This window comes from Bacteroides sp. 1_1_14 (assembly GCF_000162515.1).
GTDB classification, from domain to species: Bacteria; Bacteroidota; Bacteroidia; order Bacteroidales; family Bacteroidaceae; genus Bacteroides; species Bacteroides thetaiotaomicron.
Map to the genome: position 1 here is coordinate 255,614 of NZ_GG774708.1, position 57,671 is coordinate 313,284.

The following is a 57,671-nucleotide window of genomic DNA, read 5'->3' on the forward strand; positions in this document are numbered from 1 at the left end:
TTCTGAAGCAATTTGGCAAAGAAGAAAACGCCGAAAGTGACAGCCAGCAGAAAGAAATTATTTTCTAAAAAGCTCATTTGTCTTTATTCATTAAGTTAGTTTTGTTTTTTAAATGTAGCTTGTCGGACAAGTGAAAGTCTGATAAGCGTAGGTTACGCGCCAGTTTGATCTGGCGTGCCAGTCTGAATTTGCGGACAATCTGGTGTACCCATCCCGTTACGACCAGCACGAGAGCCGTGCTAACGATTGTTGCGATGACGATAGGCCAGAACTCTGCCGCAATAACGTCGAAGTACAACATCAATGCTACTCCGGGAGGTACGAAAAAGAAGCCCAGATTAGCTACCAGAAAGTCGGACAATCCCTGCACCCACTGCAGTTTGATCCAGCCTAATTTCAAAAAAAGGGTGAGCAGCAGCATACCGATAATGCTGGAGGGGAGCTTGATCCCTGTTAAATAAACGATTAATTCACCCAAAGCCAAACAGCCAAATAAAATGGCACACTGACGTATCATACACTAATTACCTATTGATTTGTTTGAAAACACTGCAAAGGTAGAAAAAATAGAAGTACAGTGTTAAATATTATAATATTTTAGACTTGGAGAATAAAATTAGCCGGAATTGTAATGTGGATATTGCAAAATTGAGTACTTTTGCAGCGCAAATTACAAATCGTAACAAGGTTTATAATATTATTCAAATATATCTATGCTTAATTTAATCAACCAAATCGTGGCTCGTGCGAAAGCAGACCGCCAACGTATTGTTCTTCCGGAAGGAACTGAAGAACGCACATTAAAAGCTGCCAATCAGATTTTGACAGATGAAGTTGCTGACCTTATTTTACTGGGTAAACCCGCTGAAATTAACGAACTTGCAGTGAAATGGGGACTGGGTAACATCAGCAAAGCTACTATTATCGATCCTGAAACTTCTCCGAAACACGAAGAGTATGCACAATTGCTGTGCGAGCTTCGCAAGAAGAAAGGCATGACTATTGAAGAAGCCCGTCAATTGACGAATGATCCTTTGTTTTATGGTTGTTTAATGATTAAGAGCGGTGATGCTGACGGTCAGTTGGCAGGTGCCCGCAACACAACAGGCAATGTACTGCGTCCGGCTTTACAGATTATCAAGACTGCTCCGGGCATCACTTGTGTATCCGGTGCTATGTTACTCTTGACTCATGCTCCCGAGTATGGTAAGAATGGTATTCTGGTGATGGGTGACGTTGCCGTAACTCCGGTTCCGGACCCTAACCAGCTGGCACAGATTGCTGTTTGTACGGCACAGACTGCCAAAGCCGTTGCCGGTATCGAAAATCCGAAAGTGGCTATGTTGAGCTTCTCTACCAAAGGTTCCGCTAAACATGAAGTAGTGGATAAAGTAGTGGAAGCTACCAAGATCGCTAAGGAAATGGCTCCTACACTTGATCTGGACGGAGAAATGCAGGCTGATGCTGCTCTTGTTCCTGAAGTAGGCGCAAGCAAAGCTCCGGGTTCACCCGTAGCGGGAGAGGCTAACGTGCTGATCGTTCCGAGTCTGGAAGTAGGAAATATTTCTTATAAACTGGTACAACGTCTGGGACATGCCGACGCTATCGGCCCGATCCTTCAGGGTATCGCCCGTCCGGTGAATGACTTGTCTCGTGGTTGCTCTATCGAAGATGTATATCGCATGATTGCTATTACGGCTAATCAGGCTATTGCAGCAAAAAACAATAAATAAGTATCAAGTTTTAAGTATTAAAGACAATATGAAAATTCTAGTATTGAACTGTGGAAGTTCATCCATCAAATATAAATTGTTCGATATGACCACCAAAGAAGTGATTGCACAAGGTGGTATCGAAAAAATCGGTCTGAAAGGCTCTTTCCTTAAATTGACTTTGCCGAATGGCGAAAAGAAAGTACTCGAAAAAGACATTCCGGAACATACGATTGGTGTGGAGTTCATTCTGAATACATTGATTAGCCCGGAATACGGAGCTATCAAATCACTGGACGAAATCAATGCGGTAGGTCACCGTATGGTACACGGAGGCGAACGTTTCAGTGAATCTGTATTGCTGAACAAAGAAGTACTCGAAGCTTTTGCTGCCTGCAACGACCTGGCTCCGCTTCACAATCCTGCCAACTTGAAAGGTGTGAATGCAGTTTCCGCTATTCTTCCCAACATTCCGCAGGTAGGCGTATTTGATACAGCTTTCCATCAGACGATGCCGGATTATGCTTATATGTATGCTATTCCCTACGAAATGTATGAGAAATATGGCGTACGTCGTTATGGCTTCCACGGAACTTCTCACCGTTATGTTTCAAAACGTGTATGTGAGTTCCTTGGCGTTAATCCGGTAGGACAAAAAATCATCACTTGCCATATTGGTAACGGTGGTTCTATCGCTGCTATCAAGGATGGCAAATGTATAGATACTACCATGGGACTGACTCCGTTGGAAGGTTTGATGATGGGTACCCGTAGCGGTGACATCGATGCCGGTGCAGTGACATTCATCATGGAAAAAGAAGGCTTGAATACGACAGGCATTTCTAACCTGCTGAACAAGAAGAGCGGCGTACTGGGTATTTCCGGCGTATCAAGCGATATGCGCGAACTGCTGGCCGCTTGTGCTAACGGAAACGAAAGAGCCATCCTTGCTGAAAAGATGTACTACTACCGTATTAAGAAATATATCGGTGCTTATGCTGCGGCATTGGGCGGTGTAGATATCATCCTGTTTACAGGTGGTGTAGGCGAAAATCAGTTTGAATGCCGTGAATCTGTTTGTAAAGACATGGAATTCATGGGTATTAAACTGGACAATAATGTGAATGCAAAAGTTCGTGGTGAGGAAGCTATTATTTCTACTGCAGATTCTAAAGTGAAAGTAGTAGTGATTCCGACAGATGAAGAGTTGTTGATTGCATCGGATACAATGGATATTCTGAAAAAGTAAGAAGAACTGAGATAATAAAAAAAAGGCGGCTTATCATGAAGTCGCCTTTTTTTGTTAACTCTTTTATAAGTCTCGTTTTTTTTACCTTACTTTGTGCTTCAAATCAATATTCGTTTTATTGGATTTACGCAAAATCGTTATTTTATAAATTCATTGATATGCGCTATTCTGTCATAATTCCCGTTTACAATCGTCCCGATGAGGTGGATGAATTGCTGCAAAGTCTCACTGTACAGTGTTTTAAAGATTTTGAAGTAGTTATTGTTGAAGATGGTTCATCCATCCCTTGTAAGGAAGTGGCAGATCGGTATACAGATCGGTTGGACATCAAGTATTTCTCTAAACCCAATTCCGGACCGGGGCAGACCCGTAACTACGGAGCGGAGCGAAGCGAAGGAGAATATTTTATCATACTGGACTCTGATGTCATTTTGCCCGAAGGATATTTTGACGCGATAGAGAAGGAGCTTCAGGCTTCTCCAGCCGACGCGTTCGGTGGTCCCGACCGTGCGCACGATTCTTTTACGGATATTCAGAAAGCTATCAACTACTCGATGACTTCCTTTTTTACAACAGGCGGTATCCGTGGCGGAAAAAAGAAGATGGACAAGTTTTATCCTCGTAGCTTCAATATGGGGATTCGTCGCGAAGTGTATGAAGCTTTGGGGGGATTCTCTAAAATGCGCTTCGGGGAAGATATCGACTTCAGTATCCGTATTTTTAAAGGTGGCTATACTTGTCGTCTTTTCCCCGATGCGTGGGTATATCACAAACGTCGGACAGACTTGAAGAAGTTCTTTAAGCAAGTCCATAACTCCGGCATTGCCCGCATTAACCTTTATAAGAAATATCCCGATTCGTTGAAATTGGTGCATTTGCTACCGGCAGTGTTCACGTTGGGAGTCTCTTTGCTTTTATTATTGACTCTTTTGGGGTTGGGGCTCGTTTTGTTAGCTTTTTATCTGCTATATTCCAAAACGGTTCCCGGGTGTGCGACAGGCGAGATGGCACTTCTGTTTTTAGGATTTGCCGCCATGTTGGCAGCACCTCTTCCCTTACTGCTCTATTCCTTGGTGGTTTGCGTGGATTCGACAATCAGAAATCGCAGTTTATGGATTGGAATGCTGTCAATTACTGCTTCCTTTATACAACTAATTGGTTATGGAACGGGATTCTGGCGTGCATGGTGGCAGCGTTGTATAAGAGGAAAGGACGAATTCGAGGCGTTTCAAAAGAATTTTTATAAGTAAGTGATTTGATCATGGAAAGCAAACACAAACTATCCATCAACCAGTGGGCGCTGGAAGACCGTCCCCGGGAGAAGATGATGGAGAAAGGAGCAGCCGCATTGAGTGATGCCGAACTACTCGCCATATTAATAGGCTCCGGAAATACGGAAGAAAGTGCTGTCGAACTGATGAGGCGTTTGCTTCTCTCTTGTGATAACAATCTGAACTCCTTGGCAAAGTGGGAAGTCTGCGACTATTCCCGTTTTAAAGGAATGGGACCGGCAAAGAGCATCACTGTAATGGCTGCCCTGGAACTCGGGAAGCGACGGAAACTGCAAAATATCCAAGAACGCCCCCGCATCTCTTGTTCAAGAGATATCTATGACATCTTCCAGCCTGTCATGTGCGACCTTGAACAGGAAGAGTTCTGGGTATTATTATTGAATCAGGCGACAAGACTGATCGATAAAGTACGTATCAGCGCGGGCGGAATAGACGGAACGTATACGGATGTACGTACCATTCTTCGGGAAGCACTGCTGCAAAGAGCCACGCAAATAGCCGTAGTGCATAACCATCCTTCGGGAAATATCCAACCCAGCCAACCGGACCGGACGCTGACGGAACACATCCGCCGGGCAGCCGACACAATGAACATTCGCCTGATAGACCACGTTATTGTTTGTGAGGATAAGTTTTACAGTTTTGCCGACGAAGGGCTGCTCTGAATAAATTTATTCTTATCTTTGCAATACATATTAATAAGGAAAGCCCTATGGAAAAATTTAAAATAGAAGAAAAGATCGTAGCCATGCTAAAGACGGTGTACGATCCTGAGATTCCGGTAAATGTATATGATCTTGGACTGATTTATAAGATAGACGTCTCAGACAATGGGGAAGTGGCGCTTGATATGACTCTGACTGCTCCCAACTGTCCGGCAGCCGATTTCATCATGGAAGATATCCGCCAGAAAGTAGAATCGGTGGAAGGAGTGACATCTGCCACTATCAACCTTGTGTTCGAACCGGAATGGGATAAAGATATGATGAGTGAGGAAGCAAAACTGGAACTCGGATTCCTGTAAATTCATAGCTCAAAATATAAAACTGATAACTCTAAACTCAAAACTCATGAAGAACGTTTATTTCCTTTCCGATGCGCATCTTGGTTCCCGTGCCATAGAACATGGACGTACACAGGAACGGCGCTTGGTGAACTTCCTCGACAGTATCAAGCATAAAGCTTCTGCCGTTTACCTGTTGGGAGATATGTTCGATTTTTGGTATGAATTCCGGTTAGTGGTTCCCAAAGGATACACCCGCTTTTTAGGAAAGCTCTCCGAACTCACGGATATGGGAGTGGAGGTACATTTCTTTACCGGCAACCATGATATCTGGTGTGGGGATTATCTTTCTAAAGAATGCGGAGTGATTATTCATCGTGAAGCATTGACTACCGAAATATACGGAAAAGAGTTTTATCTGGCTCACGGTGACGGACTGGGTGACCCAGACAAGAAGTTTAAGTTGCTGCGCTGGATGTTTCACAGTACAACACTTCAGACACTGTTTTCTGCCATCCATCCCCGTTGGAGTGTGGAATTGGGCTTGACGTGGGCAAAACATAGCCGCGAAAAGCGGGTGGACGGCAAAGAACCGGATTACATGGGGGAGAATAAGGAACATCTGGTACTTTATACAAAAGAATATCTGAAGAGTCATCCTAATATCAACTTCTTCATTTATGGCCATCGTCACATTGAACTGGATTTAATGTTGAGTGCTACTTCCCGTGTGCTGATTCTTGGAGACTGGATTAACTATTTCTCCTATGCAGTATTCGATGGGGAGAATCTATTTTTGGAAGAGTATATAGAAGGAGAAACACAAGTTTGATTCTTATTCCATTAAAAAGTGGAAATTCCGATTGATATAAGGTTTCTTGAAGATAGATAGAAACCGGAAAAAGTCAAGCCCACGTCTTCAGATTCATTTCATAAGAATAGAATAAATCTGAAGACGTGGTCTTGATGTATTTAGTTGCCCAACTTGAATACTACAGAGGCGTATCCTCCCAGTTTCAAGGTGTAACTGTCGCTGTCTGTATTTTGTTGAGCTTCGCCATTCACAAACAATACTTTCTCAATCTTGTCTGTCAGCGGAAGTAGCATGGCCGTTCCGCCGAAATTATGGATGACAAGCAGTTTCTCGTTGTCCTTGGTCATATACCAGGCGGCAATCGGCTTATAGTCTTTCTCCTGTGATTCGTTGTAGACGGAATGTTTGGTCATATTTCCTTCTGCCAGTGCCGGATAGGTGTTGCGCAATCGGGTGAGGGAGAAATATATGTTCAGAAGTGAATGGGTATCGGCTTGTTGGTCCGCTACCGTTTTCACATTTTTCGAAACGGTGGCATCCGTCTTGTCTGTGTAGTTGGTAGTGTAGCTATCTCCCCATAGCATCGGGCTGCGCACATATTCGTCTCCGTTATCCTTTGTTCCGTAAAGTCCCAGTTCTTCACCGTAATAGATGTAAGGATGTCCGGCGGAAGTGAGTAAGACGGCGGCGGCCAGTTTGCATTTGTCGGCGGATTTACCCAACTTGGACGATGTACGGTCTTCGTCATGGTTACTCAGTTTCGTTGCTTCGATGTAATCGCTTCGATAGTTGGCGTATTTCTGTTGGTAAGAAAGGATGTCTTTGGCAAAATAACATCCGGTACTATTATTGATTCCCCATTCCAGACGATACCAGAAGGAAAATTCAAAAAGGGCGGGCAGACCTTTATAATAAGGAGCTACTTTATCGTATTCCGATAACACTTCGCCTACCATATAGAAGTCGTCCGTATGTCCTTTTTGTTTGTAATAGGCGTTCATATCTTCATAGAACATTTTCAGGAAACGAGGATTTTCTTCGCTGGTCTCACTGTGGTAGATGTGCTTCACGGCGTCGAGGCGGAGGCCGTCCACACCACGGGCGATCCATCCTTTGGCGGCGTCTGCTATTGCCTGATATGCCGGTGATTCGCCTGCCTGGTCTACAGGGCCGTAGTTAAGGTCGGCAAACCAGTCGGTGCAGAAATGAGAATGGAAATAGGTGATCTGCTGGCTGTCGAACATGATGTTGGCAGGGTTGCCGGCGTTGGTCAGTTTGAAATCCTTGTTCAGCGCGAGTTTCTCGGACGAGGAAGAGGCGCCGTATTTTGTTCCGGATGGCCAGGAAGAAGCATTGCTGGTACGGATCAGAAGCCCCCAAGTGGACTCAAAGTCGACGGTGAGTTCATAGATGTTGTTTCCTTTGTCATAAAACTTTTTGCAGATGTCTTCTCCGTAGTATAAGTATTTGGCGTTGTCGGTACCTGTGTCCGGATTATCCTCGTCTGCTTTGGTGCCTGTGGAAACGACAAGGATGGGGGAAGATGCGTTGCTCCAGTCCAGTGTAAATTTCAGCAGTCCTTTCACGGCAGCGGTCTCGTCAGAAACCTGAAACCATTCTGCGGCATTGTATCCGGCTGCTCCTTCTTGGGTGATCATGGCGATTTTGCCTGCTGCGATATCTGTTTTCGGGTCTTCAGAGAAAGAATAATAATTGCGATACGGGCTTTCGGATGATGAACTAGCTTCGGTGAACCACGGGTGGGCAGTGCCGGTGTGGTTCATTACGTAGTCCAGATAAATCTTGATGCCTCGGTTGTGGGCTTCTGTAACCAGACGGTCGAAGTCGCTTTCTGTGCCGAGCTGCGGATTGACTTTGGTGTAGTCTGTGACGTCATATCCGTGATAAGACATACAGGGGTGGATGGGAGAGAGCCAGAGGGCTTTCACGCCTAGTTGGTTGAGATAGTCCAGCTTTTGGGTGACGCCATTCAGGTCTCCATATCCGTCTCCGTCGCTGTCGGCGAAGGAATAGACCAGTAACTGGTAGGAGATATCTGCCCGTTTGGTCTCGTCCCATGTGTCGGGAGAGGCGGTAAGTGCGGTCCATTGCCCTTCGATGGGCGGTTCGGGTTCCGGAGCAGGCTCGGTGATATTTTTGTCATCGCTGCAAGCGGTCATGAATGCCATGAGCATTGACAACCACAAAAGAGATAATAAGTGGAGATGTTTATTCATAATGATGATGTATTAAAGACAATAAATGTAGTCTCTTAAAAAACAGTGGCCGCCCCGATTCCATTGTATTCGCGACGGCCATTCCCTGTTTCTCTGATTTCTTGTAGTATTATTCGATACGGCCTGTTCCGTTGCCGAAGTTCAGATAAACCTTTTGTCCGGTTTTACCTTGTACCGCAGCTTGGTCACCACCGTTGCCCCGGTAAGCTATTTGTCCGTCGAAGATGATAAATTCTGTTTTCCACCAGTCGCCGGCAGAGACAGCTTTCGGATTTACGCAGATTCGTACTGCGCCATCTTTCAGGAATGCCGGAGAAACAAATTCACCATCAGCCGTTCCGGGCACGGTAAATAAGTCCTGTTCTACCAGTTGTGCGTCCCAACCGTTGTATGAGGTATCGCCCATCAGATATACATTCGGCTTTTCAAATTCTATCGCTTTGTCATCGCCGATAACGGAGACATATACTAAGTACCAGCCGGCTATACCGACTTTTATGTTGCCGCCCTCGTCCGACAATCCGGCAAGGTCTTTGGATTCCTGTGAGATAGCATCTACAAAACCGAAGTCATTGCCCCAGTTGGCTTGCGGTGCAAACTTCACCTGATCGTTAGCTGCGAAATAGAAGATTCCCCAGAAAGTTCCTTTCATTCCGTTGACCGGAACAAGTGCTTTCCAAGCATTCGGATCACCGGCAGGAGTTCCCCAGTTGTATGCGCTGCCGGTCATATAAAGTTCGGTGGGCGCACTGTTGTCTTTCACTGTAAAACGGTAGTTGAAGGCATCGAACGAGATTTTGATCTTACCGTCCAGTGCTGTATTAATGGCTCCCGCATTTGTCCAGCTAACAAAATTATCACCGGAGTCATCACCGTCTACACTACTTCCCAAGGCTTTGGTCCAGTCTATGTCGTTTCCGTTAATAGCTGAAGCCGGGAAAATCTTGAAGTTCGAAGTACTTTCTATTTCTGCTTCCAGTATATACAGGTTTTCATCGAGAGCGTCCTTCTTCATCTGTTGGGCACTGTTGCCGTCCCAGCCTGTGAAATCACCGACTATATAATAGCCGTCGGGATCAACAGCCGGAGTTGTGGCAGGCTGCAAGGTGATGCTTACTTCATTTCCCACCAGTTGAATACCTTCACCGGAAGGAGTTACGGCAGAAGCATTAATAGAGATTTTCAATTCACGTACCACGCTTGCACGGCTTTTGTAGGCTTCCTGCGTCACACTGTCCAGTTGTGCCAAGGCTACTTTAAAGACATGATCTTCCGTCATGGAAAATGGAATGGTGTGATTCTCATTCAGTGTCAAAGAGTTGACAGCAATCTTACTGCCTTCTTCGGCTGTGGTCGAGCTTAACTTTGCAATTTCTACGGAATCGGCTGTGGCCGCGTCCATGACGATGCTGGCGTCTTTGCCTGCTGTGAAAGTTGCAGTCAACTGTCCCGCTGACTCTTCCTGGGGATTGGACTGGGGATCAGCCCAGTCCTTGAAATCTTCGTTACAGGCAGAAAACCCGATTGCTGCCAGAAACATCCCTGTGTATATTAAATGTTTTTTCATGATGAATCGTTCTTTTTAAAGTTAATTACTTCTTTTCTCCTGTACCTGCCGTGAAGTTCAGATGGATCACATTGCCGGCTGAACCTTGTACGGAATAACCGTCTCCCTTTTCTGTCCAACTGTCAATAAGGTTGAAATCACGATAGAAGATTTCACCGTCATGGAGTGTAAACTCGGTTCTCCACCAGTCGAGGTCTGTCTTGAAGCACATACGTACTTCTCCGCTTGCAGTCATGGCAGGAGATACGAAGTTACCGTCTTTGGTGGCGGGAACCGCAAACTTCCATTCGTCGTTGAATGCCCATGAACCACCGGTTGTGTTACCGAACAAATACACTTCAGCCGGGTAGAAAGTAATGGTAAACTGATAATCATCCCCTTTGACAGCCGCTTTGACGTAGAAGAGATACCATCCGGCGTTTTCTACGACGAAGTTGTCACTGCCGCTGACTCCTGCTCCGGCTTTGTCGGTAACCGTCACGCGGTTGTCGTTAATACCGATATACTCGTTTTCCTTTGTTCCGAACTTGAACTCGGAGTTGGCATCGAAGTAAATCATTGAATAGAACTGACCGTCCATACCGTAGACACCTGCCATCGGTTTCCATACTTTCCAGTCGGTATCCAGCATAGAACCTACAATGAACATTGTCTTGGGAGGTGTCAATGAGCTGGTGCTCTTGGAAATCAGAACGTTGGGTAACTCAATCACATTGGAAAAACATACTCCTTTTCCACTGCTTGTGATGTTGGCCTTCAGACGGATATATACAGCTACCGGTTCGGTAGGGAGTTCTGCCTGCTCTCCGTTCACGGCCGTCCACAAGTCGAGAAGCGCATTGTTGAGTTCGGAAGCATCCACATTGATCTTTGCTGTCGGGGAGGTGCTTTCTAACACTGTATAGTTGGCTTTGCTCTCATCTGTCGCTTCTATGAAATCCTGTTCAAATGAGGCTTGTACCGTGTAGGTGGTAGCTGCCGGAAAACCGTAGTCCGGTTGCGAACAAGTGAGTTCTACAGTTTGGGCATTCTTCAGGTCATATACATTGTTGGCTGCATACGCGGGCGTATTGAGCGTGAATGTATCGGGTTCGTTCAGGATCGGATTGCTGTCATTGTCTGTTTCGCAGGCCGTAAATAGAGGCAGTGCGAAGGTGACAGCGAGTAATATGTTGGATATTTTTTTCATAATGGCATTCTTTTATATAAGGATGAACTCTTGGTTATTTATAGCCTTCATTTTGTGACATATTCCTGTTATTGTTTATATCCGATACAGGGATAGGATATTTGTTGTAGTATGAAGCGACAGATGTTCCGTTCATTGCTCCACCTTTCCAGTCCCAAAGATATTTATTGGTTGTGAACATACCGAAACGAACCAAGTCTGAACGACGGCGACCTTCCAGATAGAATTCACGTGCCCATTCGTCGATAAGTTCCTGTTCGGTTACGGTCTGTACCTTTCTTGTACAGTTGGCGCGTTTGCGAAGTTCATTGATGTCTCCTGTGGCGTCTCCTCCCTGACGGAAAATGGCTTCCGCACGTGTCAGGTATGCTTCTGCCAAACGGAACAAAGGAATATCTGTGTCAGGATAAGTAGCATGGCTGACGGGTTTTCCGTCAGAGCGGTAATTCTGCCATTTTACAATCGACAAGCCATCGGTGAATCCGCTGATCGCATCTGTCTGAATTTTGCGTCTGCCGCCTCCTACACCAGAGTATAGCAAGGCACGGTCGTCACCGGCAGCTTTGATCATGTCTTCTGTTCTGATGCCGTGTTCTGCATCGAAAGCATCGATCTGCTCATCTGTATCTAAGCCTTTGGTCGGAATTTCAACATCGGCGGGCAGCATCGGCACATCTTCGAGATTGGAGAAGAACTTTTGTACCATTGCTGCACGGGCAAAGATACAGGACCAACCGTTCGTTGTTCCCATACGGGGCATACCGGCTACACGAGTACCACAAACCAGATAAGTTGAACCGCCATAGTTACGTGTCTTCACTCCATCCTGACGGATAGGCAGAATGATTTCCTGCATGGCATTTTCATTCTCGTCGTTATCGGCCATAAACAGTTCGCTGTAATTTGTACATAGCTTATATGCTGAGCCAATCACTTTGCTGGCATATTCTTCCGCTTTTGCATAATCGGTTTGTCCGGTGTATACGCCTGCGTTCAGGTACAAACGTGCGCGGAGCAACCAGTTGGCGGCTTTGTCTGCACGTCCGAAGGGAGCCTGGCGAGGTTCATACATATCAGCTTCAATTTCGTTCAGTTCATTCTGAATGTAGGTATAGAGTTCCGTCCCCTTCTTCTCGACAGGCAAGTCATTGCTAAAGTGTTCCTTGAACGGAGCTTTACCAAACAAGTCGAGGAAGTACCAATAATGGAGGGCACGCAGGAAACGTATTTCCGCACGTTGACGCAGTGTTTCTGCATCTGTCATGCCTTCGGTCTGGTCGAGGAAGAAGTTATATTGTGTGATGTCATATCCCAAACGGACGTAAACCCACTCTGTGCGCTGGCTGGAAGGACTCCAGCTAATGCTTGTAAGCTGAGGGATGTCCAGATTCTCCTGCCATGCCCAAAGACATTCGTCGGTAGGCAGTTCGTTGCAGTTGAAAGTGGTACGATAGAAACCGGATTCGCCTTCGTCCTGTCCGTCGAGGTCAGGAGAGCCGTCGATACCCTTTTGTCCGGTTACACCCAACATGGCATATCCTTTCACAAATACTCCCTGCTGGTCGAAACTACCTCCTGTCTGAGGGGCGATGGGACTAATATCCAGATCGTTGATACATGAAGTTACTCCCGAAGAGAGAACTGCGATCAGTGCGGCTGAAAATAGCTGTTTGATATATTTTGTTTTCATGATAAATTGATTTAATGAATGTTAGAATTGCAGACTTAAACCTAATAAGAAAGTCATAGCTCTGGGATATGGATTGGCGTCGATACCGCTTTTTACTTCCGGATCAAGGCCTTTGTATTTACTGATAATGAACGGATTCTGTACTGTAGCATATACACGCCCGCCAACACCTTTGTAGGTTTGAGTCTTCCACAGATTCTGGAAAGAATAACCTAACGTGATGTTATCACAACGTAAGAATGATGCGTTATGTATAAAATAGTCGCTCATGTAGTAATCACCTTGTCCGCTGAAACCGAGTGCGACGGCTTCGGCACTGGTGTTGCTATATGCATTATTGGAGAACAGTCCCGAAGTGCTGACGTTGGCTTTGTTGCTCAGGAAGTCATAGTACACGTAGTTGTTCAGACTGGCACGTAAGGAGAAGCTGAAGTCAAAGTTCTTATACTGCATTTTGGAGGTCAGTCCCATCAAAACATCGCCTGCCGGTTTTTTGTAGATATATTTGTCTCCGCTGTCTATTGTTCCGTTTCCGTTACGGTCAACAAACATATTTTCAATAGGTTTGCCATTTTCGTCGTATACCTGCTGGTAAACGTAGAAAGAGTTGGCAGCGTAACCTACTTTATGCGCCTGTACCTTGGTATTGTTACCTCTGGAAATCTTATCGCCTGCTTCTACGTAATAATCGCTGTCGTCGCCACCTGTCAACTTGGTGATTTCATTGTGGTTCCATGTAATGTTATAGCTGAGGTCCCAGGTGAAGTCCTTAGTCACAATCGGTTTGGCGTTGATGGAAAATTCCATACCGTAGTTTTCCAGTGAACCGATATTCTGTGTCATCTGGGCATTGAAGTTAGTTCCTACGGGGATCTTAACGCTGTTCAGCAGGTCATCCGTTTTACGGAAGTATCCGTCGATACCGCCTGTGATTCTTCCATTCAGGAATCCGAAGTCCAGTCCGGCATTCCATGTGGTCGTTTTTTCCCATTTCAGATTTTCATTGAAAGCCTTCGGGCGGGAAGTAGAGTAATACGTATCGCCAAAAGGATACTGGGCATACTCGTTATTGACTACATACAGAGGAAGATAAGCAAAATCATCACCTATGTTTTGCTGACCGGTAATACCCCAGCCTAAACGCAATTTCAGATCAGACAGCACATTTACATCTTTCAGGAAGTTTTCTTCTTTAATCTTCCATCCCAGTGCCAATGACGGGAATGTACCCCAACGGTTATCTTTGGAGAAACGTGACGAGCCATCCCAACGCATGGTAAAGGTAAACAAGTAACGGTTCAGCAGGGAGTAATTCAGACGGCCGAAGTAAGAGACCAGTGTATTTCTGGTTGCATAAGCTGTTTGTTCGCGCAATTTGGCGTCATGGGGTTCTTGCGTATAGGAATCCCAGCCCTGGCCTTCTTCAAATCCGTTGCGATGGAAGTGTTGTTCTTCACCACCGACCATGATGTCAAAGTCGTTTGCACCCAAAGACTTGATATACTGTACGTATATGTTGTACGAAAGGTTGTATTTATATTGGGTAACGTCGCCATTCCAACCATAATAATTATTGCCGAATGAGTATGGAGAAACAATCGTAGTCTGTGTACCTTCCGCATATTCGCCACCTATGCTTGCGTGCAGACGGAGGTCAGGCAGGAAATGGAATTTATAGTCAACGTCTACATTTCCAACAAAGTCGTTGCTGTTCGCCTTGTCATTTTTGAGTTCCAGTGCAGCCAGCGGATTTTGGGGAGAGTTCGGATTGGACGTGTATTTCCAGTCCGGATTGCTGAAACCTGTGGTAGAATTAATATTCTGCCAGTAGCCGCCTGTAAACTGGTAAGGGTCTTCGTTAGAATAAACCGGACGGGTAGGGTCGATAGCCAATGCTCCGCCAATAGCGGCACCTGTGTCGGCATAGCGGTTTTTACCGTTCATGAATTTGGCATTGATGTTGAACTTCAGATGATCTTCAAAGAAGGAAGGAGCCAGGTTCACGGAAGCAGTGAAGCGTCGGAAGTTGGATGTTTTCACAATACCGTTATCGTCTGTATAACCTAAAGACACACGGTAAGGCAGGTTCTTGAATCCTCCGTTGATAGAAACATGATGGTCGGTGCTGACAGCAGTACGGAATATCTGATCCTGCCAGTCTGTATTGGCGGTTCCTAAATCTGCCGGTAATTTGTCACCCCATAACTGATTGGCGTAAGCGCGATATTCATCTCCGCTCAATACATCATAGCGCTTTTGAGTTTTGGAGAAGGATACAGAACCGTTATAGCTTACGCTGGGAGCTTGTCCGTTCTTTCCTTTCTTGGTGGTGATAATAATAACACCGTTGGATGCACGCGAACCGTAAATGGCAGTTGCAGAGGCATCTTTCAGTACAGTAAGGGTTTCGATATCCGCAGGGTTAACCATTGATAAACCGTTTGCCATCCCTTTGATACCTTCGTTGTCAATAGCCAGACCGTCAATAACGATCAGCGGGTCATTGCTTGCATTCAATGAAGAACCGCCACGAATACGGATTTGAGCGCCACCACCCGGTGTACCGTCATTGGAGATCACGCTGACACCGGCTATTTTACCGGATAACATATCCTGAGCATTCGTCGTAATACCTTTACTAAGTTCATCGGGCTTGATAGCCATTACCGAACCGGTCATATCGTTCTTTTTCACCTGACCGTAACCGATGACTACTACTTCGTCCAGTATTTCCGTATCGTCTTTCAGTATTACATTCATTTGTGTGGTTGCCGGAAGTTCCTTTGGCTGGTATCCGATGAATGAAACAACAATTATGTCACCTTGCTTGGCAGACAACTGGAAGTTGCCGTCGAAATCGGTAATCGTTCCGGTGGTAGTGCCTTTCACCACAACATTGGCACCTATAACCGGTTCACCCGTTGTGTCTTTCACTATTCCTTTGACAGTAATTTGCTGAGCAAATGCGTCAATGGACAAGAATATTCCAGCTATAAGCATAAGCAGGACCTTGAACATAAAGTTTCCTTTTTTCATGTTTTTGTCTTTAAAGTTAATTGTAATTTCTCTTATCATTCTCTCTTAAAAATACCTATTGAAAACCTTCTCTTCGTCATTGTTCTTAGTGCTCGAAAACACTCTCTTTTTTACCAAAATGTATATTCTCTATCTTTGTTATTTCTTTTCCTTATTATAATCTTTTCAAACCTTTAGCTTCTGATTTGTCTTTTACCTCTTTGATGCTGATAGCATATCCGCCTCCGTTAGCTGCGTGCAGGTTCAGCTTGCTCTTATTCGTCAGAATACCTTTCTTGATGGTATAAGCCTGCGGGTTCTCTTTCCAGTCGGCATCTTTGGCATCCGCGTAGACGGTAGCGATGTATTGTTTGCCCGGAGTCAGGAAGTCGAATACGAGTTTGGAGGTATGACCGTTTTCACCGGCTGTGCAGCCTACGTACCAGTCGTCCGTACCTTTTGCCTTACGGGCAATTGTGATGTATTCTCCCGGTTCTGCTTCCAGATAGTTCGTTTCGTCCCAGTCGAGAGCTACGTCTTTGATGAACTGGAAAGCGTCCATAAAACGTTCGTAGTTTTCCGGAATGTCGGCAGCCATCTGCAAAGGACTGTACATGGTAACGTATAGTGCCAACTGGCGTGCAATGGTAGAACGTACCTGAGAATTATTTGCCGGATTCATCTTGTTGCAATGCGTTTCGAAGATGCCGGGAGTGTAATCCATCGGACCGCCAACCAGGCGTGTGAAAGGCAGAATCGTTGTATGATATACTTTGTTGCCTCCGAATGATTCATATTCTGTACCGCGGGCGGATTCATTACCGATCAGATTCGGATATGTACGGCAGATACCGGTAGGGCGGGTTGCTTCGTGTGCATTCACCATGATTTTGTAATCGGCGGCTTTCTTCACTGCATACAGGTAGTGATTGTTCATCCATTGTCCGTAGTGATGTTCGCCGCGGGGGATGATGTTGCCTACATAACCGCTCTTTACGGAGTTGTATCCATTGTCTGCCATAAACTGGTAGGCTTTGTCCATGTGGCGTTCGTAGTTGCGTACAGAAGCGGAAGTCTCGTGATGCATCATCATTTTGATTCCTTTGCTGGCTGCATAGCGGTGGATTTCCTTCACATCGAAGTCGGGATAAGGAGTCACGAAATCAAACACATAGTCTTTGCTGTTGCCGAACCAGTCTTCCCAGCCTTCGTTCCAGCCTTCAACCAGTACTGCATCGAATCCGTGAGCGGCTGCAAAGTCAATGTAACGTTTCACGTTGGCTGTGTTGGCAGAATGTTTGCCGTTCGGTTTTGTTTTGGAGTAATCCGTTTCACCGAGTTTTACGCTGGTCAGTTCGTCGGTGTAAGCCCATGAGCCTTTTCCGGTGATCATGTCCCACCATACGCCGATATATTTCACGGGTTTTACCCAAGAAGCGGCATCCGCTATCTTGCATGGTTCGTTCAGGTTGAGAGTGATACGTGAAGCGAGGATATTGCGGGCGTCATCGCTCACGATAATCGTACGCCAAGGTGTGTTGCAGGGAGTCTGCATATACCCTTTGTCTCCTTTGGCATCCGGTGTCAACCAGGATTCGAATACCATATTCTTGTCGTCCAGATTGAGGTGCATACATGAGTAATCAACCAAAGCGGCTTCATGAAGATTGATGTATAAGCCATCATCCGTTTTCATCATCAGTGCAGTTTGTACGCCTGTCTGTGAGAAAGGAGTCTGAGAAGAGTTCGGAGTGATCGCTTCTTTCATCAGCCCTCTGATTTCTGATAAGCGGGAAATGGTGTAGTCATATTCCTGCGTATCATAGTCACCCGGTATCCAGAAAGCGATATGATCGCCGTTCATGCCAAATTGAGAATGCTCTTCCTTGATCACGAAGTAATTGAGTGACTTCTGCTGAGGAAATTCATAACGGAATCCCAGACCGTCATTGAACAGACGGAAACGGATAACGATAGAACGGTCATTCATGGGTTGATACAGGGTGACTGCCAGTTCGTTATAGTGATTGCGGATTTCTTTTTCTTCTCCCCAGACCGGTTGCCAGGTTTCATCAAAGGTAGCCGTTTGGGTATCTTTTACTTCGAAGCCGTCGTACAGGTTGGTCTTTGAATCAAGTTTGGTCAGGTCTCTGCGGTCCACCCAGTCGAAGTCGGTTCTGGTATTATCTTCTTTTTTCAGTTCCAGTCCGAGAGTGCTGGGTTTGATTACCACTTTGTTCTTATACGTCAGTTCATACGTTGGGGCACCTTTGGAATCTACTTGAAAGGTCATTACCAGATTGTTGTCCGGTGAGGTTAATTTCTGTTGGGCATTCGCAATGAATGAGATGCAAAGGAATGCGATGAGCGATAAAATCTTTCTCTTTTTCATTCTATTTATGGTATTAAATTATAAGCTAACTAATATTTTTACTCCGCTCTGTTCCGGATATTGCAAATATAGCAACCATCTTGAGACTTTGGGCTGTCTAGAATAAAAATACAAGTTTATATTAATCTCAAAGTTTTGTTTTACAGTAGTTTATTGTCTTTTGGTATCCTGATAAATATAAGTCGAAGTGAACTTATTTAAAAGGATAGAAGGTATATTCCACGACTTGGAAGTGTTAATTCATTTCTTAATTCAACCTTTTTCTCTGTCAATAAATCGAAAGCAGATGAAGCGGGGAGTATTTTCCGGTAAGGAACCAGGTCGATGGTCTGTTCCCGGTCGTTTCCGTTCAGGAAAACAACGACTGACTTATCGCCGTATTTGCGTTCGTACACGTAGATACCCTTATTCGGTGCGAAATGTTTGAGTTGGCCTTTGGCAATGACTTCGTTTCCTTTTCTCCATTGGAGCAGTTTTTGCATAAAGTAGAATGCTTCATTTTGCTGCGGAGTGCGGTTGGCTGCGTCAAAGCAGTTTTTTGTATCGTTCGGCCAGCCTCCGGGGAAGTCGCAGCGGAGCAGTCCGTCTCCATTCGCCTTGTCGGCTGCCATCAGGATTTCAGTTCCATAATATATCTGCGGTATTCCGCGGGTTGTCAGTAAGAATGTCAGGGCTTGCTTGTACCGGTCCAGATTCTTTGTATCAGCTTCCGAACGGTAGAAGCGGGAAGTATCGTGATTGTCGAGGAAGGTCAGCAGGTTCATTGGATGGCTGTAGACGATGTCCTGTGACAGATATTCGTAGAGTCTGAAAAGTCCTCCGTTCCATTCGGTAGTCTCTTCGTCGAAAGCCTTGTTCATCTCTTCCATTAGCGGGAAGTCCATGACAGTAGGGAGATTGCTGTTCTTCGGATAAGCGAGTCTGCTGTCTTTCTGCCAGTAGGAGATGAGTACATTGTTGCCCAGCCATGTTTCACCTACAATGTTGAACTTGGGATATTCTTCATTGACCGCTTTGCACCAGCGTGCCATCATATCAAAGTCGGCATAAGGGTGTGTATCCTGACGGATGCCGTTGATACCAGCATACTCTATCCACCAGATGCTGCTCTGTATCAGATATGTAGCTACATGACGGTTTCTTTGGTTGAAGTCCGGCATGGTCAGTGTGAACCAACCGTCGATAGCGATTTTCTTTTCGTAATCGGAAGCATACGGGTCCATTTGAGTGGCAGTCTTGAAGCTGGTCTGCACGTAGTTGCCTTCAAAGTTAAACCAGTCTTTGGAGGGCATATCTTTAAACAGATAGTTGTCCGAACCGCAATGGTTGAAGATCATGTCCATTACTACTTTCAGCCCTTTGGCATTAGCTTCCTGAGTAAGTTTGCGGAACTCTTCGTTACTGCCGAAGCGGCGGTCTACCTGATAATAGTCGGTAATGGCATAACCGTGATACGATCCTTCTTTCATGTCATTTTCCTGAATCGGGTTGAGCCATATACTGGTGACTCCGAGGTCTGCTATGTAATCCAGATGATTCTCTATTCCTTTCAAGTCGCCGCCATGACGTGCGAAAGGCTCATTACGGTCTACATTTCCTTCCAGCATTCCGGGAATGATGTCGTTGGAGGGGTTGCCATTGGCGAAACGGTCCGGCATAATGAGATAAAGCACGTCGCTCGAATCAAAACCTTCTACTGCCGAAGCATTCGGCCGGCGCTGTTTAAGCTCGTAAGGGATTTTTGTCTGCTTTTTGCCTTGTTTCAGGATGATGTCAAAGTTCTGTGGAGCAGCCTTCGAAAGGTTTAAATACAGAACCAGATAATTAGGATTCTCCTGTTTTACCACTTCTTGCAGCGTGATATTATCGGCAGAAAGACTGACGTCTGCGGATGATATGCGGTCACCATATAATAGTATCTGCAATTCGGGATTCTTCATTCCTGCCCACCAAAAGGTCGGGGCTACTTTCTTTATAGTGCTTGCTGCGAATACCTGGTGAAGACCGGGTAATAATAATAGTAAGATAATGAATAATAAATTCCTTTTCATGGTAACTAGATTTTTAAAATTTGTTCGGGGGAACCGATGATGCAAATGTAGGTGAATCGGGTATGCCGTATGGCAGTTAGAAAGAAAATATAAATGCTTGTTTTGAATAGGCTGTTGATAATAAGCTTTTTGTCGTTATTGCCTCTGTCGAAAAATACAAGTGAAAATGAAAATTGTTATGACGATATTTTTCGTTTTTATTACTATAATCATTATATTTGTCACATCTTAAAAAAGCACCTTATGAGAAATCTAACCTATTATCTTTTGTTTCTTCTTTTTGTTTATCCTCTTTCCTTGTCCGCAAAGCATACGGATATAAATAAGGCGGCCCTTAAAAAACTGGATGACATTATAAGTAAGAAGGAAACTTATCAGATACGGAGAGAAAAAGACATTACTGATTTAAAAGTACAACTTGCCCATTCCACCGATCCTGCCCGGAATTATGAGTTGTATGCCTCCCTCTTTGGGGCTTACCTGCATTATCAGGCAGATTCGGCGCTTCATTATATTAACCGTCAGATGGAGATATTGCCCCAATTAAATCGTCCGGAACTGGAATATGAGATTATCATTAACCGTGCTACGGTAATGGGTGTAATGGGCATGTACATCGAAGCTATGGAACAATTGGAGAAGATTGATCCTAAAAAACTGAATGAATGGACTTTGCTTTCTTATTACCAGACCTATCGCGCCTGCTACGGCTGGCTCGCTGATTATACGACAAACAAAACCGAAAAAGAAAAATACCTGAAAAAGACCGATTTGTACAGAGATTCCATTATCGCCGCCATGCCTCCGGAAGAAAATAAAACGATTGTTATGGCGGAACGATGTATCGTGACCGGAAAGGCCGATACGGCTATCGGCATGCTGAACGATGCACTGAAAGATATGGAAGACGAACGTCAGAAAGTATATATCTATTATACCCTTTCCGAAGCATATAGCATGAAGAAAGACGTTGAGAAAGAAGTTTATTATCTGATACTGACTGCTATTGCAGACTTGGAATCTTCCGTCAGGGAGTATGCTTCCTTGCAGAAACTCGCGCATCTGATGTATGAACTAGGGGATATTGACCGTGCTTACAAATATCTGAGTTGTTCGATGGAAGATGCTGTAGCATGTAATGCCCGTTTGCGATTTATGGAAGTGACGGAGTTTTTCCCGATTATTGATAAGGCTTATAAACTGAAAGAAGAGAGAGAACGGGCCGTTTCCCGTGCCATGTTGATTAGTGTCAGTCTGTTGTCGCTGTTTCTCCTCATTGCTATTTTCTATCTGTATCGTTGGATGAAGAAGATATCCGTCATGCGTAGGAATCTAAGCTTGGCCAACAAGCAAATGTCTGCGGTCAACAAAGAATTGGAACAGACCGGAAAGATAAAGGAAGTATATATTGCCCGTTATCTGGACAGATGCGTCAATTATCTAGATAAACTGGAAACTTATCGCCGCTCTCTGGCCAAACTTGCCATGTCGTCACGTATCGATGACTTGTTTAAAGCAATTAAGTCCGAACAGTTTATCCGGGACGAGCGGAATGAATTTTATAACGAATTTGATAAGTCATTCCTTAAACTGTTCCCACACTTTATTACTTCTTTCAATAATCTGCTGGTAGAAGAAGCAAGAGTTTATCCAAAATCAGACGAACTGCTGACAACCGAACTCCGGATCTTTGCCCTTATTCGTTTAGGAGTAGTGGATAGTAACAAGATTGCTCATTTTCTGGGTTATTCTTTGGCAACTATCTATAATTACCGGAGCAGAATGCGCAATAAAGCTGCCGGAGATAAAGATCGGTTCGAACAGGATGTAATGAATTTGTAAGTACACTCTAGTCTCTCTTCATGTCTCCAATAGACATAGGTATGATATGACTATTGGATTGTATATGAATGGCTTAGAGTTTCCATGAATTTCCTGCTTTGGAAACTGCCGTTTCCCGGTGTGGGAACGATCGTTTCTTTTAAAGGTAACTCTCGTTTCTCGGTGAGGGAACGCCCGTTTCCTAACGGGAAACATATCAAGAGAAGGGCCCCAATGAAAATCATCTATTATAATGATAATATTATTTAGGCACGGATTGCACGAATTTCACGGTCTTTAATTGAATAGAACCGTGTTAATCCGTGAAATCCGTGCCTAAATGAAAATAAATAGTGTTTTGATTACATATTCGTGCAGTCAATTCTTTATTTATATCCGGCAGCTTTAGCTATCCGTTTCGGAATTTCCGTATTGTCAATCTTCTCACCGAACAGTTGAGAACCGGCACCGATGGCAAATACCGGCACATAACCGGCAGAGTGACCGCCGCTTACCCAGCCTACCATAGATATCTGGTCCATTACTTCTTTAGCGCGTGCAGCCATCGGCTCGCTTTTAGAGTACATGCTTTCGGCAAATACCACCTTATTTCTGACAAAGGATTGTTCGAACTCGTCACGCAGCTTCTTTTCCTGTTCCCAAGAAATAGGGAACTGTTTCCAGAAGCCCATTTCTTCACCCAGGAATTCTTTCATGTCTTCCCAAGTCACTTTGTTGCCTTTTGATTTTCTTAGTTCGCTGATACGTCTGGACAATCCGTCAGCAGAATGTTTTTGATATTGCAATGCTTTCAGGTTCAACGCATATTTTCCTGTACCTAGTACGATACCACCGGTTTCGTGGTCGGCCGTAACAACGATCAGTGTTTCTTTCGGATGTTTCTTGTAGAATTCGTAAGCTACTTTGATAGCGTCATCCATGTCCTTTACTTCATTGAATACGGTAGCGGCGTCATTACCGTGGCAAGCCCAGTCAATCTTTCCACCTTCTACCATTAAGAAGAACCCTTTGTTCTTGCCTTTGGTCAGGAAGTCGATTGCGCTTTCTGTGATTTGGGCGAGAGTCAAGTCGTCGCTTTTACGGTCGATAGCATAAGGCAGGCAGGATGGATCTTTGCCTTCTTCCTGTATCAGGATCATTTTGCCGGCATCCTTGCTTTTGGCTTTATAATCGCTGTAGCCACGTGCTACGGTGTAACCTGCTTCTTCGAAAATAGGGAAGATGTTGGGAGCGTCTTTCTTGTCATACGTCTTGTCCGGTTTCAGAAAACCACCGCCTGCATAGAAGTCAAAGTTCGCTTTTGTCAGGTCGACAGCGATTTCATAATTCATATTACGGTCTGCTTGATGAGCGTAGAAAGCGGCAGGAGTGGCGTGGTCTACGCTGACGGAAGTAGTGACACCTACTTTCTTTCCGGCCTTCTTGGCTTTTTCGGCTACGGTTTCAATCGGTTTTTTGTCTTCTCCTACAGAGATGGCACTGTTGTAGGTCTTCTTTCCGGTAGCCAGTGCAGTACCCGCAGCGGCAGAGTCGGTAACAGAGTTTGTCGCGGAGAAAGTGGTTGCCATCGTTGCTACCGGAAATTGGGTGAACAATAAAGGTTCAACGCCGATGCGCCCGTTTTGCAGTTCTGCCTGATACATCTCTGTACCATTTACCTGATTGACTCCCATTCCGTCTCCGATGAAATAGAATACGTACTTTGCCTGCTGACCGTTGGCTGCAACGGAAATAAGGACAAAGAGCAGTGTGTAAATCAACTTTTTCATTCTTTTGTATCTTAATATTAGGGTTAGTGATGGACAAAGGTAATAAAAAACGGTGGAAGTGCCGAAGCAAATCCACCGTTTCTTTATGTCATTTGTATGACATTTATGCTTTTACGCGTCCTACGTAAGAACCGTCACGAGTGTCGATTTCAATTGTTTCACCTTCGCTGATGAACAAAGGCACACGTACTGTTGCACCTGATTCTACGGTAGCAGGTTTCAGTGTGTTGGTGGCTGTATCACCTTTCATTCCCGGTTCTGTATAAGTAACCTTCATCTGAACTTTGATCGGCATGTCTGCATAAAGTACAGTTTCGGTAGAAGCGTCAGAAACAACGTCCAGCACTGCACCTTCGAGCAAGAAGTCTACACCATTGATCAGGGCGTGAGCGATGGGGTGTTGGTCAAAAGTTTCCTGGTTCATGAAGATATAGTCTTCTCCTTCTTTATACAGGAATTGGTATGGACGACGTTCAACGCGTACTTCTTCCAGTTTTTCACCGATATTGAAACGGCGTTCGAGAACATAACCGCTTACTACGTCTTTCAGCTTGGTACGCATAAATGTGTTACCTTTACCTGGTTTTACATGCAGGAATTCTATACAGAAATAGAGCTTTCCGTCCATACGGATACAAGTTCCGTTTTTGATGTCTTGAGCATTAATCATACTGCTGTTTTTCTTATTATATTATTGTTATTTAATTGTCTTCGTCGTAATTCGAGTGCAAAAGTAATCTAAATCAGTAAAAAACACAAAAACTTTTGAGCAAAAATGACTTATCGCTTGGTTAATTTAAAAAAAGTCTCTATTTTTGCAGCCCGATTACGTAGAATAATAACATAAAAACAAGATACAGTAATGAAAAGAACATTTCAACCCTCTAACAGAAAGAGAAAGAACAAACACGGTTTCCGTGAGAGAATGGCATCGGCTAATGGTCGTAGAGTATTAGCTGCTCGCCGTGCGAAAGGCAGAAAGAAACTGACTGTTTCTGATGAGTACAACGGACAGAAGTGGTAATCATCACTCAGAAACAAAAAAGGCGGAGTTTTAAACTCCGCCTTTTTTGTTTGCTTCTATTTCCATTAAAGTTGGTTATAACTTCCTTTTTATGATAAAAAGTACAGGACTCTTGGCACAGTAGTTAAATAGAGTATTAAATAATGTTTAATGGAATGCTCTTTGTCACTTTTTAGCTTTCTTTGTCACAGATCATAGACGGAATATATGCGACAGACGGTTGTGCTCAGAGAATCCGGAAGCCGCATCCTAGAATATAAGGTTGTTGAAATCTATAGGAGTGGGGAATATAGTTGCAACAATTGTGGTGATGACAGGTGTCCTTGCATTTATGCAGGGACATTTTCATTGCCCACTATTCCGAAATTCAACTAATTTGTAGTATCTTTGGCGCGGATTAACAGCAAAGCGTATGACAATCAAAGAATTCTTTTCTTTTAAAACAAATAAATATTTCTGGGTGAATATCCTTGTCATGATTGTGGCAGTGGTGCTGATTGTGTTCGGCGTGATGAAATGGCTGGATGTTTATACTCGTCACGGTGAGGCGGTGGTTGTGCCCGATGTAAAAGGGATGACTGTGGATGAAGCTTCAAAAATGTTCCGCAATCATGGATTGGTATGTGTCGTTTCCGATTCTAATTATGTGAAGAATATGGCAGCTGGCATTGTACTTGATGTCAACCCGGGAATCGGACAAAAAGTGAAAGAAGGCCGCACCATTTACCTGACTATCAATACACTGAGTATTCCTTTGCGTGCTGTTCCCGATGTGGCGGACAACAGTTCTCTGCGCCAGGCACAGGCGAAAGTGCTTGCTGCTGGATTCAAGCTGACCGAGATTCAGTTGATGAACGGTGAGAAGGACTGGGTGTACGGCATTAAATATCAGGGGCGCTCACTGAATGCGGGAGATAAAGTACCTTTGGGAGCTGCATTGACACTGATGGTAGGAAACGGAGAAAACGAACCGTTGGAAAGCGACTCCATGGAAAATGTTGAAGGGGCAGATGAACCTGTTTCCTCAGAATCCTCTTCAAGTCAGGATGATAGTTGGTTTTAATTGATAAATAACGAAACAGATTCACATGATCGAGGAAGAACTTCCGGATGAACTGGAGAATGATTTGGATGATATAGAACCTGTCGGTGACGAATCCCAGCTTTACGAACATTTTCGGGTGGTCGTAGACAAGGGACAGGCGATGGTCAGAGTCGACAAATATCTGTTCGAACGTATTGTCAATGCTTCGCGCAACCGTATTCAGAAGGCTGCCGAAGATGGATTCGTCATGGCTAACGGTAAGCCGGTGAAGAGCAGCTACAAGGTTAAGCCGCTCGATGTCATTACCGTCATGATGGACCGTCCTCGTTATGAGAACGAGATTATTCCCGAAAATATCCCCCTTAATATCGTTTACGAAGATCCATATGTAATGGTAGTGAACAAGCCTGCGGGACTGGTAGTACATCCGGGACACGGAAACTATCACGGTACGCTTGTCAATGCGTTGGCATGGCACATGAAAGATATTCCCGAATATGATGCCAATGACCCGCACGTCGGCCTGGTCCACCGGATTGATAAAGATACGTCCGGTCTGCTGGTGATTGCCAAGACGCCGGATGCCAAGACCAACCTCGGAATACAATTCTTTAATAAGACGACCAAACGCAGATACCGTGCCCTTGTCTGGGGAAATGTGGAACAGGATGAAGGCACGATTGTAGGCAGTATCGCCCGTAATCCGAAAGACCGGATGCAGATGGCGGTTATGTCCGACCCGTCGATGGGCAAGCACGCGGTCACTCATTATCGGGTGCTTGAACGGCTGGGATATGTCACGCTGGTAGAGTGCATACTCGAAACCGGACGTACTCATCAGATTCGTGTCCACATGAAACATATCGGGCATGTACTTTTCAATGACGAACGCTATGGCGGTCACGAAATTCTGAAAGGTACTCACTTTAGTAAATACAAACAATTTGTAAATAATTGCTTTGACACTTGTCCCCGGCAGGCTCTGCATGCCATGACATTGGGGTTCGTACATCCCGTCACAGGCGAAGAGATGTACTTTACTTCCGAACTTCCGGATGACATGACCCGGCTTATCGAGAAGTGGCGAGGCTATATAAGTAACAGAGAAATAGAATGAAACGCACAATTGCTATCGTAGCCGGAGGTGACACCTCCGAATTTCATGTATCCCTGCGTAGTGCACAGGGAATATATTCCTTCATAGATAAGGAAAAGTACACACTGTACATTGTCGAGATGCAGGGGACCCGTTGGGAAGTACAATTGCCGGATGGTGCAAAAGCACCGGTAGACCGCAATGATTTCAGCTTTATGCTGGGAACGGAAAAGATCAGGTTTGACTTTGCCTATATTACCATTCACGGTACTCCGGGCGAAGACGGCCGTCTTCAGGGATACTTTGACATGATGCACATACCATACTCTTGTTGCGGGGTGCTGGCTGCGGCGATCACCTATGACAAGTTTACCTGCAACCAATACCTGAAAGCCTTCGGAGTGCGTATTGCAGAATCGTTGCTATTGCGTCAGGGACAATCGGTTTCCGACGAAGATGTGATGGAAAAGATCGGTTTGCCTTGTTTCATCAAGCCGAGTCTGGGCGGTTCGAGCTTCGGCGTAACAAAGGTTAAGACGAAAGAACAAATACAGCCGGCCATTGTTAAGGCCTTTGAAGAAGCCCAGGAAGTGCTCGTAGAAGCATTTATGGAAGGAACGGAGCTGACCTGCGGCTGCTATAAAACCAAAGACAAGACCGTCATCTTCCCGCCTACGGAAGTGGTGACACATAATGAGTTCTTTGATTATGATGCAAAATACAATGGTCAGGTAGACGAGATAACTCCTGCACGCATCTCGGACGAACTGACGAATCGCGTGCAAATGCTGACCTCGGCCATTTATGATATATTGGGCTGTTCCGGTATCATCCGTGTGGATTATATTGTGACTGCCGGCGAAAAGATCAATCTGCTGGAAGTGAATACGACTCCGGGGATGACCACTACAAGCTTTATTCCCCAGCAAGTGCGTGCTGCCGGTCTGGATATAAAGGATGTGATGACTGATATAATAGAAAATAAATTTTAAGTAATAGGTAACAGGTAATAAGTAATAGATATTAAATATTAAATATTAAATTTGTGTGGGCATAGCGCAGCCTATTACCTATTACTTATTACCTATTACCTGCCTCTAAACTTCATAGCTTATGGATACTACAGAGTTTGATGAGATTCGTCCTTACAATGATGAGGAACTTCCTCAAATTTTTGAGGAGCTGATTGCTGATCCTGCTTTTCAGAAGGCGGCTACTGATGCGATACCGAACGTCCCCTTTGAACTTTTGGCGCAGAAAATACGCGCTTGTAAGAGCAAGCTGGATTTTCAGGAAACATTCTGTTATGGTATTTTATGGAAAATAGCGGCGGACCATACGGATGGGCTGACTCTGGATCATACGGCTGTGCCGGATAAAAGCAAGGCTTATACATATCTCTCCAATCATCGGGATATTATATTGGATTCGGGCTTCCTCTCTATTTTGCTGATTGATCAGGGAATGGATACGGTAGAGATAGCGATTGGTGACAATCTGCTGGTTTATCCGTGGATCAAGAAGCTGGTTCGTGTCAACAAATCGTTTATTGTACAACGGGCGCTGACCATGCGGCAGATGCTGGAATCTTCGGCACGGATGTCCCGTTATATGCATTATACCATTAGTGAGAAGAAGCAGTCCATCTGGATTGCCCAGCGCGAAGGGCGTGCTAAAGACTCGAACGACCGTACTCAGGATAGCGTACTGAAGATGCTGGCGATGGGTGGTGAAGGCGACTTGATCGACCGTCTGATGGAGATGAATATCGCTCCTCTTGCCATTTCATACGAATATGATCCCTGTGACTTCCTGAAAGCGCAGGAGTTTCAGTTGAAAAGAGATATAGAAGGATATAAGAAAACCACTCAGGACGATTTGATCAGTATGCAGACCGGTCTTTTCGGATATAAAGGGAAGGTTCATTTTCAGACGGCTCCCTGTATCAATGACAGGTTGGCACAGCTGGACCGTTCATTGCCGAAGCAGGAACTGTTCTCCAGCATATCTGCCTGCATCGACCAGAGGATTCATAGTAACTACCGGATCTATTCGGGTAATTACGTTGCCTATGACTTGCTGAAGGGTACATCCGAGTTTGCCGGTCATTACACCCCCGAAGAGAAACAACGATTTGTTACCTATATCGAGCAACAACTGGGCAAAATAAAGATTCCGAATAAAGACGAAGACTTTTTGCGTGGAAAATTGTTATTAATGTATGCCAATCCGTTGGTGAACTATTTAGCTGCTTGCCAATGAATAAAGTAAAGTTACATACACTCTGGCTTTTGGGTATGCTTTTCCTGATGACTGCCTGCGGGGATGATGATGATTACTATTATCCTTCTGTGAAGTTGGAATTTGTCACAGTGAAGGCTGGGGCGGATGGTCTGATACAGAGTCTGCTTCCTGACAAGGGAGAGCTGTTGACTGTTGCGAGAGACCGTACCGGATCAACCATTTCTCCGAACTCGGCTAGGCGTGTAATCAGTAACTATGAAGTAAATCCGGAGGATGCTACGGCTGTCATATACTCATTGCAGTCGGTGGTGGCACCGGAGCCAAAGGGGGCTGACGACCCGGCTTTTGAAGGCGGACTGAAGTATGATCCGGTAGACGTGACCAGCATTTGGCTGGGGCGTGACTATTTGAATATGATTCTGAACGTGAAGATCAATATCAATAGTGGCAAACAGCACGTGTTTGGTATGATAGAAGAGAGCGTCGAGGCGGAAGGGGATGAGACAGTCGTTACTTTGTCTCTGTTTCATGATGCGAATGGGGATGAGGAGAACTATAATCGTCGTGCTTACATTTCTGTTCCTCTGACGAAATATGTGGATGAAGAAAATCCTCATCAAACCATAAGGATAAAATTCAAGTATCATACCACAGATAAAAATGGTGTGGTGGTAGAATCAAGCAAGTATTGTGATCCGGGATTTGAATATGTTCCGGGCGTGAACTGATTAAGATAGTACATATGTTTAAAATGAATCAATTAGTCGTGGGATTATTTTTATTTCTCTCTTCTCTTTTCTCCTGTCAGCAGAAAGGAGACTTTAAAACGGTGAATGTAGAGGATTTCGATTCTATCATTCAGGATGAAGAAGTGCAGCGTCTGGATGTTCGTACACTGGCTGAATATTCAGAAGGACATATTGCAAAAACGATCAATATAAATGTGATGGATGACTCTTTTGCCTCGATGGCGGATTCATTGTTGCAAAAGAACAAACCGGTTGCGTTGTATTGCCGTAGCGGTAAACGGAGCAAGAAAGCTGCTGCGATCCTTAGTGAAAAAGGATATAAGGTTGTGGAGCTTGGTAAAGGATTCAATGCCTGGCAGGCGGCAGGAAAGGAGATAGAATACTAAGGTTGTTGCTGTACGGCTTTTTTCTATCTATTCTAGAATAAATGGTTGCGCTTTACATAAAATTCTGAAGGGATGCAATCGTTATCGTGCTAGTATGCAGTTAAATAGATGTTGCTATATTCTCAATGTATTCTCATGCTTATGAGAAAAAGTTCTCACCGCAATGAGAAAAAATTCTCATACCTATGAGAAAAATTTCTCAAAGGCATGAGAATCTTTTCTCATAGGTGCGAGAATAAAAGCAAGGTTTCATTCACAGATGTTCCGTTTATTCCAATCCCTCAATCAATCTCTTCAAAACCACCGTAGCCGAGATTTCACGGTTGGCAGCTTCGGGGATAACGATAGACTGGGGACTTTCGATTACATCATCCGTAACGATCATATTTCTGCGAACAGGCAGGCAGTGCATAAAGAAAGCATTGTTGGTTACTGCCATCTGTCGGTCGCTGACTGTCCATTCACGGTCTTTGCTTAATATCTGGCCGTAATTGTCGCCTGTATAGGCAGCCCAGTTCTTGGCGTATATAAAGTCTGCTCCTTCGAAAGCCTTCATCTGATCATATTCTACCTTGGCATTTCCTACGAATTGAGGCGCCAGCTCATATCCTTCCGGGTGAGTGATAACGAAATCATAGTCAGTGGCATTCATCCACTCTGCAAAGGAGTTGGGAACAGCCTGTGGCAATGGACGGGGATGTGGCGCCCAAGTCATTACGACTTTGGGACGTGCCGTCTTTTTATATTCCTCAATGGTGATTAAATCGGCAAAGCTCTGCAATGGGTGGCGGGTGGCTGCCTCCATCGAAAAGACAGGACGTCCGGAATATTGAATAAATTGATTCAGAATAGTCTCCTGATAGTCAAAATCGCGATCTTCGAAACGGGCAAAGGAACGTACTCCGATGATGTCACAATAACAACCCATCACAGGAATCGCTTCCAGCAGATGTTCCGGTTTGTCACCATCCATGATGACGCCACGTTCTGTTTCCAGTTTCCATGCACCTTGGTTGATGTCCAGCACCATTACATTCATTCCCAGATTAAGAGCTGCTTTCTGTGTGCTGAGGCGGGTACGGAGGCTGGAATTAAAGAAGATCATCATCAATGTCTTGTTTCGTCCCAACTCTACATATTTGAAGCGGTCTTTTTGAATTTCAAATGCTTCTGCAAGGGCTGATTTTAAATCGCCGATGTCCTGTACACAAGTAAATTTCTTCATTTTATCTATCATTAATCGTTATTGTCCAATTGATCATTTGTCGTTTCCTCACTTTACCATCTGGTCTGTCCGTCGCCTTCGATCACCCATTTGTAGGAAGTGATTTCCTCTAGTCCCATAGGACCGCGGGCATGCAGCTTTTGAGTACTGATGCCTATCTCGGCTCCCAGGCCGAATTGTGCACCGTCGGTGAAAGCGGTAGATACGTTAGTATATACGCATGCCGCATCTACTATCTTAGTAAACAAGGCGGCACGCTCTTTGTTTTCGGTCACGATACATTCGCTGTGCCTTGAACTGTTTTCCTGTATATGTCCCAGTGCGTCTTCAAAGCTTTTCACCGTTTTGACAGCCATCTTATAATCCAGAAACTCTGTTCCGAAGCTTTCCGGGGTGGCAGGTTGCAGCAATTCAGCCGGATAATGTCCTTCCAGTGCCTGATAAGCCTGTGTATCTGCATAGATAGTAACCTTGCTTTCTTTCAGTTGATCGCAGAGCGCAGGCAAATCTCCCAGACGTTTTTCATGAATGATGGTGCAGTCGAGCGCATTGCAGACACTGACACGGCGTGTCTTGGCATTATGGATAATATTCGCTCCTTTCCGGGTATCTCCGAACTCATCAAAATAAGTGTGACAGATACCTGCTCCTGTTTCAATGACAGGAATCCGTGCATTCTCGCGCACGAAATTTATCAGATTGCTGCTTCCTCTTGGAATAATCAGGTCTACATAGCCTGTCGCATTCAGTAATGCTGCCGTAGCCTCTCTGTCTGCCGGGAGCAGTTCTACTATATGCGGGTTGACATGAAACTTTTCAAGTACCTTGTGAATGACGCTGATGATGGCACGGTTGGAATCGTCCGCATCACTTCCACCTTTCAGGATACAGGCATTTCCGCTTTTCAGGCAAAGGGAAAAAACGTCGAAGCTGACATTAGGACGCGCTTCATAGATGATGCCTATTACTCCGAAGGGGACACTGACTTTGGTCAGCTTCATTCCATTGGGGCGGGAGGTTTCCTTTAAAATCCTTCCCAGCGGGGAGGGGAGAGTGGCTACATTACGTGTGTCGGCAGCGATGCCTTTCAGCCTTTCCTCCGTCAGTTTTAACCGGTCGTACTTCGGGTTACTCTTGTCCATCCGTGCCAGGTCCTTTTCATTTTCTGACAGGATAAAGGGTGTTTCGGCAATGGCAGCATCAGCGACCGCGTTCAGTATCTGATTGATGGTGTCGTCGCTCAGCAATGCCAATTCCCGGCTGGCAGCTTGTACAGCAGCGAAAGTTCCGTTTAAATTTGTAGTCATTTGCTCCTTTTTACGTTTTATGTTTTTTATTCGATATACAGATAGTCGTAATGTACTACAGGCTTTTTGCCATGTTTGCCCATTGCTTCCCTGGCCTGTGCGGAGTCGCAGTTCGCTTTTCCTACACCAACCTGATTGCCCTGGAAGTCCATGATGCGTACAATATCGTCTTTCTCAAATTCGCCTTCGATGTGGGTGATTCCGACCGGAAGAATGCTGGCTGCCTTCTCCGAGCTGAGTATATCCGTGGCACATTCGTTAATATGGATTTCCCCTTTGGCGAATCCTTCGCTGTGGGCAATCCATTTCTTTACACTGGATACCGCCTCGGTGGAAGGGATAAAGCGCGTGCAAACCGTATCGTCCGGTTGTTGCAACAAGTCTACGAGAATATTATCCCGTTTTCCGTTGGCGATAATGACTGTAATCCCTTCGTCGGCTACCTTGCGGGCGATATTCGTTTTTGTCAGCATACCGCCACGACCGAAGCTCGATTTGGTAGTCTGGATATAGTTGGATAAATCCTTTCCGTGCTCGATTTCACGAATGACAGCGGAGGCAGGATCGGAGGGTGAACCGTTGTAGATTCCGTCTATGTTACTCAGGATAATCAGTGCCTGCGCGTCCATCATGGAAGCGATTAGTCCGGAAAGCTCGTCATTGTCCGTGAACATAAGTTCGCTGACCGAAATCGTATCATTCTCATTGACGATGGGGATGACGCCGTTTTCGAGCATCACCGTCATGCAGTTCTTCTGATTCAGATAATGGCGGCGGGTACTGAAGTTCTCTTTGGTAGTCAGTACCTGACCTACCGCAATGCCGTGTTCACGGAAAAGCTCATAGTAGCGGTTTATTAATTTAGCTTGTCCTACAGCGGAGAATAACTGGCGCTGGTCTACACTGTCGAGCTTTTTCTGCGGGTGTATCTCGCTGCGTCCCGAAGCAACAGCTCCCGAAGAAATAAGAATGATCTCTACTCCGGATTTATTTAATTCTGCTATCTGGTCAACGAGTGCCGACATACGGGTGACGTCCAATGTACCGTCACGGCGTGCCAATACGTTACTGCCTACTTTTACTGCTATTCGTGTAAACTCCTGTTTCATCCTTACTAACGATTTGAAAGCACAAATATAGAGCTTTTTGTCGATATGTTACAAAAACAGGCTGAAAAGAATTATCTTTGCAGCCTGACAGATAAAAGAAAAACAATGAAACATACGAATCCCCAAGTAGAACAAATGACCTCCTTTATCGTGATGGATGTATTGGAGCGTGCAAATGAATTACAGAAACAAGGTGTGGACGTTATCCACCTGGAAGTCGGTGAGCCGGACTTTGACGTTCCGGCTTGTGTGGCGGAGGCTGCTAAGGCTGCCTACGACCGGCACCTCACACATTATACTCACTCTTTGGGGGATCCGGAGTTGCGTCGTGAAATAGCCGCTTTTTATCAGCGTGAATATGGAGTCACTGTCGATCCGGATTGTATTGTCGTCACTTCCGGCTCTTCTCCGTCTATCCTTCTGGTCTTGATGTTGCTTTGTAACTCGGATAGTGAAGTGATTCTCTCCAATCCGGGGTATGCGTGTTATCGTAACTTCGTGTTGGCTGCCCAGGCAAAACCTGTGCTGGTGCCTCTGTCCGAAGAGAATGGTTTGCAATATGATATAGAAGCGATCCGTAAGTGTGTCACTCCGCATACGGCAGGTATTTTTATTAATTCGCCGATGAATCCGACGGGTATGTTGCTGGATGAGAGTTTCCTGAAAAGTGTGGCATCTTTAGGTGTTCCTATTATTTCGGATGAGATTTATCACGGACTTGTATACGAAGGACGTGCGCATAGTATTCTGGAATATACGGATAAGGCTTTTGTCCTGAACGGATTTTCCAAACGATTTGCGATGACAGGGTTGCGTTTAGGTTATCTGATAGCACCGAAATCCTGTATGCGTTCTTTGCAGAAGTTGCAGCAGAATCTGTTTATCTGTGCATCCAGCATCGCCCAGCAAGCGGGGATTGCCGCATTACGGCAGGCTGACTCGGATGTGGAACGGATGAAGCAGATCTATGATGAACGCCGCCGGTATATGATCAGTCGTCTTCGGGAAATGGGATTCGAGATCAAAGTTGAGCCTCAGGGTGCCTTTTATATTTTCGCTGATGCACGTAAGTTCACTACCGACTCTTATCGCTTTGCATTCGATGTTCTCGAAAATGCGCATGTCGGCATCACTCCCGGTATAGACTTTGGAACGGGAGGCGAAGGATATGTCCGTTTCTCCTATGCGAATTCGCTGGAGAGTATCCGGGAAGGACTGGACCGTATCAGTCAGTATCTTTCTCGTTGCGGCTTCTGATCAGTTCAGTAGCGGCTTCGTACTGGTCTTCAGTGACCAGAACAGATACAGATGGAGCAATATAGGGGGCTAATGTCCCCATGATACCATCTTTAATGACGCAGCGGATGTTATTACTTTCCAACAATCCCTTGATAATTTCTGCTTCCCATGGAGAACCGGAGAATACTTCTATGGCCCTACTATAATCTTCTTCTTTCATAATCTTATGCTATTTGAGGTTATGTATACAAATATAACAAAAAAGAAGGAAAGATTGATCTGCTTTCCCATATTTATTCGAGAGAAATTCTTTTTACGTCGATTTGCTGGTTCAGGAAGGAAGAGGCCGATTCGACAAACTTCTCTTCCGCCTCTGTGGTGTAAAACAGACAGCTGCCGTTTTTGGTGCATTTGGCATTCATTTCCGGGTGTCTGCTCAGGTAGTCCTTCAGACTTTCGGCTACATATTCTCCTTGTGCGACAATGCGGATATGCTTCGGAGTGTATTCTTGTATCTTAGGGAGCAAGATAGGATAATGCGTACAGCCCAGAATCATCGTGTCAATTTCAGGATCTTTGGATAGCAACTGGTCAATGTATTTCCGGATGAAATAATCGGCCCCTTCGTTCTGTGATTCATTATTTTCCACTAGCGGTACCCACATGGGGCATGCTATTCCGCTCACTTGAATATCCGGGAATAGCTTATGTATCTCTAATGGATACGATTCGGACTTGATGGTACCTGCTGTTGCCAGTACTCCGATATGACGGCTTTGAGTAATGTCGCCTATACACTCAACGGTAGGGCGGATAACTCCGAGTACACGGCGTTCAGGGTCAATGCCGGGCAAGTCATTCATTTGTATGCTGCGCAATGCTTTGGCAGAGGCTGTATTGCAGGCCAAGATAACGAGATGACATCCCATTTCAAACAATTTATTGACTGCCTGCAAAGTGAATTCGTATACGATTTCAAAAGAACGTGTGCCGTAAGGAGTGCGTGCATTGTCTCCCAGATAGATATAATCATATTCCGGCAGCGCCTCTCTTATCTTGTTGAGGATAGTCAGCCCACCGTATCCGGAATCGAAAACTCCGATTGGCCCGGGTGTATGAGATAGATGTTGCTTCATGACGAGTGCGATTTTATATACGCAAAGTTACATGAAAAAGGGAAAGAGAAAGAAGTATGATCTTCTTTTCTCTTTCCCTTTCGGTATTTTATAGCTTATAGCTTCTTATTTGATGCCAAGCTGTGTCTTTACCTTAGGAGTCAGATTAATACTTTGTGACTCATTAACGTAAGCAACCGGTGTTCTTGCAAGGTCGAAGATGTAGATTACGCCTTCGGCAGCACCTACCGCTTTAATTGCGTCGTCCAACTTTTTGTAGATAGGAGCCATTGCATCAGCCTGAGCCTTTTGCATCTGCTGTTGAGCTTCCTGCTGGAACTGCTCTTGTCTTTGCATCATATCCTGCAGTTCTTTTTGTCTTCTCTCAGCGATGTTAGCAGGAAGAGAGTCCTTAGCGATAGCTTGCTGGAATTCCTGATATTTCTTGTTGAATTCTTCCTGAGTTCTTTGTAATTCGCTGGTCAGTTGTTTGTCTAGTGCTTCAATATCAGATTGTGCCTTAGCAAATTCAGGCATTGCTGAAACGATTTCCTGGGCATTAATATGACCGAATTTCAGATTTTGTGCAAATACACCCATTGGGAGTGCAAGCATCAATACAAGTGCAATTTTTTTTAGCATAGTTCTATAATTTATTTGAATGATTTTTAGTTATTTTCGATGCAAATGTATGAAATTAATTTGAATATCCTAATTTTCTCAGCACTTCATCACTAATATCAATACGTGGATTGCCAAAAATGATGCCTGCAGCAGAGGCTCTGTCAAGTACAAGGTCGTATCCGTGTAGTTGCGACAGTTCCTTTACGGCACCATATATTTCATCCTGAATAGGATTAATCAGCTTCTCCTGCATCTTAGCCAATTCGCCTTCCGGACCGAAGTATTTGCGCTTCAGTTCGGCAGCGGATTTCTCTTTCGCTACAATTTCATCTTCCTTCTTAGTCTTCTGAGCCGCAGAGAGAGTAGAGGACTGAGCTTGATAGTCCTGGAACATCTTCTGTGCTTCCTTGGCAATTACCTCCACTTCGCTTTGATATTTCTTCGTAGCTTCCTGCAATTGCTCATTAGCGCTTTGATATGCCGGAATATTTTTCAGAATATATTCCGTATCGATCAATGCAAATTTTTGTGCACTAGCTGCCATACTGATGGCAAACAGTAACATAATGGATAGAACAGACTTTCTCATGACGTTTAGTTTTTAGTTTTATATTAGAATTCTTGTCCTAAGATAAAGTGGAACTGGCTGCCGCCGTATTCCTTACTACCATTTATCTTATCGAACCCGTATCCCCAGTCAATCCCCATCATACCAATCATCGGCAAGAAGATACGAACACCGACACCGGCAGAACGTTTCAAATCAAACGGATTGAATTTTGAGATATCATGCCATGCGTTACCAGCCTCCAAGAAACCTAACACATAAATGTTGGTACTTGTTTCCAGCATCAACGGATATCTTAATTCGATACCGAGGCGTGCATAAGCATATCCTTCTTTTCCGTATGGTGTCAGTGAACTGTTTTCGTAACCACGCAAAGCAATACTTTCTGTAGCGTAGCTGGAGTAACCAGTCATACCGTCACCACCTACGTCGAATGTACCGAACGGTGATTTCTTATATTTGTTGTAATGACCTAACAAACCGAATTCCGTACGTGTCATCAATACTAGACACTTAGGATGTGCTATATAGTCCATCAACGGAGTATATGTTTTGGCTTTAAATTTCCATTTGTGGTACTCAACCCATCTATGAAGTTTGTTCATGTTGTCTTGAGTAATGCGTTCATTGTCCGCATCATAGAAATAGCCTTTATAGTCTTTACCATCAAACAATGAGTACGGCGGTGTGAACTGCACTGACAGCGAGAAGTCCGAACCTGTACGCGGGAAAATCGGGTTGTCAATAGAGTTACGGGCCAGAGTCAATGAAATGCTGAGGTCATTACATTTACCGTTGGTTACCGGGAAGTACTGCCAGTCTTTCAGATTGTAGCGTTGGTAAGCTAGCTCTGCAGACAAAGTAAAGTAGTCATCCGGCCATTTCAGACGCTTACCCCAACCTAGAGAAAGTCCCCACATCTTGATAGATTTATCGGGGTCATAGTAGTTCTCATAGTTGTTGTAATTGCCATAGTTGTACATACCATAGCCACCATAACCGCTATACATACTATTATAATAGTTGTTGAAATAGCTTGAGTTGTAGTAACGGCTGCTGATGTCAGTCTGAACTGAGAAGAAAGCCGATACGGAAAGTGAGTTCGGTCGTTTACCTCCAAACCAAGGATCGAAGAATGAGATACTATATGACTGATAGTATTTAGCATTCGTCTGACCGCTGATGGTCAATGTCTGTCCGTCACCTTGCGGCAGGATACCACGGTAGTTTTCACCCGGACGCAGCAAGTTGGCAACAGAGAAGTTGGTAAATTTCAGGCTCAGTTTACCGATGATACCTGTTTGTCCCCAACCGGCAGAGAACTCTACCTGGTCATTGGCTTTAGATGTCAAAGGAAGACCTATATCAACCGTTCCGTTTACAGGGTCCGGCTGAATATCCGGCTGCAGTTTTTCAGGGTCAAAGTGTCCCATCTGCTGGATTTCACGTAATGAACGCATCAGGTCATCCTTGCTGAACAACTGTCCCGGACGAATACGAAGCTCACGACGAACTACGTTTTCATACAGACGGTCGTTACCGCTGATGTTGATCTTATTAATCGTAGCCTGACGGCCTTCATAGATTCTCATTTCGAGGTCGATGGAGTCACCGACGATATTTACTTCTACCGGATCAAGATTGTAGAACAAATAACCGTTATTATAATATAAGTTACCGATTGCGTCGTCATCTGTAGAGGTTCGTTCTCCCAGCAACTTCTGGTTATAAACATCACCCTTCTTCATGCGGAGCAGGAAGTTCAGCTGTTCCGAAGGATACAGTGTGTTACCTACCCATGTTACATTACGAAGGTAATATTTCTGACCTTCGTCTATATCCATATATACATCTACCGTCTTTTCGTCGTATTGTGCTACACTGTCCTTTACGATCATTGCATCACGATATCCCAGCTCGTTATACTTATCTATGATCAGCTGCTTATCTGCTTCAAAGTTTTCCGGAACAAATTTCTTGGTGCGGAACAGATTCAGAAGTTTGCCTTTTTCATTGGTCTTCTTCATCACTTTCTTCAGCTTGGATGTTTTGATAGCCGAGTTTCCGGTGATATGGATAGCGTGCACTTTAATCTTTTCCTTCTTGTCGATATCAATGTCAACAATCACCTGATTTTCGTTAGATGGATCGTCCTTTTGCGCGATAATCACTTCCGCATTCTTAAAGCCTTTATCATCAAAATAACGTTTGATCAATGTCTTTGCACGGTCAACGGTATTCGGAGTGATCTGCATACCTTTTACCATACCCAGCTTGTTTTCAAGGTCTGTACGTTCCGACTTTTTCACGCCATGATAGCGCACATCCGCAATACGGGGACGCTGTGTCAGACTGATTTTTAACCAAATCTTGTTGCCTTCTATCTTTTCGGCAGTAATCTGTACGTTAGAGAACAAACCATGTTTCCAGTAGCGCTTGATTGCTCCGGTAATCTCATCACCCGGCACGGTAATCGTCTGTCCAACGGACAGTCCGGATAATCCGATTAACACATAGTCTTCATAATTCTTCACGCCTTCAACCTTGATGTCTGCTATCTCATACTTTTTAGGCGTTCCTGAGTATAAGATGACTGGCTTAGAGTCTTCGTCAGTGTTGGTATTCTGCGTAAAGCCCGTGGCTGCAAAGCAGAACAGGCAGATAAACGTTACGAATATAAAGGAAATACGATAATGCATTTATGTTATAATTTGATGTTTCGAATTATGTTAGCTGATTTGTTCACTCGTTTTGCCGAACCGGCGCTCTCTTTGCTGATACTCATAAATGGCTTTGCAGAATTCTTCTTTATCGAAGTCCGGCCAGAATGTATCACAAAAATAAAGCTCCGAATAAGCACATTGCCATAGCAGGTAGTTACTTAGTCGGATTTCTCCTCCCGTGCGAATCAGTAAATCCGGGTCGGGCATAAAGTTTGTGGTCAGATGAGCAGTTATGTATTCATCTGTTATTTGTTCAGGAGATATTTCTCCCGTTTTCGCAAGCGTTGCAATCTGTCGGACTGCTTCAGTCATTTCCCAGCGGGAAGAGTAGCTGAGTGCCAGTACCAGACAGGTTCCTGTATTATTAGCTGTGTGTTCTATACATCTTGACAGACCTTCCTGCACTTCAGCAGGTAATTTCTTTATATCGCCAATAATGCGGAAACGAATATTGTTCTTCATCAGCGTTTCTTCTTCGATAGAATCCAGCAATAGATTCATCAAAGCTGTTACTTCTTCCTGCGGACGATTCCAGTTCTCAGTGGAGAAGGTATATAAAGTCAGATATTTGACCCCCAGACGTGCAGCATCCTCGATAATTTTATGTACCGTTTCTGCGCCTGCCTGGTGACCGTAAGTTCGTTCTTTTCCCCGCTGTTTAGCCCATCTCCCATTCCCATCCATAATGATGGCTATGTGCTGGGGAATCCGATTTTTGTCTATTTTCTCTATATAGGACATGTTTTGATTATAAGGTTCGTATTTAACTACTTCTTATTATTGTATTAGGAATCCGAGTTTATTAACTCTACCACGCCAGATTTTGTCAATACCTTGACCGCCTACCATCCATATATAATGGTTTCTGTCAACTACCATCGTGTAGTTTGCTTCTTTTCCCTTGAAGCTGGATTCGTGAAGAGAAGGATGTTGTGTTATTCCTCCTTCAAGTTTCACCGGAGGAAGAATTCCGGGAAGCATGAACATTCTGTCTACCCCTTTCCATACAAGTAATGTCGGGGAGGTATAGAATTTCTGGAATCCCTTAGCATCATCTTTTGTCTCTTTTCCGCAAATGTAGAATGCGTCATTATAATGTATAATAGACGGGTCTACTAATTTCGGACAGTTATTATTTGATGGAATCTCCATTGGAATCCAGGCTTTACCATCTTCTGAAGCCCAAACGACTGTAGCTGTGTCATTGTCTAAACCGTCTTTAGTATTACCCACAACGATTGCATTCAACGTTCCGCTTTCAGTTGCATATACATCGGCTGACAGATTGTTTATCGGGAACTCAGCAGGGACAGCTGTTAATTTGTCTATATCTTTCTCCCATGTTGCATCTTTCTCTGCAAAACTGAAATATTTCTCTCCATTAATCTCTACTATACCTGCTATTCCATTTATCTTTTTATGGTTACTGCCATCACTGTCAGAAAAGCTGGTTATCAGATTAGTAACGGAAACACCATCGGAATTGAGTACTTCATCTTTTGTCCAAGTCAAACCGTCATTGGAATTATATACTTCCTTATTCTCAGCAAGTAAATATAACTTGTCAACGAATCGGATAATGGATGTAATATCAGCACCAACAGGAAGTTTTCCAGTAGTTTCTTTATCCCATTTTTGACCATAGTTTAAACGATCAGTAGGAGAGCCTGCCGGTATTGCTGTACTGTAAATTTCATTGTTTTGAGCGAATAATAATATCTTGTCCCCAAGCGTTACTACCTTTTGTTTTTCAGCAGTGTTGCTCACGGGATTGTTCGCTATAGGGTCTTTTCCCCAACTGAGTGAATCGGGAACCATCGTATGCATCCGTATATTAACTTTGTACTCATTCTGAACCTCCATATTCGGTGCCCATACCTTCAGTACCAGAAAGTTGTTTTTCTCGGTTGCATTTACATACTTAGTCAGGTCAATAGAGTCGTTAATATTAACGATTGAATCCTGATCGTTCTGATCTTTCATCGTCACGATACCGGATGCTGTTGTCAGCGTCTTGATCAGAATACTATTAATGATCGTGTCAGCATTGACAGGCAGTGAATCCACATTATATATTAAACGACTAACTTGGTCAATTGTGAATTTATAGTTTACCCCATAACCTATAGTGTCAAGTTCAAATGCGCGTATAGTCGCATCCGGACTATAATTGACTTCGTTATCATTGTCAAGGCAAGACGTAATAACGAATGACACCATGAAAAAACTCGCAATGATTGATAAAAACTTTATTCTCATTTGAAAGATTGTGTTTATTTACAAGTTGCAAAAATAGGAACATTTTTTCCGATATAGAACATTAAGGGGAAGTTTTATATAAAATTATAGATAATAACGCTGTTTTTATCGACGTAGAACCCCTTGAATAGAACTATTTTAGCTATTTCTCGAAAACATAATGCCAAATCTGTCTGTCGAAGTGTTTTTCAGTCGAATAACTAAAATTATCGCTTATTTCAGGTGCTTTAACACCGGAATTCAGCTTGCACGGACATTTCTCAATATATACTTCATCCCATAGTTCGGCATCAATAAATGATTGGAGCAGCTGACTTCCTCCCTCTACCAGTAAGGACTGTATTTTTTGTTGATATAGCACTTTCATGATCTGTGGCAGAATATCCTGTGTGAATTCAATCGTGCGGTATGTGACGTTCTTCTTGTCCGGATGTTTTTCTGCTGTAAATACGATGGTGGGTACTTCTCCGTCAAACAGACGCAGGCTGTGGGGAAGAGACAATGCACGGTCCAAAACGATGCGTACCGGATTCCGGCCGTACCAGTTGCGGACTGTCAGCGACGGATTGTCCAACAATGCTGTCCGCCTGCCTACCATGATTGCATCAGTTTCCGCTCTCTTTTTATGTACAAGCATGGAAGTAAGAGGGGAGGACAGTACTACGGGATTGCCGTCTGTTCGTTCTACATCAATGAAATGATCAGCCGATTCTGCCCATTTTAGTGTGATAAAGGGGCGGTGCAGCGTATTGAAAGTAATGAAGCGCCGGATCAGATACCTGCATTCTTTCTCCAGTACGCCTATTGTCACTTCTCTTCCGGCGTCTCGCAACTTCTGAATTCCTCGTCCGGCGACCTGTGAGAACGGGTCTTGACAGCCAATTACAATACGGGGAATCTGCTTCTCGATAATCAAGTCGGCACAAGGAGGCGTCTTTCCGTAGTGTGAGCAAGGTTCCAGGCTGACATAAATGGTGGAACGGCTCAATAAAGACTTGTCTTTGACGGAACGAATCGCGTTTACTTCGGCATGCGCCTCTCCGCAGCGGATGTGATATCCTTCGCCGATAATAAGTCCGTCACATACGATAACAGCCCCTACCATCGGGTTTGGAGCGACATTGCACAGTCCGTTTTTTGCCAGTTCAATGCAACGTCTCATGTATTTTTCTTCTTCCATTTTGGTGCTCTTCGCTATATTATTCTTACTTTTGCACTCCGAAATCGTAAAATATGAACCGCATCACTGCTTACATTCGTCAGTCACTACAGGATATTTATCCGCCGGAAGAGGTCAAAGCTCTTTCGATGTTGATCTGTTGCGACATGTTGGGGGTGGATGCGCTTGATATTTACATGGGCAAAGATATAATTTTATCTGCATGCAAACAGCGTGAATTAGAAAACATTATATTCCGTTTGCAGAAAAATGAGCCAATACAGTACATTCGGGGATATGCTGAGTTCTGTGGGAGGAACTTTCGGGTAGCTCCCGGCGTGCTGATCCCTCGTCCGGAGACTGCCGAACTGGTGGACCTGATTGTAAAGGAGAATCCGGATGCCCGTCGCCTATTAGATATAGGTACAGGAAGCGGATGTATCGCCATCTCTCTGGATAAAAAACTGCCGGATGCGAAAGTGGATGCTTGGGATATTTCGGAAGAAGCGTTGGCTATTGCCCGTAAAAATAATGAAGAGTTGGATGCTCAGGTCACCTTCTGTCGACAGGATGTTTTTTCTGCTGACGGAATACAGGGGACATCTTACGATATAATTGTCAGCAATCCGCCCTATGTGACGGAAACTGAAAAAACAGAGATGGAAGCCAATGTGCTTGACTGGGAGCCGGAACTTGCCCTGTTTGTTCCTGATGAAGACCCTCTGCGTTTCTATCGCCGGATTGCGGAACTGGGACGAGAACTACTTCGTCCGGGTGGCAAACTCTATTTTGAAATCAATCAGGCATACGGACAAGACATGATACGCATGATAGAAATGAACCAATATCGGGACGTTCGTGTTATAAAAGACATATTTGGAAAAGATAGAATACTTACAGCTAACCGATGAGTGCACAATTAACAGATGAAGAGGCGTTGAATCGTGTTGCCTCTTATTGCTCCGCTGCAGAACATTGCCGGGCAGAAGTAAATGAGAAATTACAGCGTTGGGGTATAGCCTATGAGACCATAGCGCGTATCCTTGAACGGCTGGAAACCGAAAAGTATATTGATGACGAGCGCTATTGCCGTGCTTTTGTGAACGATAAGTTTCGTTTTGCCAAATGGGGTAAAATGAAAATAGCACAGGGACTCTACATGAAGAAGATTCCTTCCGATGTGGCATGGCGTCATCTGAACGAAATTGATGAAGAGGAATATCTCTCCATCCTGCGTGACTTGCTGGCTTCCAAACGGAAAAGCATTCATGCGAAAGATGATTATGAACTGAACGGAAAGCTGATGCGATTTGCGGTGAGCCGTGGTTTTGAACTCAAAGATATACGTCGTTGTATCGAAATTCCGGAGGAAGAGGAACAATTCAGTTAAAAAATAAACGGATTCTTCTTTCTATTCTCGTTCAATTTCTGTACTTTTGCGGCAAATAATTAATAGTTAGTTTAGTTATGAAAAACTTAGAGAGACTATTTGCGGAGAAACTTTTGAAGATTAAGGCTATTAAACTTCAACCCGCTAACCCTTTTACATGGGCTTCTGGATGGAAATCCCCCTTTTACTGTGACAACCGTAAAACTCTGTCCTATCCTTCTCTTCGTAATTTTGTGAAGATTGAGATTACACGTCTGATATTGGAACGATTCGGACAGGTGGATGCGATTGCAGGTGTGGCTACAGGTGCTATCCCTCAGGGAGCATTAGTGGCTGACGCGTTGAATCTGCCGTTCGTGTATGTTCGTTCTACCCCGAAAGACCACGGATTGGAAAACCTGATTGAAGGAGAACTTCGTCCGGGTATGAAAGTCGTAGTGGTTGAAGATTTGATTTCTACAGGTGGTAGTAGTTTGAAGGCTGTGGAAGCAATTCGTCGCGATGGTTGTGAAGTGATCGGTATGGTAGCTGCCTATACGTATGGCTTTCCCGTTGCCGAGGAAGCATTCAAGAATGCTAAAGTACCTTTGGTGACGTTGACCAATTACGAAGCAGTACTTGATGTAGCACTTCGTACCGGTTATATCGAAGAAGAAGATATTGCGACATTGAACGATTGGCGTAAAGACCCGGCTCATTGGGATGCAGGGAAATAATATTGTATTATTTGATCGGAAATTTTAGTAAGAAAGAACCATTCGGACAATATCTGTTCGGATAGTTCTTTCTTTGATTTTATACGAATAAAGAATTATGGCTAATTTTGAAAGTAGTGTAAAGGTAATACCTTACAGTCAGGAACGTGTGTATGCCAAGCTGTCGGACTTGAGCAACCTGGAATCAGTGAAAGACCGTTTACCGGAAGATAAAATACAGGACTTGAGTTTTGATTCGGATACACTGAGCTTTAGCGTTTCGCCTATCGGTCAGCTGACGTTGCAGATTGTTGAGCGTGAACCTTGCAAATGTATTAAACTGGCAACTACCAACTCTCCGCTACCTTTTAATATGTGGATTCAGCTAGTCTCAACAGCAGAGGAAGAGTGCAAGTTGAAAGTGACTATCAGTATGGATATCAATCCGTTTATGAAAGCGATGGTACAGAAACCTCTTCAGGATGGTCTGGAGAAGATGGTTGAGATGCTGTCGATGATTAACTATTAAACAGGTAATAAGTAATAAATAATAGGTAATACCCGCGGAGTATCAACGTAACTACGATTATTACCTATTACTTACTACTTATTACCTAATACTTAAATATTATGGCGCAGAAACTTTGGGAAAAATCCGTGCAGGTAAATAAAGACATCGAACGTTTTACGGTGGGACGTGATCGTGAGATGGATCTTTATCTGGCTAAACATGATGTACTCGGTTCTATGGCTCATATTACGATGCTCGAAAGTATCGGTCTGTTGACCAAGGAAGAACTGGAACAGTTGTTGGCTGAGTTGAAGACTATTTATGCTTCGGCCGAAAGAGGTGAGTTTATAATAGAAGAAGGAGTAGAGGATGTGCATTCGCAGGTAGAATTGATGCTGACCCGCCGTTTGGGAGATGTCGGTAAGAAGATTCACAGTGGTCGTTCACGGAATGATCAGGTTTTGCTGGACCTCAAACTCTTTACCCGTACACAGATTCGCGAGATCGCGGAAGCGGTGGAACAACTCTTTCATGTGTTGATTCTTCAGAGTGAGCGATATAAAAATGTCCTGATGCCGGGATATACCCATTTGCAGATTGCGATGCCTTCATCCTTTGGATTGTGGTTCGGTGCTTATGCCGAAAGCCTGGTGGATGATATGCAGTTCCTGCAAGCGGCTTTCAGGATGTGCAATCGCAATCCTTTGGGCTCTGCAGCAGGATATGGCTCCTCTTTCCCGTTGAACCGGACGATGACAACCGATTTGTTAGGTTTCGATTCGCTGAATTATAATGTCGTTTATGCGCAGATGGGACGTGGCAAGTTGGAGCGTAATGTTGCTTTTGCATTGGCTACCATTGCCGGAACGATCTCCAAGCTGGCTTTTGATGCTTGTATGTTCAATAGTCAGAACTTCGGTTTCGTGAAGCTGCCGGATGATTGTATTACCGGTTCGAGCATCATGCCTCATAAGAAGAATCCGGATGTGTTCGAACTGACACGTGCTAAATGTAATAAACTGCAGTCTCTTCCTCAGCAGATAATGATGATAGCAAACAATCTGCCATCCGGTTACTTCCGTGACTTACAGATTATTAAAGAGGTTTTCCTTCCCGCTTTTCAGGAACTGAAGGACTGCTTGCAGATGACGACTTATATCATGAATGAGATTAAGGTGAATGAACATATCCTTGATGATGATAAATATCTGTTTATTTTCAGTGTCGAGGAAGTGAATCGACTGGCTCGTGAAGGTATGCCTTTCCGTGATGCGTATAAGAAAGTCGGTCTTGATATAGAAGCCGGAAAATTTACTCATGACAAACAGGTGCATCATACACACGAAGGAAGTATCGGTAATCTTTGTAATGATGAAATCTCCGCATTAATGCAACAAGTGGTCGATGGCTTCAATTTCTGTGGAATGGAGCAGGCTGAGAAAGCATTATTAGGGCGATAAAATATTTTCTGCCAAACTTTTTTGATCGAAAGTTTGGCAGAAACAAGGAAACTCATTATCTTTGCACCCGTTGAAAAAATGCGGAAATAGCTCAGTTGGTAGAGCATAACCTTGCCAAGGTTAGGGTCGCGAGTTCGAGTCTCGTTTTCCGCTCTCTTTGAAAGGATGCTCGAATGGTGGAATGGTAGACACGAAGGACTTAAAATCCTTTGGCCATTGCGGCTGTGCGGGTTCAAGTCCCGCTTCGAGTACGAGTATTCCTGATTAAAGGCTCTGTAAATCATTGATTTACGGAGCTTTTTGTGTGTTTCTACCGCCATATGCCCTGCTGATAAAGGGGCAATTACAACCTCACCGAATATATTTGATAATTATTGTCATTGAATTTATTTTTAATGTTAAAAAAGTATGTGATGGGGCTACTGAGATTTAATTTCATACCTTGATATATTATTTAGATAGTATGTTGATATTTTGTTTGGTGAATACCTTCATATATGCTGGTTGTTTTACAATATTTCTTATGCATTAAATAGATGTTAAATCCAGTCTTTTCCTTCGAACTATCTTTTTTTGTGTGATGTTGTTTATTTTGAGAACGTTTTGATACAATGTAAAAGATATTGCGCAATTGAACAGGGTGAATAGTATCTTATTATAAATCGGGAGTAAACTCTTTTGGGAATGCTTTTGTGTTTTCCATGTTTTTACGTTTTTCTCCCCGCTGTAAGTGTGGAGGAGGATGAAAGGGAGTTTGCATAATTCAATATATTATGGACTTACATTCAGGATTGCCCTATTGGGTTGTTAAAAATTCATTGTTAGATTACTTTCATCCCTTGGAGGATGATTTTTCAACAGATATTGTAGTTGTGGGGTCTGGTATAACGGGTGCTTTGATGGTACACGAGCTTTGTAGTGCCGGTTTAAGATGTTGCATGGTTGACAAACGAAGCATTGCAACTGGAAGTTCCATTGCAAGTACCGCTTTACTGCAATATGAAATTGATGTTCCTCTTTGTGAAATGGCAGAAATTATTGGAGAGGATAATGCTGTTTCTGCATATCGCGCATCTTTGGCATCAATTGCTGATATTGAAAAGGTATTAAAGGAAACAGGAGTAGATGCTGATTTTGAAAAACGACCAAGTCTTTTTTATGCTAGTATTCCAAAGGATATAGAATTAATTGAAAAAGAATATGTGATACGAAAGAAGCACAATTTGCCGGTTCGTCTGCTGGAAAAAGAGGAGATAAAAAAACTGTATAATATAGAGGTTCCAGGCAATGCACTGTTAAACCGAGTATCGGCACAGATGGATGCTTACAAAGCGGCTACTGGTCTTTTGCTCTACCATATGAAAAAAGATGGACTGGAAATTTTTACTCATACCGGTGTAACAGAATGTGTTGAAATGCCTGAAGGATATATTATAGAAACAGATAGAGGGCATAAAATAGAGTGTAAATATGTGATCATCGCAGCCGGATTTGAAGCAGGGAAGTTTTTATCTCGGGAAATTATGGATTTGACTTCAACTTATGCACTTGTGTCGCATCCGGTAGATTCTAAAGATTTGTGGCCTGAACAGTGTTTAATTTGGGAAACAGCTGAGCCATATTTGTATATACGGACTACAAGGGGAAATCGTATCATTGTCGGTGGTGAAGATGAAAAGTTCAGTGATCCGGAGCGCCGTGATGCGTTACTCAGAAAGAAAACTCTTGTATTAGAAAAGAAATTTAGGAGATTATTTCCAAGTATTCCTTTTAAAACAGAAATGGCGTGGTGTGGCACTTTTAGTACAACAAAAGATGGGTTACCCTTTATCGGTAATTGTCCAGATAAGGACAGGATGTTTTTTGATTTGGGATATGGTGGCAACGGCATAACCTTTAGTATGATTGGAGCACAGATTATCTGCAAGAAGTTGCAAGGTATAGATGATGAACGCGGTAGGATTTTCGGTTATGAGAGAATTGAAAAATATTGGTAATTTGCAGAGAGTAAAAGTCAATAGTAACTCAAATCTCCTTCTTGAAGGAGGGAAATTTTGGGAGAGTTGCTATTGACTTTTGCTGTACTCTCCCATGTTTAGAATTATATTCATATAAATATTGCTTTCTGATGTAGCTAATATTTTTGAACTCCAGTACCCAGCCATTGCGGCATTCGTGCCTTGCCGTAGAAATAATAGAACAGCAATCCTATCCAGCTGGTAAGAACGATTAAGATAATAGCTATCAGCCGTCTTTCTATTGGTGCATGGATACGCCATATTTCCAGTGCGGCTTTGATAGTCAGTACTAATCCAACAATCCATATTACAAATCCAACCATAGCTTATTAATATGTAAGAAGTTACTATTTATAGAATGATATACGATTAAGAATCAGTCAAGTTTTTTACTTACATCTTTTTTCACTTCGTTATATCCTTCCTTGATTTCTTTCTTGGTTTTCTCTGCGTTGTTTTGAACGTCTTTTTTGGTGTCTTTCCATGCATCTTTTACGGCATCAGCACCATCTTCGATTTTATCGGATACTTTGTCCACTGCATCATTGACGTTTTCTTTCACTTTTTCAACTTGTTGTTTCGCTTTATCCTGTTCTTTTTTATTACGACAGGACGTGAAGGATATTATAGTTGTAACTACAAAAATCGCAAATAATAATTTTTTCATATTCTTTTAAATTAAAATTGTAAAGTCACTTTGAGAATAAATAGGTGGATTCTTCAGGCAGATTCCTGTCTGCCTGAAGAATGACACAAACTTAACGATTCTGAATGCCTATTTCTTTTCAGTTTTTTTGCTTGAAGTCGAAGACTTGCACTCTTTAGCTTGGGCGGTCTTTTTAGTGCCCTTTGCCTCTTCCTGTTTCTTTTCAGTTTTCTTGTTCATAATTCAAAAGTTTTAGTTAATAATTTAGGTTTATTCAGAAACACTCTAGTGTTCTTAATTGGTTTACTAGAATCTGTTTCATTTTTTTGCATCAGCAGCTATTGTATGCATTTTGCCTTTAAGGTCATCTGCCTTTTCAGCTAGGTCGAAAGTTTTGTCTGCAACTTTATCGGCTACGGCAGCACCCGTATCCAATACTTTTTCCTTTGCAGTATCTAACATTTCTTCGGCTTGCCCACTTATTTTATGAAAGGCATCACATACTTTTTTCTTTAGTTTTTTGGCTTTAGAAGTTCGTGAAAAACGATAGACGAGGGCGCCAATGACCGATCCTATACCAAGACCGAGCCATAAATCAGAAGTTCTATTTTCCATAATTAAGTTGGTTTTAGATAGTTAAAAATAGAGTTTGGTAATAAGTAAGAAACTGTATGTAAGTTAAGTTCTTAAAGTCACATACTTATTAGTGGGTTTATATGTAAATATATAGATATATAATTAGTATTTTATAAAGGAAAAATATTTTGCTTGTTGAATGGAAAAATGTTTATTCATATCGCTAGAATATTCTTCTTTACAGTCAGCTTGTTTGCTGTCTCATACTTGATAAACAATAAATTATTGTTCCTATGATAGAACTGACTATTAATCTGATCCATAAATTTGAACTTATACTTTTCATGGCTGTAGATTTTATTGATGAAACAATATTTAAAACTTATTTTTTTAGAAAAATATGTAGGTTTCCTCTATTACACTTCCCCGATTTATTATATTACTTTTGTTATATCATCCGAAATGTACTTAAGCTCCTACTGTATGAAAAAAACACGGGATTAAAAAAAATAGTTCGAAGTTTGAAAATGGAATTAACATCATTTTTTATTTTATGGAAAATTGAAAAAGAGGCTTATGGATTTTAAATGCATAGCCGAAGGAATAAATATATGATTGAAATTGTCCTAATAATAAGATGATTCCTGTTCGTGTATATTTATGATCTGATGCTGGAAAATCGTACAAAAAATGACTAATATAATTTAGAAAGAGCACTTATCTATTTCCGATGTTTTTGTTGGGGAGTATTTGGGGTATTATGCGGTATTTCCGATAGATGAGATAGTTGTGTTTTTTAAGTTTCTGTTTTTAACATATAATTATTAATTTATTCAGTTGCTGTTTAAATAATATTTTCATATTTTTGCAAATATATTTTTGAGTGTTTTGTGAAAGGAATGAAGATAATTGTAAAAAATAGAAAACTTTTAGTGTTTATAGTTCTTCTCATTAGTAGTGCTGTGAGCAAGGGGCAAATTTATAAGTACATAGGGTTGGAAGACGGTTTGAACAACCAGAAAATCTACCATATTCAAAAAGACCGACGCGGATATATGTGGTTTTTGACTCAGGAGGGGGTAGATCGTTATGACGGTAAACACATCAAGCATTATACTTTCTCGGATGACAGTATGAAGCTGGACTCACGGATAGCTTTGAACTGGCTTTATATGGATCAGGAAGATGTATTATGGGTAATCGGGCAGAAAGGACGTATTTTCAGGTATGATTCACAACATGATAAATTTGAATTGGCTTATGTACACCCTGAATTGATCCGAAATAAGTTTCAAGCATTTCTTGATTATGGTTATCTGGACAAGAATGATCATATTTGGCTATGTTACAAAGATACAATTACCTGGTATAATATTCGTACTGGAACAACACAACATATGCCAAAGCCTGTCGATGGTGCAATATCTACTATTGAGCAGGCTGATGGCGGTCATTTTTTTATCGGTACGGGAAGCGGTTTGTTTTGTGTCGGGATAGAAAAGGGAGAGCTGAAACAAATTCCTGATGAAGTAGTAAAAAGCATCGTTACACCTGTTCACGAACTGTATTACCATACTGTGTCAAAGCAATTATTTGTGGGTAGTTATAAAGAAGGGATACTTATATATGATATTGGTAAAACCCAAAAAATCACTCCTTGTTATGCACCAAACAATGTGGAAGTTAATCAGATTGTTGCTCTGAACGCTGATGAGTTGTTGATAGCTACGGGTGGAAAAGGAGTATATAAGCTGAATGTAAATACTTGTAAGAGTGAACCTTATATAACGGCTGACTATAGCAGTTATAATGGAATGAACGGAAACAATATCAATGATATCTATGTGGATGAGGAGGAGCGTATTTGGCTTGCCAATTATCCTACTGGTATTACCATTCGTAACAATCGTTATGGAAGATATGATTTGATAAAGCATTCTCTTGGCAATAACCGGTCGTTAGTGAATGATCAGGTGCATGATGTGATAGAAGATAGTGACGGTGACCTTTGGTTTGCAACTAGTAATGGAATTAGTTTTTATCAGACCGATACAAGAGAATGGCGTTCTTTTTTAGTTCTTTTGATCCGGTGCCGGATGATGAGAATCATATCTTCTTGGCGTTGTGTGAAGTCTCTCCTGGTGTGATATGGGCTGGTGGTTTTACGTCTGGAATTTATAAGATAGAAAAGAAGAAAGGGTTTAAAATAAGCTATCTTTCGCCTGCGGCCATTGCAGGAATACGTCCTGACCAATATATTTATGACATTAAAAAGGATTCGGGCGGTGATGTATGGTCCGGTGGATATTATCATTTGAAACGCATTAATCTTGAGACTAAAAATGTTCGTTTGTATCCGGGAGTAAGTTCCATCACCACCATTCTGGAGAAAAATGCCCGTCAAATGTGGATTGGTACAAGAATGGGACTCTATCAGCTTGACAAGCAATCCGGTGTTTACCGGTATATTGACTTGCCTGTTGAATCTCCTTATATATGTGCATTATACCAGAGAGAAGATGGTATCCTGTATATTGGTACTCGTGGAGCAGGTCTTCTTGTTTATGATATCAATAAAAAGAAGTTTATTCATCAGTACCGAACTGATAATTGTGCACTGATTTCTGATAATATTTATACGATTATTCCGCGTCAGGATGAAAATCTCCTGATGGGTACGGAAAATGGTATTACGATTTATTCACCTAAGGATCATTTTTTCCGTAACTGGACACGGGAGCAGGGACTGATGAGCGTAAATTTTAATGCCGGTTCTGCCACAACTTACAGTAACAGTACGCTTGTCTTTGGTGGCAATGATGGTGCTGTTAAGTTTCCGACAGACATAGAAATACCTGAGCCATATTATTCGCGTTTGTTATTACGAGATTTTATGATAGCTTATCATCCTGTCTATCCTGGTGATGACGGATCTCCCTTGAAGAAGGATATTAACGAGACTGATTGTCTGGAATTGGCCTACGGTCAAAATACTTTTTCGCTTGATGTGGCTTCCATAAATTATGATTATCCTTCTAATATTCTTTATTCATGGAAAATCGACGGTTATCATAAAGAGTGGACCCGTCCGAGTCAAGATAATCGGATTGTTGTTAGAAATCTGCCTCCTGGCAGTTATACGTTACAAATTCGTACTGTATCTAATGAGGAGAAGTATAAAACTTATGAAACAAGGAGTATTCAGATCATTATTACCCCTCCGGTGTGGGCCAGTATGTGGGCAATGGTGGGGTATGCAATTCTGGTGGTCTTGATTATGATTATCATATTCCGTGTTATCATGTTGCATAAACAAAAGAAGATTTCTGATGAGAAGACACGTTTTTTTATTAATACTGCTCATGATATACGTACGCCGCTGACATTGATAAAAGCACCGCTGGAAGAAGTTGTTGAAAACCATATGGTGGCAGAGAAGGCATTACCCCATATGAATATGGCCCTAAAGAATGTGAATACATTGCTTCAGCTGACAACCAACTTGATAAACTTTGAACGGATCGACGTATATTCGTCTACTCTTTATGTTTCTGAGTATGAATTGAATTCTTATATGAATGATGTTTGTGCTACTTTCCGCAAATATGCTGAGATGAAGCGTGTCAGATTTGTTTATGAGAGTAATTTTGATTATTTGAATGTGTGGTTTGATAGTGACAAAATGGGGTCTATCTTGAAGAATATTTTGTCAAATGCGTTGAAGTACACGCCAGAGAATGGTAGCGTGTGTATTTGTGCTTGCGAGGAAGGGAATACTTGGAGTATTGAGGTAAAGGATACAGGAATTGGTATTCCTTCATCTGAACAGAAGAAATTATTCAGAAATTGTTTCCGGGGTAGTAATGTAGTCAATTTGAAAGTGACCGGAAGTGGGATTGGATTGATGCTGGTATATAAACTGGTTAAGTTGCATAAAGGAAAGATCCATATTCAAAGTGTTGAACATCAGGGAACATGCGTGCAAATTACTTTCCCGAAGGGAAATACCCATTTGCATAAAGCAAAGTTTATCTCTCCAAAAACGCCGAATGAACGTATGGATGCTGTTGTACTGGGGGGAACTTCTGACTTGCCGGTCTTGGAGGCACCTCAGATAAAAACCTCTTTACAGCGTATTCTGGTAGTGGAAGATAATGATGATTTGCGTAATTATCTTGTGGATATGCTTATGGCAGGGTATAATATCCAGTCCTGTTCCAATGGCAAAGATGCGCTTGTCATTATAAAGGAGTTTAATCCAGATCTTGTTATATCCGATATAATGATGCCTGAGATGAGTGGAGACGAACTGTGCTCAGCTATCAAAACGAGTGTGGAAATGTCTCACATTCCAGTCATATTGCTGACTGCGTTAGGGGATGAGAAAAATATACTCGGAGGACTGGAAATCGGAGCAGATGCCTATATAACCAAGCCATTCAGTGTGGGTATACTAAAGGTTACTATTAAAAACATATTGGCAAATCGTGAATTGCTCCGTCAGGTCTATAATAGTATCGAAAATAAAGAAAAGCATTTACCTGTCAATTGTACTAATACTTTGGACTGGAAATTCATAGCTTCAGTCAAGGAATGTATAGAGAAGAATATGGGAGATTTGGACTTTGGGGTAGATGTACTCAGTAATCAGCATCATATGAGTCGAACAAGTTTCTATAATAAACTGAAAGCGCTGACCGGTTATGCTCCGGCTGACTACATCCGGATGATCCGTTTGCAACGTGCAGCACAATTATTAAAGCAGAAAGAATATACAATAACGGAGATTGCTGAAATTGTCGGGTTTTCGGATGCGAAGTATTTCAGGGAGGTATTTAAGAAGTATTATAATGTCAGTCCAAGTAAGTTTGTGAATTCGGATCAGGAATAGAGTAGGCGAGATATCGTTTTATACCATTGTTGTTTCTTATAAACTTTTGGAGAGGATTATAGGACGCTAAATTTGAAAAGAAGAAGATGTCAAAAGCAAGATAAATGTATCATCCTGCTTTTGACATCTTCTTTTTTAAATAGATTATTTATAATAACTTGTTGGAGCCGAGTATGATCAGCATTGTATATCCCAAGATAAGTCCTATAATTCCCATAATAATACCTACCTTTTCCATATCTTTTTGCTGAATCATTCCTGTGGCATGTGCCAGGGCATTAGGTGGTGTACTAATTGGTAATATCATTGCCAGCGATGATCCGATGGCGACTCCAATTAATAAAGTCTCTACACCTCCCAACGATGACAGGTTTTCACGCATGCTGATTCCGGCAATGGCGAGAATAGGGACGAGTAATGCTGCAGTGGCTGTGTGTGAAATAAAGTTGGCCATAGCATAGCAAATCAGTCCGGAACCGACAATCATCAGTACAGGGGGCCATGTGCTGAATGGGATGGCTTCGATCATATGCTTTGCCAGTCCGGTCTCTTGCAAGGCTACGCCCAATGCGAAGCCGCCGGCTACCATCCAGAGTACACTCCAGCTGATCTCTTCCAGGTCACGTTTGGTAATAACGCCTGTTATACAAAAAACAGCTACCGGAATCATTGCCACTACATTGGAGTTTACTCCTGTAAATTTGTCGAACATCCACAATAGAACCGTTATAGCAAAGGTGATATAAACCACAATGGAGCGCCAGTCTTTCTTTGCTTCACCTTCAATTTGCAGTTCGATGCTCTTTTGTTTGAATGGAAACAGTCGTAAGAGAATAAACCAGGCTATAAACAGTACAATAATAGTGTAAGGCAACATAAAGCTCATCCATTCTCCAAAACCGATATTCAGATTTAATCCTTCCGGATCATTCAAATACTTTAAAGCAATGGCGTTAGGTGGTGTACCGATAGGAGTTCCCATACCACCTACATTGGCAGCAACGGGAATGGCCATAGCCAATCCGATTTTCCCTTTTCCATCTGCCGGGAGTGCTTTTAATACGGGAGTAAGGAAGGTAAGCATCATGGCCGCCGTAGCCGTATTGCTAAGAAACATGGAAAAGACAGCTGTAACGAGGATGAATCCCAATAGCACATATCGTGATTGTGTTCCGAAAGGTCTCAGCATAACTCGTGCCAACAATACATCCAGTCCACTTTTGGTTGCTGCGATGGCAAGAATAAATCCACCTATAAACAGCATGATGATAGGATCGGCAAAGCAATGCAGGATAGACTTATATTTGACTGTCTGTCCCAATTCCTCCGCAGGAGTATTTTGGGTTAAGAACCATAAACTACTGTCGGAAACGGTAAGTAATAATAGTACAACAATAAGAACGGAAGTGGTCCATGCCGGGACAGCTTCGAACACCCACATGAGTGTGGCGAAAATGAAAATGGAAATAAGTCTTTGTTCTATAACGGTCAACCCTTCTATTCCAAAAGTATCAATGGGAAGGAACCATAAAATAAGAGAGAGGGTAATAGCTATGGTTAACTTTATACATCGGGCCACTGTCTGATTCTTTGCTAACCGTTTAGCTTTCTTTAAGTCCTGATAAGCTTCTACTAGGTGGAAGCCGTGAAAAATCTTGTACATAATATTAGAATGAGATAAAATTAAAAAACGTTTGCAAAAATAACTTTTTATTTTGTATTTAGTTAGTCTGACGTTAAAGATTTCTTTTATTCAACATATTTATTAAAATTTTATGCAGATGACTTGC

General features: G+C 43.1%; 47 protein-coding genes, 2 tRNA genes and 1 pseudogene (1 of these 50 cut by a window edge). 24 read left to right on the forward strand and 26 right to left on the reverse strand.

All coding sequences use genetic code 11. The features are described from left to right. Both HMPREF9007_RS07305 and HMPREF9007_RS07300 read right to left on the reverse strand, forming a co-directional pair. A protein-coding gene (locus HMPREF9007_RS07305; protein WP_008762629.1) for an LrgB family protein crosses the window boundary here: on the reverse strand, positions 1-77 show its 5' end (the start). Its footprint begins 619 nt before the window's first position; 77 of the gene's 696 nt are visible here — the first part of the coding sequence; the start codon lies at positions 75-77; the stop codon falls past the left edge of the window. After that, positions 74-517 carry a CidA/LrgA family protein gene (locus HMPREF9007_RS07300; protein WP_008762630.1) on the reverse strand — a complete coding sequence of 148 codons (444 nt, stop codon included), beginning with the start codon at positions 515-517 and terminating at the stop codon, positions 74-76. Before HMPREF9007_RS07300 ends, HMPREF9007_RS07305 begins: the two co-directional genes overlap by 4 nt. Before the next feature lie 196 nt (positions 518-713). Here HMPREF9007_RS07300 and pta point away from each other — a divergent pair, with 196 nt between their 5' ends. Genes pta through HMPREF9007_RS07270 form a run of 6 tightly spaced genes read left to right on the forward strand, consistent with a single transcriptional unit; the run spans position 714 to position 6,088 of the window. After that, on the forward strand, positions 714-1,733 hold the full coding sequence (gene pta, locus HMPREF9007_RS07295) for a phosphate acetyltransferase (RefSeq protein WP_008762631.1): 1,020 nt from the start codon (positions 714-716) through the stop codon (positions 1,731-1,733). Positions 1,734-1,761: 28 nt separating this feature from the next. Then, positions 1,762-2,961, forward strand: a complete 1,200-nt coding sequence (locus HMPREF9007_RS07290) for an acetate kinase (protein ID WP_008762632.1) — start codon at positions 1,762-1,764, stop codon at positions 2,959-2,961. Between the two features lie 35 nt (positions 2,962-2,996). Beyond that, the gene (locus tag HMPREF9007_RS07285) at positions 2,997-4,211 is read left to right on the forward strand and encodes a glycosyltransferase (protein ID WP_008767011.1); all 1,215 of its coding nucleotides are present in this window, start codon (positions 2,997-2,999) and stop codon (positions 4,209-4,211) included. A gap of 11 nt (positions 4,212-4,222) precedes the next feature. Beyond that, complete coding sequence (radC, locus tag HMPREF9007_RS07280) at positions 4,223-4,918, forward strand: DNA repair protein RadC (RefSeq protein WP_008762634.1); 696 nt, start codon at positions 4,223-4,225, stop codon at positions 4,916-4,918. 47 nt (positions 4,919-4,965) lie between these two features. After that, the gene (locus HMPREF9007_RS07275) at positions 4,966-5,277 is read left to right on the forward strand and encodes an iron-sulfur cluster assembly protein (protein ID WP_008762635.1); all 312 of its coding nucleotides are present in this window, start codon (positions 4,966-4,968) and stop codon (positions 5,275-5,277) included. Between the two features lie 46 nt (positions 5,278-5,323). Continuing rightward, positions 5,324-6,088 (forward strand): UDP-2,3-diacylglucosamine diphosphatase, encoded by a 765-nt coding sequence (locus HMPREF9007_RS07270; protein WP_008767009.1) that lies wholly within the window; start codon positions 5,324-5,326, stop codon positions 6,086-6,088. A gap of 140 nt (positions 6,089-6,228) precedes the next feature. Here HMPREF9007_RS07270 and susG read toward each other — a convergent pair whose 3' ends face one another. From susG to HMPREF9007_RS07235, 7 genes are all read right to left on the reverse strand, one after another. Then, positions 6,229-8,307: an alpha-amylase SusG gene (gene susG, locus HMPREF9007_RS07265; RefSeq protein ID WP_008762637.1), complete on the reverse strand. Its 2,079-nt coding sequence runs from the start codon at positions 8,305-8,307 to the stop codon at positions 6,229-6,231. 109 nt (positions 8,308-8,416) lie between these two features. Next, positions 8,417-9,874 (reverse strand): starch-binding outer membrane protein SusF, encoded by a 1,458-nt coding sequence (gene susF / locus HMPREF9007_RS07260; RefSeq protein WP_008762638.1) that lies wholly within the window; start codon positions 9,872-9,874, stop codon positions 8,417-8,419. A 25-nt stretch (positions 9,875-9,899) separates the two neighbouring features. Further along, positions 9,900-11,063 (reverse strand): starch-binding outer membrane protein SusE, encoded by a 1,164-nt coding sequence (susE, locus tag HMPREF9007_RS07255; RefSeq protein WP_008762639.1) that lies wholly within the window; start codon positions 11,061-11,063, stop codon positions 9,900-9,902. Between the two features lie 34 nt (positions 11,064-11,097). Further along, positions 11,098-12,753, reverse strand: a complete 1,656-nt coding sequence (susD, locus tag HMPREF9007_RS07250; protein WP_008762640.1) for a starch-binding outer membrane lipoprotein SusD — start codon at positions 12,751-12,753, stop codon at positions 11,098-11,100. A gap of 21 nt (positions 12,754-12,774) precedes the next feature. Beyond that, positions 12,775-15,789 (reverse strand): starch-utilizationTonB-dependent receptor SusC, encoded by a 3,015-nt coding sequence (gene susC, locus HMPREF9007_RS07245; protein WP_032850604.1) that lies wholly within the window; start codon positions 15,787-15,789, stop codon positions 12,775-12,777. 154 nt (positions 15,790-15,943) lie between these two features. Further along, positions 15,944-18,160 (reverse strand): glycoside hydrolase family 97 protein, encoded by a 2,217-nt coding sequence (locus HMPREF9007_RS07240; protein ID WP_008762642.1) that lies wholly within the window; start codon positions 18,158-18,160, stop codon positions 15,944-15,946. Between the two features lie 197 nt (positions 18,161-18,357). Beyond that, complete coding sequence (locus tag HMPREF9007_RS07235; protein WP_008762643.1) at positions 18,358-20,211, reverse strand: glycoside hydrolase family 13 protein; 1,854 nt, start codon at positions 20,209-20,211, stop codon at positions 18,358-18,360. A gap of 243 nt (positions 20,212-20,454) precedes the next feature. Here HMPREF9007_RS07235 and HMPREF9007_RS07230 point away from each other — a divergent pair, with 243 nt between their 5' ends. After that, positions 20,455-22,053 carry a DUF6377 domain-containing protein gene (locus tag HMPREF9007_RS07230; RefSeq protein ID WP_008762644.1) on the forward strand — a complete coding sequence of 533 codons (1,599 nt, stop codon included), beginning with the start codon at positions 20,455-20,457 and terminating at the stop codon, positions 22,051-22,053. Positions 22,054-22,418: 365 nt separating this feature from the next. Here the strand turns inward: HMPREF9007_RS07230 and HMPREF9007_RS07225 are convergent, their stop codons facing one another. Both HMPREF9007_RS07225 and efp read right to left on the reverse strand, forming a co-directional pair. Beyond that, complete coding sequence (locus HMPREF9007_RS07225; protein WP_008762645.1) at positions 22,419-23,822, reverse strand: alkaline phosphatase; 1,404 nt, start codon at positions 23,820-23,822, stop codon at positions 22,419-22,421. 103 nt (positions 23,823-23,925) lie between these two features. Further along, entirely contained in the window at positions 23,926-24,492 is a 567-nt protein-coding gene (gene efp, locus HMPREF9007_RS07220; RefSeq protein WP_008762646.1) for an elongation factor P, read from the reverse strand. 192 nt (positions 24,493-24,684) lie between these two features. Between efp and rpmH the strand changes: the two genes are divergently transcribed. The 7 genes from rpmH to HMPREF9007_RS07185 all read left to right on the forward strand — a co-directional run bounded on the left by rpmH (position 24,685) and on the right by HMPREF9007_RS07185 (position 30,366). Then, positions 24,685-24,846 carry a 50S ribosomal protein L34 gene (rpmH, locus tag HMPREF9007_RS07215; protein WP_005678985.1) on the forward strand — a complete coding sequence of 54 codons (162 nt, stop codon included), beginning with the start codon at positions 24,685-24,687 and terminating at the stop codon, positions 24,844-24,846. Positions 24,847-25,258: 412 nt separating this feature from the next. After that, positions 25,259-25,909, forward strand: coding sequence for a PASTA domain-containing protein (locus HMPREF9007_RS07210; RefSeq protein ID WP_008762647.1), 651 nt, complete (start codon positions 25,259-25,261; stop codon positions 25,907-25,909). Between the two features lie 25 nt (positions 25,910-25,934). Beyond that, positions 25,935-27,008 (forward strand): RluA family pseudouridine synthase, encoded by a 1,074-nt coding sequence (locus HMPREF9007_RS07205; protein ID WP_008762648.1) that lies wholly within the window; start codon positions 25,935-25,937, stop codon positions 27,006-27,008. Then, positions 27,005-27,979, forward strand: a complete 975-nt coding sequence (locus HMPREF9007_RS07200; protein WP_008762649.1) for a D-alanine--D-alanine ligase — start codon at positions 27,005-27,007, stop codon at positions 27,977-27,979. Before HMPREF9007_RS07205 ends, HMPREF9007_RS07200 begins: the two co-directional genes overlap by 4 nt. 121 nt (positions 27,980-28,100) lie before the next feature. Continuing rightward, positions 28,101-29,249 carry a hypothetical protein gene (locus HMPREF9007_RS07195; protein WP_008762650.1) on the forward strand — a complete coding sequence of 383 codons (1,149 nt, stop codon included), beginning with the start codon at positions 28,101-28,103 and terminating at the stop codon, positions 29,247-29,249. Then, positions 29,246-29,959 (forward strand): NigD-like protein, encoded by a 714-nt coding sequence (locus HMPREF9007_RS07190; RefSeq protein WP_008762651.1) that lies wholly within the window; start codon positions 29,246-29,248, stop codon positions 29,957-29,959. Before HMPREF9007_RS07195 ends, HMPREF9007_RS07190 begins: the two co-directional genes overlap by 4 nt. Before the next feature lie 14 nt (positions 29,960-29,973). Further along, positions 29,974-30,366, forward strand: coding sequence for a rhodanese-like domain-containing protein (locus HMPREF9007_RS07185; RefSeq protein WP_008762652.1), 393 nt, complete (start codon positions 29,974-29,976; stop codon positions 30,364-30,366). A gap of 268 nt (positions 30,367-30,634) precedes the next feature. Here the strand turns inward: HMPREF9007_RS07185 and HMPREF9007_RS07180 are convergent, their stop codons facing one another. The 3 genes from HMPREF9007_RS07180 to proB are packed head-to-tail and all read right to left on the reverse strand — an operon-like array spanning position 30,635 to position 34,007. Continuing rightward, positions 30,635-31,591, reverse strand: a complete 957-nt coding sequence (locus tag HMPREF9007_RS07180; RefSeq protein ID WP_008762653.1) for an acetylornithine carbamoyltransferase — start codon at positions 31,589-31,591, stop codon at positions 30,635-30,637. A gap of 53 nt (positions 31,592-31,644) precedes the next feature. Then, positions 31,645-32,898 carry a glutamate-5-semialdehyde dehydrogenase gene (locus HMPREF9007_RS07175; RefSeq protein WP_008762654.1) on the reverse strand — a complete coding sequence of 418 codons (1,254 nt, stop codon included), beginning with the start codon at positions 32,896-32,898 and terminating at the stop codon, positions 31,645-31,647. Positions 32,899-32,924: 26 nt separating this feature from the next. Then, the gene (gene proB / locus HMPREF9007_RS07170) at positions 32,925-34,007 is read right to left on the reverse strand and encodes a glutamate 5-kinase (protein ID WP_008762655.1); all 1,083 of its coding nucleotides are present in this window, start codon (positions 34,005-34,007) and stop codon (positions 32,925-32,927) included. 105 nt (positions 34,008-34,112) lie between these two features. On the opposite strand from proB, the gene HMPREF9007_RS07165 reads away from it, so the two are divergent. Further along, positions 34,113-35,264: a pyridoxal phosphate-dependent aminotransferase gene (locus tag HMPREF9007_RS07165; RefSeq protein ID WP_008762656.1), complete on the forward strand. Its 1,152-nt coding sequence runs from the start codon at positions 34,113-34,115 to the stop codon at positions 35,262-35,264. Here the strand turns inward: HMPREF9007_RS07165 and HMPREF9007_RS07160 are convergent. The 8 genes from HMPREF9007_RS07160 to ribD all read right to left on the reverse strand — a co-directional run bounded on the left by HMPREF9007_RS07160 (position 35,233) and on the right by ribD (position 43,715). Next, the gene (locus tag HMPREF9007_RS07160) at positions 35,233-35,466 is read right to left on the reverse strand and encodes a DUF2007-related protein (RefSeq protein ID WP_008762657.1); all 234 of its coding nucleotides are present in this window, start codon (positions 35,464-35,466) and stop codon (positions 35,233-35,235) included. The two genes, HMPREF9007_RS07165 and HMPREF9007_RS07160, sit on opposite strands and share 32 nt — an antisense overlap. Before the next feature lie 73 nt (positions 35,467-35,539). Continuing rightward, positions 35,540-36,382 (reverse strand): glutamate racemase, encoded by an 843-nt coding sequence (gene murI, locus HMPREF9007_RS07155; protein WP_008762658.1) that lies wholly within the window; start codon positions 36,380-36,382, stop codon positions 35,540-35,542. A 105-nt stretch (positions 36,383-36,487) separates the two neighbouring features. Then, positions 36,488-37,003 carry an OmpH family outer membrane protein gene (locus HMPREF9007_RS07150; protein WP_008762659.1) on the reverse strand — a complete coding sequence of 172 codons (516 nt, stop codon included), beginning with the start codon at positions 37,001-37,003 and terminating at the stop codon, positions 36,488-36,490. Positions 37,004-37,058: 55 nt separating this feature from the next. Beyond that, positions 37,059-37,574, reverse strand: a complete 516-nt coding sequence (locus HMPREF9007_RS07145; protein WP_008762660.1) for an OmpH family outer membrane protein — start codon at positions 37,572-37,574, stop codon at positions 37,059-37,061. Positions 37,575-37,597: 23 nt separating this feature from the next. Then, entirely contained in the window at positions 37,598-40,252 is a 2,655-nt protein-coding gene (locus HMPREF9007_RS07140) for a POTRA domain-containing protein (protein ID WP_008762661.1), read from the reverse strand. 30 nt (positions 40,253-40,282) lie between these two features. Continuing rightward, entirely contained in the window at positions 40,283-41,017 is a 735-nt protein-coding gene (locus HMPREF9007_RS07135) for an isoprenyl transferase (RefSeq protein ID WP_008762662.1), read from the reverse strand. A gap of 36 nt (positions 41,018-41,053) precedes the next feature. After that, complete coding sequence (locus tag HMPREF9007_RS07130; protein WP_032850581.1) at positions 41,054-42,535, reverse strand: DUF6242 domain-containing protein; 1,482 nt, start codon at positions 42,533-42,535, stop codon at positions 41,054-41,056. A 142-nt stretch (positions 42,536-42,677) separates the two neighbouring features. After that, positions 42,678-43,715 (reverse strand): bifunctional diaminohydroxyphosphoribosylaminopyrimidine deaminase/5-amino-6-(5-phosphoribosylamino)uracil reductase RibD, encoded by a 1,038-nt coding sequence (gene ribD, locus HMPREF9007_RS07125; protein ID WP_008762664.1) that lies wholly within the window; start codon positions 43,713-43,715, stop codon positions 42,678-42,680. Between the two features lie 53 nt (positions 43,716-43,768). Here ribD and prmC point away from each other — a divergent pair, with 53 nt between their 5' ends. The 8 genes from prmC (at position 43,769) to HMPREF9007_RS07085 (ending at position 49,747) form a co-directional block, all read left to right on the forward strand. Further along, a complete protein-coding gene (gene prmC, locus HMPREF9007_RS07120) occupies positions 43,769-44,605 on the forward strand; it encodes a peptide chain release factor N(5)-glutamine methyltransferase (RefSeq protein ID WP_008762665.1) in 837 nt (278 codons plus the stop codon). Continuing rightward, positions 44,602-45,084: a regulatory protein RecX gene (locus HMPREF9007_RS07115; RefSeq protein WP_008762666.1), complete on the forward strand. Its 483-nt coding sequence runs from the start codon at positions 44,602-44,604 to the stop codon at positions 45,082-45,084. The genes prmC and HMPREF9007_RS07115 overlap by 4 nt, the downstream gene beginning before the upstream one ends. A gap of 77 nt (positions 45,085-45,161) precedes the next feature. Continuing rightward, positions 45,162-45,800, forward strand: a complete 639-nt coding sequence (pyrE, locus tag HMPREF9007_RS07110; protein ID WP_008762667.1) for an orotate phosphoribosyltransferase — start codon at positions 45,162-45,164, stop codon at positions 45,798-45,800. 97 nt (positions 45,801-45,897) lie between these two features. Further along, a complete protein-coding gene (locus HMPREF9007_RS07105) occupies positions 45,898-46,308 on the forward strand; it encodes an SRPBCC family protein (protein WP_008762668.1) in 411 nt (136 codons plus the stop codon). A 101-nt stretch (positions 46,309-46,409) separates the two neighbouring features. Next, on the forward strand, positions 46,410-47,750 hold the full coding sequence (argH, locus tag HMPREF9007_RS07100; protein ID WP_008762669.1) for an argininosuccinate lyase: 1,341 nt from the start codon (positions 46,410-46,412) through the stop codon (positions 47,748-47,750). Positions 47,751-47,830: 80 nt separating this feature from the next. After that, positions 47,831-47,903 (forward strand) — tRNA-Gly (locus HMPREF9007_RS07095). Between the two features lie 14 nt (positions 47,904-47,917). After that, positions 47,918-48,001: transfer RNA gene (locus HMPREF9007_RS07090), tRNA-Leu, on the forward strand. Positions 48,002-48,523: 522 nt separating this feature from the next. Further along, entirely contained in the window at positions 48,524-49,747 is a 1,224-nt protein-coding gene (locus HMPREF9007_RS07085; protein WP_008762670.1) for an FAD-dependent oxidoreductase, read from the forward strand. 137 nt (positions 49,748-49,884) lie between these two features. On the opposite strand, the gene HMPREF9007_RS0125305 is transcribed toward HMPREF9007_RS07085, so the two are convergent. From HMPREF9007_RS0125305 to HMPREF9007_RS07075, 3 genes are all read right to left on the reverse strand, one after another. Next, positions 49,885-50,091, reverse strand: a complete 207-nt coding sequence (locus HMPREF9007_RS0125305) for a hypothetical protein (protein ID WP_008766982.1) — start codon at positions 50,089-50,091, stop codon at positions 49,885-49,887. A 53-nt stretch (positions 50,092-50,144) separates the two neighbouring features. Continuing rightward, positions 50,145-50,435, reverse strand: coding sequence for a hypothetical protein (locus tag HMPREF9007_RS07080; protein ID WP_008762672.1), 291 nt, complete (start codon positions 50,433-50,435; stop codon positions 50,145-50,147). Between the two features lie 297 nt (positions 50,436-50,732). Beyond that, positions 50,733-51,029 (reverse strand): YtxH domain-containing protein, encoded by a 297-nt coding sequence (locus HMPREF9007_RS07075; protein ID WP_008762673.1) that lies wholly within the window; start codon positions 51,027-51,029, stop codon positions 50,733-50,735. Between the two features lie 860 nt (positions 51,030-51,889). Between HMPREF9007_RS07075 and HMPREF9007_RS07065 the strand changes: the two are divergent. Continuing rightward, positions 51,890-55,881: pseudogene (locus HMPREF9007_RS07065) on the forward strand (response regulator). A gap of 148 nt (positions 55,882-56,029) precedes the next feature. On the opposite strand, the gene HMPREF9007_RS07060 reads toward HMPREF9007_RS07065, so the two are convergent. After that, positions 56,030-57,544, reverse strand: a complete 1,515-nt coding sequence (locus tag HMPREF9007_RS07060) for an SLC13 family permease (RefSeq protein WP_008762675.1) — start codon at positions 57,542-57,544, stop codon at positions 56,030-56,032. Positions 57,545-57,671: the final 127 nt, after the last annotated feature.

Bases quoted from the DNA above. Each gene is read 5' to 3' on its own strand.
- HMPREF9007_RS07235 (WP_008762643.1), bottom strand. From the start codon at position 20,211: ATGAAAAGGAATTTATTATTCATTATCTTACTATTATTATTACCCGGT.
- HMPREF9007_RS07080 (WP_008762672.1), bottom strand. From the start codon at position 50,435: ATGAAAAAATTATTATTTGCGATTTTTGTAGTTACAACTATAATATCC.
- proB (WP_008762655.1), bottom strand. From the start codon at position 34,007: ATGAAACAGGAGTTTACACGAATAGCAGTAAAAGTAGGCAGTAACGTA.
- prmC (WP_008762665.1), top strand. From the start codon at position 43,769: ATGAACCGCATCACTGCTTACATTCGTCAGTCACTACAGGATATTTAT.
- argH (WP_008762669.1), top strand. From the start codon at position 46,410: ATGGCGCAGAAACTTTGGGAAAAATCCGTGCAGGTAAATAAAGACATC.
- efp (WP_008762646.1), bottom strand. From the start codon at position 24,492: ATGATTAATGCTCAAGACATCAAAAACGGAACTTGTATCCGTATGGAC.
- HMPREF9007_RS07195 (WP_008762650.1), top strand. From the start codon at position 28,101: ATGGATACTACAGAGTTTGATGAGATTCGTCCTTACAATGATGAGGAA.
- HMPREF9007_RS07190 (WP_008762651.1), top strand. From the start codon at position 29,246: ATGAATAAAGTAAAGTTACATACACTCTGGCTTTTGGGTATGCTTTTC.
- HMPREF9007_RS07225 (WP_008762645.1), bottom strand. From the start codon at position 23,822: ATGAAAAAGTTGATTTACACACTGCTCTTTGTCCTTATTTCCGTTGCA.
- susE (WP_008762639.1), bottom strand. From the start codon at position 11,063: ATGAAAAAAATATCCAACATATTACTCGCTGTCACCTTCGCACTGCCT.
- pyrE (WP_008762667.1), top strand. From the start codon at position 45,162: ATGAAAAACTTAGAGAGACTATTTGCGGAGAAACTTTTGAAGATTAAG.
- HMPREF9007_RS07275 (WP_008762635.1), top strand. From the start codon at position 4,966: ATGGAAAAATTTAAAATAGAAGAAAAGATCGTAGCCATGCTAAAGACG.
- HMPREF9007_RS07165 (WP_008762656.1), top strand. From the start codon at position 34,113: ATGAAACATACGAATCCCCAAGTAGAACAAATGACCTCCTTTATCGTG.
- HMPREF9007_RS07270 (WP_008767009.1), top strand. From the start codon at position 5,324: ATGAAGAACGTTTATTTCCTTTCCGATGCGCATCTTGGTTCCCGTGCC.
- HMPREF9007_RS07205 (WP_008762648.1), top strand. From the start codon at position 25,935: ATGATCGAGGAAGAACTTCCGGATGAACTGGAGAATGATTTGGATGAT.
- HMPREF9007_RS07240 (WP_008762642.1), bottom strand. From the start codon at position 18,160: ATGAAAAAGAGAAAGATTTTATCGCTCATCGCATTCCTTTGCATCTCA.
- susF (WP_008762638.1), bottom strand. From the start codon at position 9,874: ATGAAAAAACATTTAATATACACAGGGATGTTTCTGGCAGCAATCGGG.
- HMPREF9007_RS07135 (WP_008762662.1), bottom strand. From the start codon at position 41,017: ATGTCCTATATAGAGAAAATAGACAAAAATCGGATTCCCCAGCACATA.
- HMPREF9007_RS07185 (WP_008762652.1), top strand. From the start codon at position 29,974: ATGTTTAAAATGAATCAATTAGTCGTGGGATTATTTTTATTTCTCTCT.
- pta (WP_008762631.1), top strand. From the start codon at position 714: ATGCTTAATTTAATCAACCAAATCGTGGCTCGTGCGAAAGCAGACCGC.
- HMPREF9007_RS07180 (WP_008762653.1), bottom strand. From the start codon at position 31,591: ATGAAGAAATTTACTTGTGTACAGGACATCGGCGATTTAAAATCAGCC.
- HMPREF9007_RS07105 (WP_008762668.1), top strand. From the start codon at position 45,898: ATGGCTAATTTTGAAAGTAGTGTAAAGGTAATACCTTACAGTCAGGAA.
- HMPREF9007_RS07285 (WP_008767011.1), top strand. From the start codon at position 2,997: ATGAAGTCGCCTTTTTTTGTTAACTCTTTTATAAGTCTCGTTTTTTTT.
- HMPREF9007_RS07160 (WP_008762657.1), bottom strand. From the start codon at position 35,466: ATGAAAGAAGAAGATTATAGTAGGGCCATAGAAGTATTCTCCGGTTCT.
- susD (WP_008762640.1), bottom strand. From the start codon at position 12,753: ATGAAAACAAAATATATCAAACAGCTATTTTCAGCCGCACTGATCGCA.
- ribD (WP_008762664.1), bottom strand. From the start codon at position 43,715: ATGGAAGAAGAAAAATACATGAGACGTTGCATTGAACTGGCAAAAAAC.
- HMPREF9007_RS07140 (WP_008762661.1), bottom strand. From the start codon at position 40,252: ATGCATTATCGTATTTCCTTTATATTCGTAACGTTTATCTGCCTGTTC.
- HMPREF9007_RS07290 (WP_008762632.1), top strand. From the start codon at position 1,762: ATGAAAATTCTAGTATTGAACTGTGGAAGTTCATCCATCAAATATAAA.
- murI (WP_008762658.1), bottom strand. From the start codon at position 36,382: ATGAAGCAACATCTATCTCATACACCCGGGCCAATCGGAGTTTTCGAT.
- HMPREF9007_RS07145 (WP_008762660.1), bottom strand. From the start codon at position 37,574: ATGAGAAAGTCTGTTCTATCCATTATGTTACTGTTTGCCATCAGTATG.
- HMPREF9007_RS07210 (WP_008762647.1), top strand. From the start codon at position 25,259: ATGACAATCAAAGAATTCTTTTCTTTTAAAACAAATAAATATTTCTGG.
- HMPREF9007_RS07300 (WP_008762630.1), bottom strand. From the start codon at position 517: ATGATACGTCAGTGTGCCATTTTATTTGGCTGTTTGGCTTTGGGTGAA.
- HMPREF9007_RS07130 (WP_032850581.1), bottom strand. From the start codon at position 42,535: ATGAGAATAAAGTTTTTATCAATCATTGCGAGTTTTTTCATGGTGTCA.
- HMPREF9007_RS07150 (WP_008762659.1), bottom strand. From the start codon at position 37,003: ATGCTAAAAAAAATTGCACTTGTATTGATGCTTGCACTCCCAATGGGT.
- HMPREF9007_RS07200 (WP_008762649.1), top strand. From the start codon at position 27,005: ATGAAACGCACAATTGCTATCGTAGCCGGAGGTGACACCTCCGAATTT.
- HMPREF9007_RS07085 (WP_008762670.1), top strand. From the start codon at position 48,524: ATGGACTTACATTCAGGATTGCCCTATTGGGTTGTTAAAAATTCATTG.
- HMPREF9007_RS0125305 (WP_008766982.1), bottom strand. From the start codon at position 50,091: ATGGTTGGATTTGTAATATGGATTGTTGGATTAGTACTGACTATCAAA.
- HMPREF9007_RS07060 (WP_008762675.1), bottom strand. From the start codon at position 57,544: ATGTACAAGATTTTTCACGGCTTCCACCTAGTAGAAGCTTATCAGGAC.
- HMPREF9007_RS07230 (WP_008762644.1), top strand. From the start codon at position 20,455: ATGAGAAATCTAACCTATTATCTTTTGTTTCTTCTTTTTGTTTATCCT.
- susG (WP_008762637.1), bottom strand. From the start codon at position 8,307: ATGAATAAACATCTCCACTTATTATCTCTTTTGTGGTTGTCAATGCTC.
- HMPREF9007_RS07175 (WP_008762654.1), bottom strand. From the start codon at position 32,898: ATGACTACAAATTTAAACGGAACTTTCGCTGCTGTACAAGCTGCCAGC.
- HMPREF9007_RS07115 (WP_008762666.1), top strand. From the start codon at position 44,602: ATGAGTGCACAATTAACAGATGAAGAGGCGTTGAATCGTGTTGCCTCT.
- susC (WP_032850604.1), bottom strand. From the start codon at position 15,789: ATGAAAAAAGGAAACTTTATGTTCAAGGTCCTGCTTATGCTTATAGCT.
- radC (WP_008762634.1), top strand. From the start codon at position 4,223: ATGGAAAGCAAACACAAACTATCCATCAACCAGTGGGCGCTGGAAGAC.
- HMPREF9007_RS07075 (WP_008762673.1), bottom strand. From the start codon at position 51,029: ATGGAAAATAGAACTTCTGATTTATGGCTCGGTCTTGGTATAGGATCG.
- rpmH (WP_005678985.1), top strand. From the start codon at position 24,685: ATGAAAAGAACATTTCAACCCTCTAACAGAAAGAGAAAGAACAAACAC.